Annotated in this window: 36 protein-coding genes and 20 pseudogenes (1 of these 56 running past the window's edge); 30 read left to right on the top strand and 26 right to left on the bottom strand. The window is 59.8% G+C overall.

Going from position 1 to position 57,671, the window contains the following annotated elements:
• Positions 1-209: 209 nt before the first annotated feature.
• Positions 210-1,309, bottom strand: a pseudogene (locus tag XH83_RS39225) (ISNCY family transposase); the annotation flags it as partial.
• 75 nt (positions 1,310-1,384) lie between these two features.
• On the opposite strand from XH83_RS39225, the gene istA (XH83_RS39220) reads away from it, so the two are divergent.
• A complete protein-coding gene (istA, locus tag XH83_RS39220; RefSeq protein WP_164934316.1) occupies positions 1,385-2,683 on the top strand; it encodes an IS21 family transposase in 1,299 nt (432 codons plus the stop codon).
• A 32-nt stretch (positions 2,684-2,715) separates the two neighbouring features.
• Positions 2,716-3,480: an IS21-like element helper ATPase IstB gene (gene istB, locus XH83_RS39215; protein WP_305825917.1), complete on the top strand. Its 765-nt coding sequence runs from the start codon at positions 2,716-2,718 to the stop codon at positions 3,478-3,480.
• Positions 3,481-3,609: 129 nt separating this feature from the next.
• On the opposite strand, the pseudogene XH83_RS39210 reads toward istB (XH83_RS39215), so the two are convergent.
• A pseudogene (locus XH83_RS39210) lies at positions 3,610-4,035 on the bottom strand (ISNCY family transposase); the annotation flags it as partial.
• Positions 4,036-4,219: 184 nt separating this feature from the next.
• Entirely contained in the window at positions 4,220-5,041 is an 822-nt protein-coding gene (locus tag XH83_RS39205; RefSeq protein ID WP_128929836.1) for an enoyl-CoA hydratase/isomerase family protein, read from the bottom strand.
• Between the two features lie 200 nt (positions 5,042-5,241).
• Here XH83_RS39205 and XH83_RS39200 point away from each other — a divergent pair, with 200 nt between their 5' ends.
• The 5 genes from XH83_RS39200 (at position 5,242) to XH83_RS39180 (ending at position 12,254) form a co-directional block, all read left to right on the top strand.
• Positions 5,242-6,780, top strand: coding sequence for an AMP-binding protein (locus XH83_RS39200; RefSeq protein WP_128955112.1), 1,539 nt, complete (start codon positions 5,242-5,244; stop codon positions 6,778-6,780).
• 33 nt (positions 6,781-6,813) lie between these two features.
• Positions 6,814-8,202: an amidase gene (locus tag XH83_RS39195; protein WP_128955113.1), complete on the top strand. Its 1,389-nt coding sequence runs from the start codon at positions 6,814-6,816 to the stop codon at positions 8,200-8,202.
• A 299-nt stretch (positions 8,203-8,501) separates the two neighbouring features.
• Positions 8,502-9,176: a GntR family transcriptional regulator gene (locus tag XH83_RS39190; RefSeq protein ID WP_128929839.1), complete on the top strand. Its 675-nt coding sequence runs from the start codon at positions 8,502-8,504 to the stop codon at positions 9,174-9,176.
• Between the two features lie 877 nt (positions 9,177-10,053).
• Entirely contained in the window at positions 10,054-10,671 is a 618-nt protein-coding gene (locus tag XH83_RS39185; RefSeq protein ID WP_128929840.1) for an isochorismatase family cysteine hydrolase, read from the top strand.
• A gap of 269 nt (positions 10,672-10,940) precedes the next feature.
• On the top strand, positions 10,941-12,254 hold the full coding sequence (locus XH83_RS39180; protein WP_164934300.1) for a CapA family protein: 1,314 nt from the start codon (positions 10,941-10,943) through the stop codon (positions 12,252-12,254).
• Between the two features lie 172 nt (positions 12,255-12,426).
• Here XH83_RS39180 and XH83_RS39175 read toward each other — a convergent pair.
• The 5 genes and pseudogenes from XH83_RS39175 to XH83_RS40285 form a co-directional block, all read right to left on the bottom strand.
• Positions 12,427-13,529, bottom strand: a protein-coding gene (locus XH83_RS39175) for an IS3 family transposase (RefSeq protein WP_128929842.1) whose coding sequence is annotated in 2 segments (ribosomal slippage) — positions 12,427-13,268 and positions 13,268-13,529 — 1,104 coding nt in all. Because the reading frame shifts where the segments join, the coding sequence is not laid out codon by codon here.
• 246 nt (positions 13,530-13,775) lie between these two features.
• A pseudogene (locus tag XH83_RS39170) lies at positions 13,776-13,967 on the bottom strand (transposase domain-containing protein); the annotation flags it as partial.
• 42 nt (positions 13,968-14,009) lie between these two features.
• On the bottom strand, positions 14,010-14,567 hold the full coding sequence (locus XH83_RS39165; RefSeq protein WP_246767935.1) for a UPF0149 family protein: 558 nt from the start codon (positions 14,565-14,567) through the stop codon (positions 14,010-14,012).
• A gap of 89 nt (positions 14,568-14,656) precedes the next feature.
• A complete protein-coding gene (locus tag XH83_RS40290; protein ID WP_128955114.1) occupies positions 14,657-15,202 on the bottom strand; it encodes a transposase in 546 nt (181 codons plus the stop codon).
• A 2-nt stretch (positions 15,203-15,204) separates the two neighbouring features.
• Positions 15,205-15,705: a transposase gene (locus XH83_RS40285; RefSeq protein WP_128955115.1), complete on the bottom strand. Its 501-nt coding sequence runs from the start codon at positions 15,703-15,705 to the stop codon at positions 15,205-15,207.
• Positions 15,706-16,338: 633 nt separating this feature from the next.
• Here XH83_RS40285 and XH83_RS39150 point away from each other — a divergent pair.
• From XH83_RS39150 to XH83_RS39135, 4 genes are read left to right on the top strand one after another with little or no spacing between them, the layout of a single operon-like run.
• Complete coding sequence (locus XH83_RS39150; protein WP_164934301.1) at positions 16,339-17,955, top strand: ABC transporter substrate-binding protein; 1,617 nt, start codon at positions 16,339-16,341, stop codon at positions 17,953-17,955.
• Entirely contained in the window at positions 17,952-18,929 is a 978-nt protein-coding gene (locus XH83_RS39145; RefSeq protein ID WP_128955116.1) for an ABC transporter permease, read from the top strand. Before XH83_RS39150 ends, XH83_RS39145 begins: the two co-directional genes overlap by 4 nt.
• On the top strand, positions 18,926-19,846 hold the full coding sequence (locus XH83_RS39140) for an ABC transporter permease (RefSeq protein ID WP_128929847.1): 921 nt from the start codon (positions 18,926-18,928) through the stop codon (positions 19,844-19,846). The genes XH83_RS39145 and XH83_RS39140 overlap by 4 nt, the downstream gene beginning before the upstream one ends.
• A complete protein-coding gene (locus XH83_RS39135; RefSeq protein ID WP_128929848.1) occupies positions 19,846-21,588 on the top strand; it encodes an ABC transporter ATP-binding protein in 1,743 nt (580 codons plus the stop codon). Before XH83_RS39140 ends, XH83_RS39135 begins: the two co-directional genes overlap by 1 nt.
• 10 nt (positions 21,589-21,598) lie before the next feature.
• On the opposite strand, the pseudogene XH83_RS39130 reads toward XH83_RS39135, so the two are convergent.
• The 7 genes and pseudogenes from XH83_RS39130 to XH83_RS39100 form a co-directional block, all read right to left on the bottom strand.
• Positions 21,599-21,727 (bottom strand): annotated as a pseudogene (locus tag XH83_RS39130) (IS3 family transposase); the annotation flags it as partial.
• Positions 21,728-21,886: 159 nt separating this feature from the next.
• Positions 21,887-22,138 (bottom strand): annotated as a pseudogene (locus XH83_RS39125) (transposase); the annotation flags it as partial.
• A 112-nt stretch (positions 22,139-22,250) separates the two neighbouring features.
• Positions 22,251-22,934 (bottom strand): annotated as a pseudogene (locus tag XH83_RS39120) (transposase); the annotation flags it as partial.
• A gap of 222 nt (positions 22,935-23,156) precedes the next feature.
• Complete coding sequence (gene istB / locus XH83_RS39115) at positions 23,157-23,969, bottom strand: IS21-like element helper ATPase IstB (protein ID WP_128929849.1); 813 nt, start codon at positions 23,967-23,969, stop codon at positions 23,157-23,159.
• Positions 23,966-25,435 carry an IS21 family transposase gene (gene istA, locus XH83_RS39110; RefSeq protein WP_128929850.1) on the bottom strand — a complete coding sequence of 490 codons (1,470 nt, stop codon included), beginning with the start codon at positions 25,433-25,435 and terminating at the stop codon, positions 23,966-23,968. Before istA (XH83_RS39110) ends, istB (XH83_RS39115) begins: the two co-directional genes overlap by 4 nt.
• Before the next feature lie 281 nt (positions 25,436-25,716).
• Positions 25,717-26,742, bottom strand: a complete 1,026-nt coding sequence (locus XH83_RS39105) for an IS110 family transposase (protein ID WP_164934317.1) — start codon at positions 26,740-26,742, stop codon at positions 25,717-25,719.
• 481 nt (positions 26,743-27,223) lie between these two features.
• On the bottom strand, positions 27,224-28,681 hold the full coding sequence (locus tag XH83_RS39100) for an ISNCY family transposase (RefSeq protein ID WP_371746383.1): 1,458 nt from the start codon (positions 28,679-28,681) through the stop codon (positions 27,224-27,226).
• On the opposite strand from XH83_RS39100, the pseudogene XH83_RS39095 reads away from it, so the two are divergent.
• From XH83_RS39095 to ald, 7 genes and pseudogenes are all read left to right on the top strand, one after another.
• Positions 28,642-28,818: pseudogene (locus tag XH83_RS39095) on the top strand (ISNCY family transposase); the annotation flags it as partial. The gene XH83_RS39100 and the pseudogene XH83_RS39095 sit on opposite strands and share 40 nt — an antisense overlap.
• The gene (locus tag XH83_RS40610; protein ID WP_128929851.1) at positions 28,742-29,242 is read left to right on the top strand and encodes a transposase; all 501 of its coding nucleotides are present in this window, start codon (positions 28,742-28,744) and stop codon (positions 29,240-29,242) included. The pseudogene XH83_RS39095 and the gene XH83_RS40610, both read left to right, overlap by 77 nt.
• A gap of 254 nt (positions 29,243-29,496) precedes the next feature.
• A pseudogene (locus tag XH83_RS39085) lies at positions 29,497-29,798 on the top strand (transposase); the annotation flags it as partial.
• 71 nt (positions 29,799-29,869) lie between these two features.
• Positions 29,870-30,598, top strand: a pseudogene (locus XH83_RS40155) (IS21 family transposase); the annotation flags it as partial.
• Between the two features lie 831 nt (positions 30,599-31,429).
• The gene (locus tag XH83_RS39075; RefSeq protein WP_128929852.1) at positions 31,430-32,632 is read left to right on the top strand and encodes a M20 family metallopeptidase; all 1,203 of its coding nucleotides are present in this window, start codon (positions 31,430-31,432) and stop codon (positions 32,630-32,632) included.
• A gap of 349 nt (positions 32,633-32,981) precedes the next feature.
• Entirely contained in the window at positions 32,982-33,722 is a 741-nt protein-coding gene (locus tag XH83_RS40150) for a M24 family metallopeptidase (RefSeq protein ID WP_245502108.1), read from the top strand.
• Between the two features lie 869 nt (positions 33,723-34,591).
• Complete coding sequence (gene ald / locus XH83_RS39065) at positions 34,592-35,704, top strand: alanine dehydrogenase (RefSeq protein WP_128929853.1); 1,113 nt, start codon at positions 34,592-34,594, stop codon at positions 35,702-35,704.
• Positions 35,705-35,958: 254 nt separating this feature from the next.
• Here the strand turns inward: ald and XH83_RS39060 are convergent, their stop codons facing one another.
• On the bottom strand, positions 35,959-36,435 hold the full coding sequence (locus XH83_RS39060) for an Lrp/AsnC family transcriptional regulator (RefSeq protein WP_128929854.1): 477 nt from the start codon (positions 36,433-36,435) through the stop codon (positions 35,959-35,961).
• 158 nt (positions 36,436-36,593) lie between these two features.
• On the opposite strand from XH83_RS39060, the gene XH83_RS39055 reads away from it, so the two are divergent.
• The 3 genes and pseudogenes from XH83_RS39055 to XH83_RS39045 all read left to right on the top strand — a co-directional run.
• The gene (locus XH83_RS39055; RefSeq protein ID WP_128929855.1) at positions 36,594-38,108 is read left to right on the top strand and encodes an NAD-dependent succinate-semialdehyde dehydrogenase; all 1,515 of its coding nucleotides are present in this window, start codon (positions 36,594-36,596) and stop codon (positions 38,106-38,108) included.
• Between the two features lie 9 nt (positions 38,109-38,117).
• Positions 38,118-39,518, top strand: coding sequence for an aminotransferase (locus XH83_RS39050; protein WP_128929856.1), 1,401 nt, complete (start codon positions 38,118-38,120; stop codon positions 39,516-39,518).
• A 495-nt stretch (positions 39,519-40,013) separates the two neighbouring features.
• A pseudogene (locus XH83_RS39045) lies at positions 40,014-40,200 on the top strand (IS66 family transposase zinc-finger binding domain-containing protein); the annotation flags it as partial.
• Positions 40,201-40,488: 288 nt separating this feature from the next.
• Here XH83_RS39045 and XH83_RS40145 read toward each other — a convergent pair.
• A complete protein-coding gene (locus XH83_RS40145) occupies positions 40,489-40,953 on the bottom strand; it encodes a group II intron maturase-specific domain-containing protein (protein WP_232995625.1) in 465 nt (154 codons plus the stop codon).
• A 623-nt stretch (positions 40,954-41,576) separates the two neighbouring features.
• Between XH83_RS40145 and XH83_RS39035 the strand changes: the two genes are divergently transcribed.
• Together XH83_RS39035 and XH83_RS39030 are read left to right on the top strand one after the other, a co-directional pair.
• A complete protein-coding gene (locus tag XH83_RS39035; RefSeq protein WP_128955117.1) occupies positions 41,577-43,091 on the top strand; it encodes an ISNCY family transposase in 1,515 nt (504 codons plus the stop codon).
• An 849-nt stretch (positions 43,092-43,940) separates the two neighbouring features.
• Positions 43,941-44,840, top strand: a pseudogene (locus XH83_RS39030) (transposase); the annotation flags it as partial.
• 34 nt (positions 44,841-44,874) lie between these two features.
• On the opposite strand, the gene XH83_RS39025 reads toward XH83_RS39030, so the two are convergent.
• From XH83_RS39025 to XH83_RS40605, 4 genes and pseudogenes are all read right to left on the bottom strand, one after another.
• Entirely contained in the window at positions 44,875-45,465 is a 591-nt protein-coding gene (locus tag XH83_RS39025; protein WP_128955118.1) for a UPF0149 family protein, read from the bottom strand.
• Positions 45,466-45,494: 29 nt separating this feature from the next.
• Positions 45,495-47,052: pseudogene (locus XH83_RS39020) on the bottom strand (IS66 family transposase).
• A gap of 50 nt (positions 47,053-47,102) precedes the next feature.
• Positions 47,103-47,456: an IS66 family insertion sequence element accessory protein TnpB gene (gene tnpB, locus XH83_RS39015; RefSeq protein WP_128955119.1), complete on the bottom strand. Its 354-nt coding sequence runs from the start codon at positions 47,454-47,456 to the stop codon at positions 47,103-47,105.
• The gene (locus tag XH83_RS40605; protein WP_128955120.1) at positions 47,453-47,884 is read right to left on the bottom strand and encodes a transposase; all 432 of its coding nucleotides are present in this window, start codon (positions 47,882-47,884) and stop codon (positions 47,453-47,455) included. Before XH83_RS40605 ends, tnpB (XH83_RS39015) begins: the two co-directional genes overlap by 4 nt.
• Positions 47,885-48,322: 438 nt before the next feature.
• On the opposite strand from XH83_RS40605, the gene XH83_RS39005 reads away from it, so the two are divergent.
• From XH83_RS39005 to XH83_RS40135, 3 genes and pseudogenes are all read left to right on the top strand, one after another.
• Positions 48,323-48,559, top strand: coding sequence for a hypothetical protein (locus tag XH83_RS39005; RefSeq protein ID WP_210326194.1), 237 nt, complete (start codon positions 48,323-48,325; stop codon positions 48,557-48,559).
• Positions 48,549-50,783: pseudogene (locus XH83_RS40600) on the top strand (recombinase family protein). Before XH83_RS39005 ends, XH83_RS40600 begins: the two are co-directional and overlap by 11 nt.
• A complete protein-coding gene (locus XH83_RS40135; RefSeq protein ID WP_232995628.1) occupies positions 50,738-50,974 on the top strand; it encodes a helix-turn-helix domain-containing protein in 237 nt (78 codons plus the stop codon). Before XH83_RS40600 ends, XH83_RS40135 begins: the two are co-directional and overlap by 46 nt.
• A gap of 34 nt (positions 50,975-51,008) precedes the next feature.
• Here the strand turns inward: XH83_RS40135 and XH83_RS38990 are convergent.
• Both XH83_RS38990 and XH83_RS38985 read right to left on the bottom strand, forming a co-directional pair.
• A pseudogene (locus XH83_RS38990) lies at positions 51,009-51,353 on the bottom strand (ATP-binding protein); the annotation flags it as partial.
• Positions 51,350-52,341 (bottom strand): annotated as a pseudogene (locus tag XH83_RS38985) (IS21 family transposase); the annotation flags it as partial. The pseudogenes XH83_RS38990 and XH83_RS38985, both read right to left, overlap by 4 nt.
• Here XH83_RS38985 and XH83_RS40130 point away from each other — a divergent pair.
• Positions 52,342-52,899 (top strand): annotated as a pseudogene (locus tag XH83_RS40130) (IS110 family transposase); the annotation flags it as partial. It lies immediately after the preceding pseudogene.
• Between the two features lie 331 nt (positions 52,900-53,230).
• On the opposite strand, the pseudogene XH83_RS38975 reads toward XH83_RS40130, so the two are convergent.
• Positions 53,231-53,590 (bottom strand): annotated as a pseudogene (locus tag XH83_RS38975) (transposase); the annotation flags it as partial.
• A 66-nt stretch (positions 53,591-53,656) separates the two neighbouring features.
• Here XH83_RS38975 and XH83_RS38970 point away from each other — a divergent pair.
• The 3 genes and pseudogenes from XH83_RS38970 to tnpB (XH83_RS38960) form a co-directional block, all read left to right on the top strand.
• A pseudogene (locus XH83_RS38970) lies at positions 53,657-54,580 on the top strand (IS3 family transposase); the annotation flags it as partial.
• Between the two features lie 27 nt (positions 54,581-54,607).
• A pseudogene (locus XH83_RS40595) lies at positions 54,608-54,709 on the top strand (hypothetical protein); the annotation flags it as partial.
• Positions 54,710-55,193: 484 nt separating this feature from the next.
• Positions 55,194-55,487: an IS66 family insertion sequence element accessory protein TnpB gene (gene tnpB, locus XH83_RS38960; RefSeq protein ID WP_246776539.1), complete on the top strand. Its 294-nt coding sequence runs from the start codon at positions 55,194-55,196 to the stop codon at positions 55,485-55,487.
• Between the two features lie 535 nt (positions 55,488-56,022).
• Here the strand turns inward: tnpB (XH83_RS38960) and XH83_RS38955 are convergent.
• Together XH83_RS38955 and istA (XH83_RS38950) are read right to left on the bottom strand one after the other, a co-directional pair.
• A pseudogene (locus tag XH83_RS38955) lies at positions 56,023-57,248 on the bottom strand (IS256 family transposase).
• Positions 57,249-57,377: 129 nt separating this feature from the next.
• Positions 57,378-57,671: the 3' end of an IS21 family transposase gene (gene istA, locus XH83_RS38950; RefSeq protein WP_164934314.1), read on the bottom strand. Its footprint extends 606 nt past the window's final position; 294 of the gene's 900 nt are visible here — the last part of the coding sequence; its start codon lies off the right edge, out of view; its stop codon occupies positions 57,378-57,380.

The raw sequence follows: 57,671 nt of genomic DNA, 5'->3' as shown, positions 1-57,671 counted from the left end.
CGACGCCTTCGGAGCCACTTGATCTAGGACTGACAAAGCCTATAGCGCGCCAATCAGGATGAGAGCGCGTATTGCCTCATGTACTGATGCTCCCGGGTGCGATCGGTTGCCTCATTTATTTTGCTCCTGGCTTGAGTTGAGGAGGAGACCGGGTGCGGAGATGGCCGGGGTTTCGGAGCGCCCGGCCTCCTCCGCTGGTACCTCGCACGTCATTGGAGTGTTGTGACCTCGTACCCTGGCGGCATTTTCTCGCTAGGAGCGAACAGCAGCGCGTTCGCTTGCTCGCTGCGCCAGGATTTCAGCCGACGTTGAAGCGTTCGAAGAAGCTTGTTCGGATAGGCTCCAGGATATTCCTCCTGCAAGCGCGAGAGCAGTTCGCTGCCAGTCCGCCAAGGCTCGGTTTCAAACCATTTTCGCAACTCTGGCGTTGCTCGGATGTGCGGGTCGGGACGACGTCGGCCTCTCTCCGCCTTCACGAGTGGCCGATCCGTCGGTCGCATAGCTCCGTCCTTCCAGGCCGTGCGCAGGCTTGCCAGGAAGCGATCGATCGATTGCGATGCCGCAGCAGGATGGCCGATTGGTTGGGTGTCCCCGAGGACCGCGAGGCGCTCCTGCACGTCGCGGATGTCGCGCAACAACGCGACTGGATCGAGGGCGGCATAGATTTCTTGGAGATGATGGCGGACAGCGTCAGGCGTGCGGGCGTCCGCTGCCAGGCGCTGGTGTGGTGTAGCCGGCGCGCTGTATGTCTTGCGTACACGGGCACCGTCGCGCTGCTTGGCTATCAATTTGAACGAGGGTTGGAAGAAGTTCACGAACAGCCGCGCCGATCGATAGAGTTCAGCCAGCAGCTTGGCCGCTTCCAGGCGCCCTCGAACCGACGATAGCCGACTATCCTGCGCACGACGGCGCCGTTCTTCTGCTCGACGAACGCCTGGTCATTTTTTCGGTAGGGCCGGCAACGCGTGAAGACGATGTTGGCCGCCTCGCAGTAGGCTTTCAGCGTCTCGTTCATGAACACGGTATCATTGTCAGTATCGAAGCCGAGCAGCGCAAAAGGCAATTGTTTGCGCAATTCCGTCAGCACCGTGCTCAACAGCGTTTGTTCGCGCACGATCAGAGGAGCGCACTCCGTCCAGCCGGTAGCAATGCCGGTGAGCACGAGGGTCTGGATGAAGCTGCCGCGCGCAGATGGACCGCTATGCGCGACAAGGTCGGCCTCGACGAATCCGGGCGCCGGATCATTCCAATCTGCCGACGTCCTTATTGGAGCCCTGCGACGCAGGGAATGCGTCGCGTGCCGCTGTCGGGCGACATGGAAAATTGACCCCCTGACGACACGAGGAATTGCCCCCCTCGCGACACGGTCAGAACGGGGGTTTTTATGCAGCGACTCAGTTCAGGTCCTCTGCGGTTCAAAGATCCGCGGAGGGAGGCCATGCTGGAGCCGGACGAGGTTTCGGCGATACTCCGGCTCAACGAGCTGGGGTGGGGTAGCAAACGGATTGCCCGGGAGCTCGGGATTAGTCGCAACACGGTGAAGGACTACGTGGCGGCCGGCGGCTGGACACCCTATCGGCAGCCGCAGCGCAAAAAGGCGCTCGATGGCCAGGAGACCTGGCTCAAGGAGCGCCTGCGGCAGCACCACGGCAATGCCGATGTGATTCGCCAGGAGCTGGCAGCCGAGAAAGGCATCATCGTCAGCCTGCGCACGGTCGAGCGGGCGGTACAGCGCTATCGCCAGGAGCTTGCGGCCGAGGCGCGCGCGACGGTGCGGTTCGAGACACCGCCCGGCAAACAGCTGCAGATCGATTTTGGCGAGCGGCTGGTCGAGATCGGTGGCAGCAAGGTTCGCGCCTACCTGTTCGTCGCCACGTTGGGCTACTCGCGCCGGCACCATGTCAGAGCATTCCGCAACGAACGGCAAGAGAGCTGGTTCGATGGCCTGGAAAGCTCCTTCGTGAAGTTCGGTGGCGTGCCCGAGGAGGTACTGTTCGATAATGCGCGTGCGTTGGTCGTGGAGCACGATGCCGCGATGCGCACCGTCGTGTTCAATGACAAGCTGACCGCGTTTGCCAAGCACTGGGGGTTCCGGCCACGGGCCTGCGCGCCATATCGAGCCCGCACCAAGGGTAAGACCGAGAATGGCGTCGGCTACGTCAAACGGAACGCGGTCGCCGGCCGCACCTTCCCGAGCTGGGAAGCCTTTGAGGCGCATCTTGAAGCTTGGACGCGGGAGATCGCCGACCTACGCCAGCATGGCACGACTGGCGAAGCACCAATTGAGCGCTTCAGGCGCGCTGAGGCGCACGCGCTGAAGCCCATCGCTGGGAGGCCGCCCTTCCAGGCCGCACGTGAACTGATCCGGCGCGTGCAGGCCGACTGCGCGGTCGAGATCGATGGCAACGCCTACTCTGTGCCATGGCGGCTGATCGGCGAGACGGTGAGAGCGACGATCGCCGATGGCGTGGTGCGCATCCACCACGGGATCCATGAGGTGGCCGCTCATCCGATCTGTGTCGGTCGGCGCCGTCGCGTCGTTGACCCTAAACACTTTGAGGGCCTGACTGGCTTTAAACCGAGCCGTGCTGGCGAGCTCGCGTTATCGCCTGTCGCGCCGCCGTCGCCGACGCTGCTGCGGCCACTCGGCGAGTACGAAGCGATTGTGGGAGGGGGCTTCTGATGCGAGCCATTGTCCCCGACCGCCTGAGCGATATGCTGACGCGCCTGAAGCTGACGGCTGTCCGCGACCAACTGGATGGGTTGTTGGATGAGGCCGGTCGACAAGAGCTGAGCCTACGCGAGACTCTGGTGCTGCTGTGCGAGCGCGAGATCGCCCGCAAGGATGAGCGGCGCATCGAGATGACGCTCAAACTTGCTCGCTTCCCGTTCGTTCGCGATCTGTCGGGCTTCGACTTCTCGGCCCAGCCCTCGCTGGATCCGAAGCAGATACGCGAGCTTGCGAGCGCCCGCTGGATCGCCAATGGCGAGAACGTGCTGCTCCTTGGGCCACCTGGCGTTGGCAAGACGCACCTTGCGGTCGCGCTTGGGCGCGAAGCGATCCTGGCTGGGCATTCCGTTCAGTTCGTCGCAGCCACGACTGTCGTTGCGCAGCTTGCCAAAGGTCACAGCGAAGGCCGGCTCGAGGAGCGACTCGCGCAATTTGCCAAGCCAAAGCTCCTGATCATCGACGAGCTCGGGTATCTGCCCTTTGAACCCGATGCCGCGCATCTGTTCTTCCAGCTCGTTAGCCGTCGTTACGAGAGAGGCGCGATCCTGCTGACCAGCAACCGCAGCGTCGGCGAGTGGGGCTCGGTCTTCAGCGACCCCGTGGTCGCCACCGCGATCCTTGATCGTCTGCTGCACCACAGTCACGTAATCACGATCCGCGGCGACAGCTATCGCTTGAAGGAGAAGCGCCGCAGCGGACTTCTGCAGAAGCCCGCTGTACCAGAAGCCAAATCGGAGAAGAAGTCGTGACGCAAGCCGCTCGCTCGCTACAGCGCTATGAAGGGCGCGCTTCGCGAGCGGCTTGCTTCAGTCCTGCAAACAACAAGGGGGTCGCTTCCTCATGTCGTTGCGGGGTCAAATCCGGACGTCGCTTGACAGCCGCCGACGCTTGCGACCTAATCCTTCTCGGACCCCCACCAATGCGCGGTCGATCGTCGCAGCGCTCATTGCCAAAAGTTTGTCGCGGATCTCGGGGGTAAGGTCGAGGTGGCCATGCCGTTCCATCGCCTCAATCAACGCAGGCATTAACGCCTTCAGCCGCTTCCCGCAGATCCGGTCTGACGCCTCCCAAAGGAGCACGAGCGCGTTGTGTTCTACCTCATTATACATTCGACGTCGCGCCCTTCGGCTTGGGCGCGCGTCTTCCTCACCTCGAAGTAGTCGCATCGCCTGCTTGCGATGGAATCCGGTGATGTCGACGAACTCGTCCAATATCCGCGTCTTCTTCGCGCGATCCGAACGCCGATAGCGCGCGCCTGCTGCCGCCGTCAGTTCCTTCCGCGTTGCCATGCTTAGCCACCCCATCTTCGCCCCCGCTCGCTCCCGATCCAAGGGAGCAATTTACGTGAGGCAACGGCTCAGCATTTGGTAACAATTAGGGCGAGACAATGCGGAGTCTCACCCTGATCGCCGCCGCGCAAAAGCCAACCGATCGGAGGACGAGGCAAGGCTTAGGCAGTTTATTTTTGCTGTGCGAAGAGCCTTGGCCTCACACGTCTGCAAATGAAGGAGGCCGGCGCTCACACCACGCTTTTAGGCCCTCTCGGGCATCAGGTGATGTTAGGCTTTCGAAAAACTTCGCATTGATCTCGACCGGGTCAGCAGTGCCTCGACGAATTGAATTGAGCGACGTCTTCAGGCCCCGGAGAGAAGCCGGCGAACGCTGGGCGAGCATCCCGGCAAAATGCTCTAATCGCGCTTCAAGCGCATCCGAAGTACACACCTCGGTAAGATAACCCATCTGTAACAACGTGATGCTGTCAACTTGCTCGCCTGTTAGAAAAAGGCGTTTCGTTTGCGACAGGCCAAGCCGCTCCACGTAACGTCGTAAACCAGAATAGTAGTACTGAATACCGAGGCGAGAAGGAGACATTTGCAAGAGACATCCCCGCGTTCCGATACGAAAATCACATGCAAGCGCGAGGTCAGTAGCGCCTCCGTAAATGTTTCCATTCAGGCCGCATATAGTAGGAAAGGGGCATTCTTCGACAAGATCGCACATCGCGGCGAACAGGGCTGTACATGCCGCCGCACGATCACTCGACAATGTATCCAGGTCAAATCCTGAACTAAAACTTGGACCTTGAGCCGTTATCATTAGTACTCGCACGCTCGACTGCCGAGCCAAAGTCGCGACGATTTCAGAGAAAGTCTCGATGTCTGTTGGCTCGAACCGATTGTGCTGCCGAGACCGGTTCAATTGAATTCTCGCGATCCCTTTTGACACATGCAAGGTCGGCAAGTTCCCGAGCTCAGATGCTTCTTCATTCCTTTGTTTCCCTGCTGCGACCTCACTTCCAAATTTATTCATTCGATTCCCTCGACTGGCGAAACCTGCGCTGCAGGGACGGGTAGGTGAGGCGCGGTTGTCAACGATGAAGCACAGAAGCTTCGGCCCTATGCCCTCAGCCCCTCCGTATTCTTTTTACGTTGACAGATATTTTTTTTACATTCAATAGAATATCTCGGAAACTGGCCCTGCCGGCAGCGCGGCGAGGAGAGGCGTAAGTCATGTCCAACCGCAATTTCTATGTCCTGGTTGAGGGGAGGGCCGAGGCAAACCCGACAGACGTGCTCCTAGAGCTTGAGAGCGGCGAAACGCTATCCGCTCAGTGGCTGCACAAGCTCTGTGGTAGCTATGCCAGCGTCTTCCGGCGGCTCGGATGTGCGGTCGGTGATCGCGTGGCCGTCCAGGTCGAGAAGTCCGCACATGCTTTCGCGCTCTATCTTGCCTGCCTCCGTGCTGGGCTCTGCTATTTGCCCATCAACACAGCTTATCGCTCAGCTGAGTTGGCCTACCTTCTAAAGGACGCGCAGCCTTCCTTCCTTCTCAGAGGACCAAATACGGAAGCTCTTCCCGACATGACGGTGCCTCGGTCAACCAAGGTCTTAACGTTTGGCATCCGGGGTGAAGGAACATTCGCATCACTTGTCAAAGCAGGAGAGACCTCGTTTAGCACCGTCGAACTCAATGGTGCGGCTCCCGCAGCTCTCCTCTACACCTCAGGCACAACCGGCCGGCCCAAGGGTGCTCTGATCAGCCATGCTGCGCTCTCGTACACCGCTCAAACGCTGAGTCGATTGTGGGGCTTCTCGTCTTCGGATGTTCTGCTACATGCGCTGCCGATCTTCCACAGCCATGGTCTATTCATCTCATTCAACGTCGCGCTGGCAGGCGGAGCGCGAATTCTCCTGCAAAATAAATTCGATGTAAGTCCAGTGCTCGACGCAATTCCTCGCTCAACCGTTTTTATGGGAGTGCCAACTTACTATCATCGTCTATTGACCTGCCCTTCGCTGGCCAGCTCTCTTTGCCGAAACATGCGACTGTTCATATCCGGTTCGGCACCACTATCGGCTCCGATGCATCGCGATTTTGAAACTCGGACAGGGCACCGTATCCTGGAGCGTTATGGTTTGACCGAGGCAATGATTCTCTGCTCGAACCCCCTGGAAGGTGATCGTCGACCAGGTTCGGTAGGGCTACCGATTCCCGGTGTTGATTTGCGTATTGCAGGCGAGCGAGATGAAGCTCTGCCTGTCGGACAAGTAGGTATCATTCAAGCGCGAGGACCGGGGCTTTTCTCCGGTTACTGGAACAATGCTGAGCAAACCAAAGCCGAGCTCACAGCAGACGGGTTCTTCCGTACCGGCGACATGGGTCTCGTCGACGAGAAGGGATACGTCTCGATTACAGGCCGCGCCAAGGATCTCATCATCAGCGGCGGATACAACGTCTATCCCGCAGAAGTTGAGGCTGTAATCGATGAACTGACTTCCGTTAAGGAGTCAGCCGTTGTCGGAGCAACTCACGCGGATTTCGGAGAGTGCGTCGTTGCCTTCGTAATTGCTAGCGATAAGAGCGACCCACCGAGCGAAAGCGAGGTGATTCAGCAGGTCAAGCGAAACATGGCAAGTTACAAAACCCCCAAGAAGGTCATCGTAGTCGATGATTTTCCACGGAATGCTATGGGAAAAGTCTTGAAGAAGGAGCTCCGGACGACACTAGCGGACTTTCCCACGCTTGGCTCGGATAACGCCAATAGATAATCGGCCTCCCTAGGCTAACTGGAGATTGCACACTTGTGCGCATACCATCCCGCTGAATTTCAAGCGCTGACATTTCATGATGCGGTACCCGCCTTCAGAGAAGGACGAGATAGCCCGCGCAAATACCTTGAGCGCTGTCTCGAAACGATCGACGCTCGCGAGCCCACCGTGCGAGCTTGGGTCGAAATGAACGTGCGAGAGGCGAGGTCCGTGGCTGATCGATCCACAGCGCGTTACCTCGCGGGACGAGAGCTTTCGACCATCGATGGCATGCCGGTCGGGATCAAAGACCTCTTTATGACAAAGGATATGCCCACGCGTATGGGATCTCCCTTGTTCAGAGACAATCACACTCATCAAGATACGGCTTGCGTCCAGGCATTGAGAGCCGCGGGCGCCATCGTGCTCGGTAAGACAGTGACGACGGAACTCGGCATGTCCTACCCTGGACCGACTACCAACCCGTTCAGCCATCGCCATACCCCCGGCGGATCGTCGAGCGGATCGGCAGCGGCCGTCGGCGCGCGGATGATACCTGCGGCAATCGGAACGCAAGTGGCTGGCTCGGTGATTCGACCAGCGAGCTTTTGCGCGAACTATGCGATCAAGCCGACAATGGGCGCCATCCATCGTGGGGAGCGTCTGGCACTTAGCCAAAGCCACGTGGGGATCCATGCTGGCGACCTTCGTGACATGTGGCATGTGTCGATTGAAGTCGCAAAGAGATCAGGCGGCGATCCCGGCTATCCCGGCCTTTACGGTGAGACAACTCTTCATCCGGCAACCCGGCCACTACGAGTGATTGTGATGGAGGCCCAAGGTGCGGCAGAATTGGACGACGATTCCAGAGACGCATTTGAACGGTTCCTCACTCAGCTTCGCCACGCCGGCGTCCACACCATCGACAGAACCAACCACTCGCTGGTCGACTCGTTCGAACGTGCCATCGACGAAAGTCTTGAAATTACTCGTGACGTTTGTGCCTACGAGATGCGCTGGTCACTGGAGAACCTTGTAGAAAGGTTTGGCGGAGGGCTGAGTGACAGCTTGACCTCTCGTCTGGAACTCGCGAGAAAGATGAGCATAGATGACTATCGTCAACTACTCGCCCAGCGCGATAAGGCAAGAGCAGCCCACGCCGCAATTGCTCATATCGCCGACGCTATCGTTGCTCCGTCCTCCGTTGGACCAGCTCCAAAATTAGACAATCAAGGACTTGACTCGGGCATCTCACATACAACAGGCCTGCCGAGTTACAATGCTGTTACCTCCGTCTTAGGGGCGCCAACTATCACGCTTCCGCTTCTTGCGGTGAGGGGAATGCCTCTCGGAATTCAGGTTATTGGCCAGCAGCATACCGATCAGCACCTTGTAGGTTTAGGGCGTTGGATCAGCGAGACTATTCCGGCGCGATCGGTCTAATCTCTGCTGGCTCATTCTGAGTTCGACCGGCATGGGCCCTTGGCGAGGTAAATTCGGCAGCATCTGATCTCGGGCCCGTATGTTCGTCGATCGTCTCACCATAGGTAGGGGAAGTAGCGCCTAGGTTGAGCGCCGGGCCGGCAAATCGCGTGCTCCTTCGAGTATTGTTGGGCTAAAGGTTCGAGCCTTTGAGCTACCGGTTGACGAACCGGTCCGCCTCTCGTCGCGATACAATTGCGAAACTTTTCGCTATCTACTCGCGGATCGTGGTATGAACTCCCATACCCGCGGGCAGGACCGTGCTCAAATTCAACCGAACTAGCGAAATCGCCAACTGGATCAAGACCGAAATTGATTCCGGTGCTTTGCAGCCAGGATCCAAGCTTGATGAAAAGCAACTCTCCGACAGGTTTAACGTTTCGAAGACCCCTGTCCGGGAAGCCCTGATACAGCTGGCATCGCGTGGCTTGGTAGATCTGAAGCAGCGGAGGGGTGCGACCGTCTCGGTTCTGAGTGCGGAGCAAATTGTCGCTATGTTCGAAGTTATGACGGAGCTTGAGGGAATGTCTGCAAGGCTGGCCGCGGCGCGAATGCCGACGGACCTACAGGCGCGCCTCCGCGACATACACTCTCGCAGCGAAAGCGCGCTTCACAATGCGCAGCTGTACGATGCAATTAATAAAGAGCTCCATGAAACTATCTACGAGGGTGCGCAAAACTCATATTTGGAACAGTCGATAAAAGAGACCCGCGCTCGCCTGCGTCTCTATCGTCGGTACCCATTCCAAAAACCAGGTCGCATTCAACAGTCCTATCAAGATCATTGCTCAATTGTGGCAGCGATCACCCGAGGAGATGCCATGGCGGCTGCTCAGGCTATGCACGATCATCTCACGACTGGCGGACGCGTTTTCGCAGATCTCGTGGCGGAAGCCGCTCGTTTTGCGAATACACCTGATAAGGCGGCGGGATAACCCCGCCCAATTGCCTCCACCTACTCGGCAACTCTTCTCGTCTTCTAACCCGCGTGGCGCGATATGGCGCGAGCAGCAATGTGGAGCACGAACTATCACCGGTCACATAAAACCTACTGATCAACTCAACCGACGAATTGATGATTTTCTCGCTTGCCGATGACACATCGATCGGATCGTATTACATCATCTGCTTCACCTTCCAGGCGCCATCCCTCGCAAATCCCACAAGGGCTGCAGGAATTCTTCAAGTCGGCAAGAAAATGCGACGCAAATCTCTGTACGATACTAGTATCCTAAGCGCATGGAATATATCGGAGACGACCTCGCGGGGACCGACAAATGACGCTCCAATCGAACAGTCACAACAGCCCGCAAGCGATTGGCGCTACTCCAGTACACGAGCATCTCTACCATTTCCATCGCCGCGATTTTCGTGCCGGGCGGCTCTTCTTGTTGGCCCGTAGGAAGCGGGCACGCACAGAGACGGGCCAACCGCCGATGTTGCTCGCCGTAGCGCCGGCGACACAAAGGCGGCAATCACCGCGGCTGAGCGCTCATTTCCGGTCCGCCGAATTCTTGCCTGCAAAAGCGCAGCAATTCTGAGGTCGTGGGCCGGACTAATGCGGAAGAGCTGGCGCTTCTGGTCGCGAGCGAACAGGGCCAGTTATGGATGAACCCGCGATAAGAAAACACTCTTGTGAACGAGCAACAGGCAGCCCGCTCTTGATCAAGGCTTTCCAACGAAACTTGGCTCATAGGCCGACCGAAGGTCGGTCTCAAGAAGCGCGAGTCGCCGTCACATGATAGGCCCAGGCCCGATGGAACGATCCTTGCTAGATTGATCGGAAGGGTAGATCAAACCCAGGAGCGATACATGAAGAATTATGACGGCCCCATTGACCCTCAAAAAACAGCATTGCTAGTTGTCGACCTGCAGAACCACGAGATTTCTGAGGAAGAACAGCGCAAATATCCGGAGTACGTGGACCGCGTGAAACATCAGATCGTGCCGAACGTCCAGCGGCTACTGCAAGCCGCGAGGTCGTGCGGCGTGGAAGTGATGTACACGGTAATCGAAAGCCTCACCAAGGATGGGCGCGATCGTTCGCTTTGCCACCGTAAGCTAGTCATCCCAAAGGGGTCATGGGGAGCTCAGGTAATTCCCGAGATAGCGCCTGGCGAAGACGACATCGTCTTACCAAAGACAGCTTCTGGGGTATTCAGTTCGACCATCCTGGAGCGGGTTCTTCGTAACATGGGCATTGAGGAGGTAATTGTTGTTGGCGTTTTAACGGATCAATGCATCGATATGGCGCTGCGCGACGGTGTAGATCGCAGCTTCCATATGATTTGCGTCACCGACTGCTGCGCCGCCTATACTGAAGAGAGACACAATTACTCTCTTCGTATGCAATATGGCGCTGTCCGGAAAGTGACGACGGAGGAGATTGTATCGGAACTCTCAGGCAAGTTATTCGCCCGAAACAGCTGAGATTTCCCTTCTTGAGATTCCCTCAGTAAGCCGAGCGGTTTGTTTTCTGTCTCTTTTCCGCTGAGCAAGAGATGCAAAACGAGATCCTAACGTCTTACCCCTGAGAGGGAATCTCGAAGAGCTGCGTTGAAGCGTATGACACGCGCGTCAACGTTAACACCTGTGGCGCTTGTGCATTGCGGAGACTTCGGATGCGAAAGAGCCTGGTTTGCGTGCTGCGCAGACTATAAACCGTAGATCAAAAGCCATGCGACGAGGAGATGCAAGCCGTGCCGCGTAAACTTCCCAACACGCCTGTTGATGTCTGGCGCACAACTCCGGAAACGTTGGACCTGGCGGAAAACGCCAAGCGATTTGGCTGGTGGGATTTTCCGCTCGAAAGCGCTGCAACAGATTCGGCAGAAATGGATGGAATTGACCGCGCGTACTGGTTCTATAAAAGCGCGCGCCCAATTACGAGAACATCACGGGATGTTTCTGATGCGTTGTTCTTGAACGACAAGTCTATTGTGGAATTACCGACTGCATTTCGAAAGCAGCAGACTGCGACTCTGAGTGCACTGGGGGATCTGATCCAGGCGCGCGGGCTAGAACACTCTAAGGATCTTTTGTTCGAGAGCATCGAAGCCGCTGTCTTCAATGCCGATATCTCTTTCGCGAATTATGAATCTGTGGTGGCAGACGATCATGTCGTGAGCGAGGCTATAGGCGACGGCCGCTCTTCGATGATGTGTTGCTCATCGGCCCAATATTCCGCATTAACAGAACACCAGGGTAGACGTTTCACGATTCTTAACCTCGCGAACAATCACTCATTGGACTTGGGCGTTCAGGGTCTTCGAACCACTCAAGAGCTCTGCAGAGCGAATGGGATCATTGAAATCGGCGCCCCTCGATGCGCCGAGGAGTACGGCCGGGGCACGGTTTTCACGAAGAGGGGCATCAGGTTCGGGTTCGTGTCGGTCACATTCGGTCTCAATGGGCGACCCCTACCCGACGGTGAACATTATTGTGTGCACGCGTCACCGCTCATGTCCAAACGTGTCGTGGCCGATCTTGAGCTACTCAAATCGCAAATAAGGAGCTGTAAACATCAGAATGCCGATGTCATCATCGCCTCAATCCATTGGGGCTTCGAATTCGAGTTTTTTCCAAGACGAAAGCAAATTGAGCTCGCTCATGCGCTTGTGGAGGAAGGCGCCGACATAATTTTGGGCCATCATCCTCACGTAGTTCAGCCGATCGAGTACTACCGCACTACACGTGATCCCAACCGAGTTGCGGTCATCGCTTACTCCTTGGGTAGCCTAACTTGGGACTGGTATACGGCTCCACATTTAATTTTGAGCTTGATGCTGAACTTTCAGTTCGCAAAAGGTGATACAAGTGCAGGAAGCCGTACTTACATCGAAAGTGTCACCGCTACTCCTTTGTTTAGAAATATCTTCTACAGGGGCGATAACAAAGTGATGCGCATTGAACAACTTAGAGACCACCTGGATGCGAAAAATGCCGACTTCGGTCACTTAGAACAAATGCAACAATACGTAGACTTGATTTCGGGCCGCGGAGCCCCGGTTTGACGAGCTCGCGACAGCCTCTCATCCAAATGCTCTCCGCCATCAGGTGCGACCGTGAATGTGTAAGCGGAGTGACCTGCCACTGAATGTTCATCCAGCGGCAGTTAGAGTCTCGGAGTTTTGTGCAGCGAGACCGAACTTTGGACCACCCGGAACTAGAGTTTTGCGCCTCTGATCACGTTGGCGGGCTGGTGTCGCCGACGTGATTTTGCAGCAAAATCGGCGGCCGATTGCCGATCGCCCCGTGGGGCCGTTCTTCGTTATAGTATCTTCGCCAAGTCTCCACCTTTTGCCGGGCATCCGCAAGGGACAGGAACCAATGGGTGTTGAGGCATTCGGCCCGGAAGCGGCCGTTGAAGGCTTCGATGAAGGCGTTGTCGGTCGGCTTGCCGGGTCGTGAGAAGTCCAGCGTGACGCCGCGCTGGTAGGCCCAGAGGTCAAGATCGCGCGACACGAACTCGCTGCCTTGATCGACCCGGATCGTCGCCGGGAGTCCCACTTCATTGCAAACCCTTTCCAGTACCTCCACGACATCGGTGCCGCGGAAGGTGAGCCGCGGCTCCAGTGCGGGCGAGAAGCGGGAGAAGATATCGACGATCGTGAGCACCCGGAGATTGCCGCCGGTGGCCAGCTGGTCATGAACGAAGTCCATCGCCCAGATCTCGTTGACCCGCGTCGCGGGCCGTCGGTCGTCGCGCAACTTGGCCTTGACCCGGCGCTTGGGCGATTTGTTGCGCAATTGCAGGCCCAATTCGCGATAGATGCGACGGGTCTTGTTCTGGCCGTGACGCCATCCCTCGCGGCGCAACAGCACATGGACGCGGCGATAGCCGTAGCGGATGCGAACATGGCAGATCTCCTTGATCCGAGCTTCGAGGGCCGCCTGGCCGGAGCGACGAGATTTGTAGTGATAGGTCGATCGATCGAACTCGAGGGCCTTACAAGCCTTGCGGATCGAGACCTGCCACTCCCCGCAAACCTCATCGACGAGCTTGCGCTTCCGACCAGGCTTCACAGCTTTCGGCGGATCACGTCCTGCAGCATCTCCTTGTCGAGCGATAGGTCCGCCACCAGCTTCTTCAGCTTGGCGTTCTCGTCCTCGAGCTGCTTCAACCGGCGCATCTCGGTCGGCAGCAGTCCGTCGTACTTTTTCTTCCAGTTGAAATAGGTCGCCTGGCTGATCCCGGATTTGCGGCAGATCTCCGCAACCGGGACCCCGTCGTTGCCCTGCTTCAGGATAAACGCCTTCTGGGCGTCCGAAAACTTCGAGGCCTTCATCGTCGTCCGCTCCTCCCAGCCGAGGGGATTCGGCAGCGCAAGACTCTAGCCAAAATTGGTCCAGTTTGCCGGCCTCAGGTCAGCGGTAGCTGAAGCGCCGCCGCTCGTTGGCGAAATCGCGCAATCGGCCACGCAGAATTGCGTCCGGCGGGCGGCTGGAGCGATAGCGGATCATCTGTAAGCGCGATTTTCTCCGCACGCCGGCGGTTTTGATGGACTGCCTTGAATCGGGCGATGCGGGGCCGTTCAGGCGGTGGCGGCTTTGTGGAAGTTGAAGGGCAGCAGGTCTGCAATATCGGCGTCGCCGGCGCGCTGAGGCGATTCGGTGAGGACGTGGCGCAACCACGCTAACGGCACGACACGTGAGGCGCGGCAGGTCAGCATCAGGCTATAGACGACGGCGCTGGCCTCGGCTCCGTCCACGGTATCACTGAACAACCGTAAGCGGTACGAGCAGACCACGGACCTGGCGTGGACGGCCTACGCGCGCCGCTGGAAGCGCATAGGCATCCAGAACTGCCGCAGGGCCTCAACGGCTATTGGAATGTCGCGCCAGGCGTTTTGAGCGACGGGCAGCGTTGCCAGCGTATGGCGGGCCGGGGGTAGCAAGGGTCGACCGGCGTCATCGATGCAATGGACCAGGATCGGCCGCAGCATAAGGTGTTCGGTTCCGTTCGGGGAGAGAAGCCGCGACCAGACGAGAAGCCGAAGCTTCATGACGGCGTGGAAGCCCATGCACCAGGGCTGCGGGTCGACGTCGCCGTCCGGCGATCGCAGGAACAGCGGCTCGAAGCTCTCCGGTCTCGTCGACAGCGTCTCGCTGATCGCGTTGTGGCGCATCAGCGTGGCAGCGATCGCCGAGAACTCCTCGGTGTCGTGATTGAAGGCGTCGGGATCTACGCCAAGGAGCGGGCACACCCATTCCTCGGAGGCCATCGAGACCGGCCCGGCGACGACAGCGGCCACTGCGCCGTCGAGCATGGAGAGCGACGTCGCCCGCGGATGCCGAAGCGTCGGCGACCTGGCGCGCTCGCTCATCCATTGCCCGAGCCGCTCGAATGACATGGCATAGTTCGCCATCGTCGTCTTGCGTGCTTTTCGCGTTCCCCGCCGTTGCTTCGGCTTCGTCATGCCACGGCTCGCTTTTCGGCTTCGCGTGCGGCCTTCCAGTTCCAGGCCAGAAGTTCGTGCAGCTGGTTGGCCTTCGCGGCGCCGCTCACCATGCGCTCGAGAACGTCGACGAGATAGGCCTCGGGGTCGAGGCCATTCAATTTGGCCGTGTTAAGAAGCGAAGAAAGTATCGACCAAGTCTCGCCTCCGCCTTCGTCACCACTGAACAACGAGTTCTTTTTTCCGATCGCAATCGGCCTGATTGATCGTTCGACCGTGTTGGTGTCCGCCTCGAGCCGCCCGTCGTCCAGGAATGCCGTCAGGCCCTGCCAGCGTTCGAGCATATAATCGATCGCCTTGATGAGCGTCGAGCGGCGGGAGATCCCGTCCTTCACCGCGATCAGTCGAGCCTTCAACGCCTCCATGAGCGGCTTCGTCTCGGCCTGTCGCGCCGCGCGGCGTTCCCCGGCGCCGAGACCGCGGATCCTCTCCTCGATCGCGTAGACGGCTGCGATGCGCTCGATGACCTCCGCGGCGAAGGGTGAGTTCGTCGTCTTGTGCACCCTCACGAAGTTGCGGCGCGCGTGAACGAGACAATACGCCAGCTGGATCTGCCCGGCACCTTCGCATCGCCCACCAGCGAGGCGTAGGCGGCATAGCCGTCGACTTGCAGCACGCCTTCGAAGCCGGCCAACTGCGCCACGATCTCCTTCTTGCCGCGACCGTCTGCGAACACGTAGGCGACCGCCGGCGGCGCCGGACCCTTCCACGCCCGATCGTCCGTCGCATGCGCCCAGAACTGGCAGATCCTCGTGCGGCCGCGTACCGGGTCGAGCACCGGCATCGGCGTCTCATCGCAGAACAACCGCTCAAAGCCGTGCATGGTCTTCAGTTGCAGGTCGTAGAGGCCCCTGACCAGCCACGCCGCGCTGCCCATCCAGCGCGCCAGCGTCTGACGATCGACGACAACACCTTGGCCCGCCAGGATCTGCGTCTGGCGGTAGAGCGTCGATTGCCAGGCATATTTGGCCGCGGCGATATGCGCGATCAGCGCCGTCGTCGCCATGCCGCCCTCGACGAGCCGCGCTGGTGCCGAGGCCTGGACGATCGGGCCCTCACAGGCGCGGCAGGCATATTTGGGAGGGATCGTGCGGAGTACACGCAACCACCCGGGAAACCGAACCGCAGAGTCGGAGATCGCCCCTTCATCCGGTAGGTGGCCGCTGAACAGCGCCTACGATTCACGTGACTAGTGCGCCAAACAGCTTGCTAAGACGTTCCCGTTCAGAAGCGGAAGCCGGCCGCGGACGGTATCCCCAAAGGGCCGGCCATCAGACACTCGCTTGCTCAAAGCTCGATCCCAAACCGGAAACTCACGCCAGACGTAAACCGGCTGTCGGCACATGATGAGATAATGTGATAAAAGGCCCGCAGTTCAGTGGGATCGGACGTTCCTAACCCAACGGTCACAGGACCTATAACGAGACCTAGACCAGGAGCAGGGAATATTCAGCCGACTGTCGCAATCCTGCGCAATCGCTGGGAATACGCGTAATTGCTGCAGAGGACGCCCTGAATTCGCAGCCCACGGCAGCCCTCGGCCGGCAAACTGCAGCAAAAAACGGCCGAAGCCTGTCCGATGTGATAGCCCACATCTAGCGGCGCAGTTTACCCTGCGATCAAGAGAGGAATGTCCCAAATGCCGAAATCCACTGCGCGCTGTTTCATTCACAGACCAGCCCGTCTCAAGCGGCGTTTTGCCGCCATAGCAAGCGTGGCGGCACTACTAATGACCGTCTCACCCGGGGGCGCGGAAACGCTGAAATGGGCTCGGAGCTTGGACGTTCAGACTCTAGACCCTCACGCCTATAATGAGAACGTGACCTTTGCGTTCAATCGGCAGATGTACGAAGGCCTTGTGGAGCGCTCCGACGACGGAAAGCTCATTGGAGTACTAGCGACCGAATGGCGGATGTTGCCTGATCACCCCGACGTTTGGGAGTTCAAGCTTCGCCGGAACGTTACGTTCCACGACGGCGCACCATTTAAGGCCGACGACGCCGCATTTTCAATCCAGCGAGCTATGGCACCAACCTCGAATGTGCGGACCTATCTGGCTGCCGCCGCGGTTGAGGAAGCCATCGCGAAGGACGACTACACCGTGCAGGTCAAGACAAAGGGACCCAGCCCTCTTCTGCCCGAAAACTTGGCAAGCATCTTCATAATGAATAGAGCATGGGCCGAGAAGAACGACTCCGTTGTTCCGCAGGATTTTAAAGGCGGGAAAGAAAACTATGCTGCTCGCCATGAGAACGGCACTGGCGCCTATCGCCTTGTAAGCCGAGAATCGGATCGCCGTTCGGAGTTGGAAGCTTACGATAAATACTGGGGTATCGGCCAGTTCCCAATCGATATCGATCGGATCATCTATACCCCTATCCAGTCGGCCGCGACGCGTGTATCCGCATTGATCAGCGGAGAAGTTAATTTTCTCCAAGACGTCCCCCCCCAAGACATTTCACGGTTGGAGCAGAATGAAAGCCTTCGGGTGGTTCGCGGCCCAGAGATTCGCACGGTTTTTTTAGGCGTCAATACAAGCGCGAACACACTTGCCAGCGGGGAAGCAAAGGGAAATCCTTTCGCCGACAAGCGGGTGCGCCACGCAATGAACATGTCCATTGATCGTCTAGCGATCAAGTCGGCAATCATGCGAGGGGAGTCGGTTCCGCTCGGTACAATCATTTCGCCGATCGCCGACGGCTATACGGAAGAATTGGGTAAGTTCCCAAAGCTCAATATTGACCAAGCCAAGCAGCTTATGGCCGAGGCAGGTTACCCCAACGGATTTTCGGTCACTCTAAACTGTCCAAATGACGGCATGGTGAACGACGAGCGCATCTGTCAGGCCGTGGTGGCAATGCTCGCCAAGATCGGTGTCACCGTGCATCTCGATGTCCAACCCAGCGCAGTCGTCTGGCCTCTAGTTCTCAATAGGAAGACCGACTTTTACCTGATGACGTGGGGCTCATACGATTCTCAATTAATCTTCGATAATCTCGTCCACTCTCGGGGCGCCTGGGCTGCAGCGAATTACAAAAACCCGGAGATTGATGCCAAAATTGAATTACTCCGGTCGGAAGCCGATCCTCAAAGACGTAAAACCATAATCGCCGAAATTTGGAAGACCGTTCAGGACGAGTGTTTCTATCTACCGATTCACGCGCAGGTGTTGGCGCGTGCAACGCAGAAGAAGATTCACGTTACGCCAAACGTTGGTAATCAGATCTCCGTGAAAACCATCAAGGTGGACAAGTGACAGGTTTCTTTCTGCGCAGATTGCTGTCCGTGTTGCCGGTGATGCTGATGACGGCGTTTCTGTCGTTCGCCGCCTTTCATTTTATCGGCGATCCGCTCCAGAATATGGTCGGACCGGAGGCGACCGCGCAGGACCGCGCGCGGCTAGCGGCGGAACTCGGGTTCGACCGCCCCTTTTACATCCAGTTCTTTCGTTTTATCAGTTCGGCACTCCATGGGGACTTCGGCATTTCCACTCGCGTTGGAAGGCCGGTGTTGGATTTGATCCTGGAGCGGCTGCCTGCGACTCTGGAACTAGCTATATTATCGTTTATATTTGCAATGATAGCGGGAGTCGCCCTTGGCGTCGTGACAGCATTGCGGCCGCGCTCCATATTATCGGGCTTCAGCTTGACGGTCTCGCTGATCGCAGTATCCCTGCCTAACTTCTTAATCGGCATCGGCCTCATCTACGTGTTCGCGGTCAAACTTGGCTGGTTGCCGTCCTTCGGACGGGGCGACACGGTGAAGATCGGCTGGTGGACCACCGGGTTACTGACTAAGACCGGCTGGCAGGCTATCATCCTTCCCGCGATTTCACTGGCCACCTATCAACTCACGCTGATCTTGCGTTTAGTCCGCACTGAAATGCTTGAGGTCATGCATTCCGATCATATCCGGTTCGCACGCGCGCGAGGGCTGCCAGACCGGCTCATCTATTTTTCTTACGCTTTGAAGAACACGATGATTCCGGTCGTCACGGTTGCAGGTTTGCAGTTGGGATCCATCATCGCATTCGCCGTCGTTACTGAGACAGTATTCCAATGGCCAGGCGTTGGGCTGCTCTTTATTAATTCCATTAGATTTTCCGACGTCCCAATCATGGCCGCATACCTTCTCATCGTGTCGATCATTTTCGTTACCATCAACATGGTCGTGGATTGCGTCTACTACCTTCTAGATCCTCGCCTGCGGACGGGAGGAGTAGTCAGATGACCATTCACAAGCTTTCCGCATTGTTTAACTCTGATATCGGGCACTCTTACATCCGTTCCCCCAGAGCAGTTCTGTCTACGCTCGCACTGCTAACTCTCATTGTCGCGGCCCTGGGAGCTCCTTTATGGGCACCACAGAACACTCTCGACGCCAGCACGTTCGATCTGCTTTCGTCAAATACACCGGCCTGGAGCATCAATGAGTTCACGAACCGCTTCTACGCTTTCGGCACAGACGATCAGGGACGTGACGTGCTTTCAGCGACCCTTTATGGAACACGGGTTTCACTCCTAGTGGGCCTTGCCTCTGTTTTGGTTTCAATGTCGATCGGCGTCAGCTTAGGCCTGATATCCGGTTATTTCGGGGGACACATTGACGCAGCGATCATGCGTATCGCAGACATCCAGTTGTCCATCCCCGCCATTTTTATTGCGCTCCTTATTTCCGGCTTAACGCGGTCGCTACTGCCACCGAGCGCGCGCGAAGCCCTTGCTGTCTACATGGTAATATTGGCGATTGGAATTTCCGGATGGGTCACATATGCCCGCACGGTGCGCGGCGCCGTGATGGGGGAGAAACAGCGAGAGTATGTGCAGGCAGCCCTAATGATAGGCCTTCCGACGGGCACAGTGCTGGTACGGCACATATTGCCAAACGTGCGTCGACCGATCCTCGTGATCGCGACAATCTCACTTGCGCTTTCAATTATTACCGAAGCCACGCTGTCCTACTTGGGCGCAGGTCTGCCCCCCACCCAACCATCTCTTGGAACATTGATCCGCAGTGGGCAAGACTTTCTTTTTGCTGGGCAGTGGTGGATCCTGCTGTTTCCTGCCGCCACCCTTCTTACACTCGCGCTGGCCATTAACGTCTTGGGCGACTGGTTCCGGGATGTAATCAACCCAAGGGGCATCTGATGACAACAACTGCCCAGCCTTGCGTTCTTTCCATTCGGGGACTTAGCGTCGACTTTCCTAGCCGGCATGGCGCCTTGCAAGCCGTATGCAACGTCAGCCTAGACATCGCGCCAGGCGAAATACTCGGCATCGTCGGCGAATCGGGCGCGGGCAAATCGACCGTTGGAGCTGCCATCACGGGCTTACTACAGGCTCCCGGCCATATTAGTGCGGGCGAAGTTCGGCTTTCCGGAGATATCATCGATGCGCGCGACGTTAAGGCGATGCGGGCGTTACGCGGCAAACGCGTCTCGACTATTTTCCAAGATCCACTGACCAGCTTAAATCCACTTTTCACAATTGAGAGACAACTGGTCGACACGATCCGAACTCATCTCGCCTTATCACGCAGCGACGCAAGGATCGAGGCGGTGCGTCAGTTGGAGGCGGTAGGGATTCCAGAGCCAGCCCGGCGCGTGAAGAACTGGCCACATGAATTCTCGGGTGGCATGCGACAGCGCGCAGTTATCGCGCTTGCTCTCTGCTCACAACCCGAACTCATTGTCGCGGACGAACCAACAACTGCGCTCGACGTGACCGTTCAGGCACAGATCTTGAAGCTAATCAAGAACTTGGCTCGTGAACGTCAAGTGGGTGTGATGCTCATCACCCACAACATGGGCGTGATTTCCCAGGTCACTGATCGCGTCGCGGTGATGAGGGCAGGCGAAATCGTCGAACTAAACGACACTGCGGCTGTTCTTGGAAATCCATGCCACGAGTACAGCCAAGCATTGATTTCGGTTGTGCCGCGCGGCGACATTAAGCTGCATCGCTTTCCCGTGTCTGGCGCCGCTCGAAATATCGATGCGGCCATGCAGTGGCTGCTGGAAAGAGACATGCCGCAAAGTTCAAGCCAGCCGGAGGCACTTGTAGAACTCCGGGGTGTGGAGCGCGTATATGGGGCGACAGGCATGTTCGGTGGTTCCGCTCGGCGAGCCTTTAAGGCCCTGCACGATGTGAACCTGAGTATCCGCCCCGGAGAAGTCATGGGCCTTGTTGGCGAATCCGGCTCTGGAAAAAGCACGATCGCAAGAGTCGTTGCTGGGCTTGCCCGCCCGAGCAGCGGCCAACTGATTTATGGCGGAAAAGATGTTTATGCAGCCAGCCTTGAAGATCGTCAAGATATTCGGCGTCAAACTCAAATGGTGTTTCAAGACCCGTACTCGTCTCTGAATCCACAGATGCGCGTGGGCGAGATTATCATGGAGCCAATGATTCACTTTGGACTAGTAAAGGATAAGCGAGAGGCCGAACCGATAATGTTAGAGCTGCTGAAGGCCGTTGGTCTGGAGCCCACCGTCGCCCGCCGTTATCCGCACGCCTTCTCAGGCGGTCAGCGACAACGTATTTCAATCGCACGAACCTTGGCAAGTCGCCCGCGGTTCCTCATCTGCGATGAACCTACCTCGGCACTCGATGTCTCGATCCAGGCGCAGATCCTAAATCTTCTGAAAGACCTTCAAGAGAATCTATCGCTGACGATGTTATTTATCAGTCACGATCTCCCTGTCGTGCGTCAGATTTGCGACAGAGTTACAGTACTACAGAATGGGCAAATTTGCGAAAGCAGCGAGACGGAACAGTTGTTCAAAGCGCCGAAGCACTCTTACACAGCATCGCTCTTGTCCATGATACCGAAGATGCAGACCCCAGAGTGGATCGTCAAGCCGTCTGAGATCCCATCACAGTCCATCTGCTAGCCCCGGACGCGTCCGCCCGGGTTGTCAGATATCTGATGGTCATGCGGCAGCAGCCGATGGCTTTATACGCCCGCCGTACGCTCATCCCGTGGGCAACCATGAGATACGCGACAGCTTTCCGCTTGCCCGCGGGCAAAAAGCGGGCTTCGTGCCCGAACCATTTATCGCGAACGGCGTGCGCGGATCTCGTCATGGCCTGGCTGCAACAGCAGTCCACTCGCGAGAGGCCGGATACATTTATGCAATTGGAAGCGTCATTTTTGCTGTTACGAACCCTTGCACGGACCGGGGCGGACCATACATTCTTTCCCACGAGATCCTTGGGCGCCGCATTGTCCAGCACGGCATCAGCCACCAACCGCTTCAGCCGTGTGTTCTCGTCCTCCAGCGTCTTCAGCCGCTTGGCCTCCGACACTCCAGTGGCCTTCCATTTGTAGATGCTGGGGTCGCTGACGCCGCGCTTGCGGCACAGATCGGCAACCGAAACCCCGGCCTCATGCTCCTTCAAAATCCCGATGATCTGCTCTGCCGAAAAGCGGCTACGCTTCATGCTCTGGTCCTTGTTTGGGCCAGCGCGAACTTCAATCTGGATTAAGCCTGTGGGGCAAGGTCATTCACGTCCTTGAGGGTTATCCTGATCCGGACGGCGGTCGTGTTCAGGCTCATGCTGCCAGCCTCGGATCGTGCGCATGCATCCTGTAGGTCGATGCCCAGGGAGGCAGTTTGTCCAGTCGCGCCGCAGGCCAGCCATTGATGAGTTTTGCGAGCACGCCGGAGAGCCAGGGCTAGGCGCTGACGACATTGAGCCTACACGTTTCAATGAGCGAGGCCAGCAATGCCCAATTATCGGCACCCTCGTCGCACCCAGCGAACAGGGCATTCTTGGCATCGAGTTTGATTGGCCGCATCGCACGCTCGACCGCATTCGTGTCCATCTCGATGCGCCCGTCATCAAGGTAGAGCGTCAGGCCGTCCCAATGGCGCAGCGAATAGCGCAGAGCCTTCGCCGTGTCGCTCTTCCCCGCAAGATGATCAAGAGTTGCCTCAAACCACTGCTTCAAGGCTGCTGCCAGAGGTCTGGCATGAGCTTGTCGACCCGCGCAGCGCTCGGCAGCAGAGTGGCCCCGAAGTGCCTTCTCGACCGCGTTGAGCTGGGCGATGCGCTTAAGGGCCTCGCGGCAAACTGGAGCTGGCGCCGGAGCAGCCTCACGCGCGATCTTCACAAACTAGCGCCGTAGATGCGATCAGCAGAAGGCGAGCGGCCCAGACAGGGCGCCCGCACGCGTCTCCCGGGTCATGGTCTTGTAGGCCTGATAGCCTTCGCAATAGATGATACCGCGATAGCCCCAATCAGCGATGGCTTTGGGTGTCGCGTGCGAGGTCGGCCGTCCCGGACCGCGTTTTCCGTCGAGCGCGGTGCGCCTGCGATAGCTCTCGACTGTAGCGCGGCGATCTGGGAGAGAGGTGCGCGACAATCTGGATGAGAATCTGGTGTCGCGGCGGATGTGATGATCCGCGGGTTTGATTGACGCGCGCAAGTGCTTTGTCAGGTTGATTGTCGCGGCGCGTCAATCAGGGGCGATATTGGCGGGTGTGGCGTATGACGCTGGGCGTCCAGGTCCCTTTTTGCGCTCAGCGGCCTCGCGGCGTCGGTAGCTTTCGACATTCATCTCGAAGATGGTGGCGTGATGAACGAGCCGGTCGACCGCGGCGAGCGTCATAGCGGGGTCCGGGAAGATCTTCCCCCACTCGCCAAAGGGTTGGTTGGCTGTGATCAGCATGGAGCGCCGTTCGTAACGGGCGCTGATCAGCTCGAAGAGCACACTGGTCTCGGCCTGGTCCTTGGTGACGTATGCGAGATCATCGAGGATGAGCAGGTCGAACTTGTCGAGCTTGGCCAGCACGCTCTCGAGGACGAGGTCGCGGCGGGCCTGCTGCAGCTTCTGGACGAGATCTGTGGTGCGGGTGAACAGCACCCTGTAGCCGTTCTCGATGAGGGCGAGACCGATCGCCGAGGCGAGATGGCTCTTGCCGGTGCCGGGCGGGCCGAACAGGAGCAGGTTTGCGCCTTTCTCCAACCAGGTGTCGCCGGCGACGATGGCCATGACCTGAGCTTTGGAGACCATCGGCACGGCGTCGAACTCGAAGCTCTCGAGGGTCTTTCCGGGCAGAAGGCGGCCCTCTGTGAGGTGCCGCTCGATGCGGCGGCGATCGCGCTCGGCCAGTTCGTGCTCGGCGAGCACAGTGAGGAAGCGCGCGGCGGGCCAGCCCTCCTTGTCGGCCTGCTCGGCGAACTGTGGCCAGATCACCTTGCTGGCGGGCAGTCGCAGCTCGTTAAGGAGCAGGCTGAGCTTGGCGGGGTCAATCGAGGCGCTCTTCATGCTGCGTCTCCCAGGCTGGCGCCGATGAGCGCTTCGTAGGCCTGAAGCGGCGCCAGGCGGACGACTACGTTGGGTAGGCGCGCGGGATCGGGCGCGAAGCGGGCACGCAGCGCGGCCATGTCGGGGAGCCGGTGATTGTCGAGGCAGATGGACAGCTCCTCGGCCAGTTCGCTCTCGCAGCCGCGCTCGTGGGCGAGGCCAAGAAGCTCGACCATGATGCGGCAGGCCTGGCGCTCGGGCAGACGCTCGACGAGGAGATCGAAAGTCCGCCGGTAGGCCTCGCGCGGGAAGAGCCGATCGCGATAGACCAGATTGAGCAATGCCATCGGCTTCCTTCTGAGCGAATGGATGACGTGCCGGTAGTTGACGACCTGGTCATGCTTGCCGGACGGGGAAGCACGCCCGCGCGGCAGCGTCATGAGATGCGTGCCGCCGATGAAGACATCGAGCCGATCGTCGTAGAGGCGCACGCGCAAGCGATGGCCGATCAGGCGCGAGGGCACCGTATAGAAGACCTTGCGCAGCGTGAAGCCGCCTGAGGAAGTGACGCGCACGCTGAGTTCCTCATAGTCGGTGGTGCGCCGCTCAGGTAGCTCCCGAAGCTGGGCGCGCTCGGCATCGATGCGCTTGGCGTTGCGGGCATTGCGGCGGCCGACGATCTCGTCGACGAAGCGGCGATAGGAGGCGAGATCATCGAAGTCGACGGTGCCACGCAGCAACAGTGCATCCTCGATCGCCCGCTTGAGATGGCCGTGCGGCCCCTCGATCGAGCCGTTCTCGTGGGCGATGCCGGCATTGTTGCGTGACGGTGTCATGCCGTAATGGCTGCACAGCTCGTTATAGCGGCGGGTCAGGTCCTCGCGCGCGTCCTTGTCCAGGTTGCGGAAGGCGGCGGACAGGCTGTCCGAGCGGTGCTCGCGCGGCACCCCACCGAGGGACCAGAGTGCGTTCTGTAGGCCTTCCGCCAGCGCCACGAAGCTCTCGCCGCCGAGCACGACATGGGCGTGCTCGAAGCCGGAATAGGCGAGCCGGAAATGATAGAGTCGGTGGTCGAGCGGCTGACCGGCGATGGTGATGCCGAACGAGGCCACCTCGGTGAAGTCCGACAGACCGAGCCTGCCGGGTTCGTGCGCCTGGCGGAAGATGACCTCCTGCTCCTCACCGTGGATGGCACGCCAGCCTCGGATGCGCCGCTCCAGCGTCCGGCGCACGCCCTCGCCCAACTCGGAATGGCGCAGCATCATCTCCTCGAAAATGGCCACGGGCCGGATGCCGGGCGCTGCCCGCAGCAGCGGCACGACTTCAGAGTCGAAAATGTCGGCGATTGGATCGGGACGCCGTCGTGCGCGCGGCTCCTTCTTCTGCGAAGGTAGTACTGGATCCTTCTCGATGCGGTAGGCCGTTGCCACGCTGATCGACGCCTTCGCCGCGGCGACAGGCGTCGGATGGGTCTTCCTGAGCTTCATGTAGAGCCTTCTGTGGTTGCCGCCCGCAATGCAAGAAGTTTCTGACCCTTTGGCGTGTGATCGAGTGCGGTCTTCTGTCAGGCCTTCCTTTACGGCATTTTCAGAAGCCGCTGGCCGGTATGGTGATCCGCGGACCAGGTCCAATTCTCATCTCCGAGCACGTCGGCTCTTTGGCTCTAGCTGGTTTCCTGATCCAGATCTGTTCGATCGTTGCGCCCATTCGGGTCGTCGCCTTCTCACACCCCCTTCGCCAACGTCAGGCTATTTCGTGCTGCATGCAGTCATGCCGTCACTGCCTGCGCTGGGTTCCGATAATCCTCCTTCCGGGTGAGCATGGCCCAAATCGTCCGAGCCATCTTGTTCGCCAAGGCGATCGCCACAAGCATGCGCGGCTTCCTCGCCAGCATCTGCGCCAGCCAGGATCCGCTAGGGATCGACTTGCGCCCGAGCCAGTTCAGCCGCGACATCGCCCCAACGATGAGCAACTGGCGAATGTCCGCCTGTCCTTCCTTCGAAACGCGTCCGAGCCTTTCCTTTCCCCCTGAGGAATGTTGCCGTGGGACCAAGCCGAGCCAAGCCGCGAAGTCTCGGCCACGTCGAAAGGCCGCCATGTCGGGCGCGAAAGCCTCGATCGCGAGTGCGGTCAGCGGGCCGACCCCCGGCATTGTCTGCAGCCGCTGCGCCGTGACCGTCCGCGTCGCCAACTTCTTGAGCTGCTCTGCCTTGGCATCGATCCGCTCCGTCTTGTAGGCGATCTGATCAATGAGACTCCGACATTCCTCGCGGACCAGTTCTGGTAGATCGCTGTTCGGATCTTCGAGGATTGCGTCAATGCGTTTAAGTTGTTCGATTCCTTGCGGGATGATATGGCCGAATTCGTAGAGAACAGAACGCAGCGCATTCACCAGATCGGTGCGCTGATGAACAAGGCGCTTCCGAGCCCGAAAGAGCACTGCCCTGGCCTGCTGTTCTTCCGATTTCGGCTCGACGAAGCGCATCTCGGGGCGCTGTGCCGCGATCACGATTGCTTCGGCATCAGCCGCGTCGTTCTTTTGGCGTTTCACAAAAGGCTTCACATATTGCGGAGCGATCAGTTTCACTTCATGGCCGAGCTTGACCATCTCCCGTGCCCAATAGTGGGCGCTGCCACAGGCTTCCATCACCACCACTGCCGATGGGTGGCCCGCCATGAACTTCCGAAACTGAAGCCGCGACAGTTTCTTTCGAAATTTCAAGTGTCCCGCCATTGACGCCCCGTGGAGCTGAAACACATTCTTGGCTAGATCCACTCCGATCACCGTATCCATCAATTTGCCGTCCTCTTCGCTTCGGGGTTCAAACACTGCGTTCTTGGCACATTACGATGCCGTCTGGGGAGGGCGGCAACCATCCCATCTCAATTGATGGACGGTTATGTGGCGGCCGGGCACAAAAGTGATTCCTCCGAATCGGAAAAACCACCGGCATACCGGCCGACCGCGACCACCTGAGGCCTCGAAAAGGCCGCCGCCGCTGGACGGAAACTCCGGTCGGGCTACGCCCTCCCGACGTTCCCGTCCAGTGGCGGCATTCTCATCTGGATTGACGCTGCACTCTCACTTTGATCGCCGCGCCGCACTTATAGCGCGACAATCAGGATGAGAGCGCGTATTGCCTCATGTATTGATGCTCCCGGGTGCGATCGGTTGCCTCATTTATTTTGCTCCCGGCTTGGGTTGAGGAGGAGGCCGGGTGCGGAGATGGCCGGGGTTTCGGAGCGCCCGGCCTCCTCCGCTGGCGTCTGCCACATCATTGGGTTGTTGTGACCTCATGCCCCAGCAGCGTTTCCTCCGTAGGAACGAACAACAACGCGTTCGCTTGCTCGCTGCGCCAGGATTTAAGCCTACGCTGAAGCGTTCGAAGAAGCTTGTTCGGATAGGCTCCAGGATATTCCGCCTGCAACCGGGAGAGCAGTTCGCTACCAGTCCGCCAAGGCTCGGCTTCAAACCATTTTCGCAAATCTAGCGTTGCCCGGATGAGCGGGTCGGGACGCCGCCGGCCTCTTTTCGCTTTCACGATTGGCCGATCCGTCGGTCGCATAGCTCCGTCTTTCCAGGCGGTTCGTAGGCTTGCCAGGAAGAGATCGATCGGTTGCGATGCCGCAGCAGGATGGGCGATTGGCTGCGTATCAGCGAGCGCCGCGAGGCGTTCCTGCGCGCCGCGGATGTCGCGCAACAACGCGACCGGGTCGAGAGCGGCATAGATTTCTTGGAGATGGTGACGAATCGCATCGGGCGTGCGGGCGTCGGCGGCCAAGCGCTGGTGTGGCGTTGCCGGTGCGCTGTATGTCTTACGCACACGAGCACCGTCGCGCTGCTTGGCCATCAGTTTGAATGAGGGTTGGAAGAAGTTCACGAACAGCCGCGCCGATCGATAGAGTTCAGCCAGCAGCTTGGCCGCTTCCAGGCCCTCGAGCCGACGATAGCCGACCATCCTGCGCACGACGGCACCGTTCTTCTGCTCGACGAACGCCTGGTCGTTCTTCCGGTAGGGCCGGCAACGCGTGAAGACGATGTTGGCCGCATCGCAGTAGGCTTTCAGCGTCTCATTCATGAACACCGTATCATTGTCCGTATCGAGGCCGACCAGCGCAAAAGGCAATTGTTTGCGCAATTCCGTCAACACCGTGCTCAACAGTGTTTGTTCGCGCACGATCAGAGGAGCGCACTCCGTCCAGCCGGTAGCAATGTCGGTGAGCACGAGGGTCTGGATGAAGCTGCCGCGCGCCGATAGACCGCTATGCGCTACAAGGTCAGCCTCGACGAACCCCGGCGCCGGATCGTTCCAATCTGCCGACGTCCGTATTGGAATACTGCGACGCAACGAGTGCGTCGCGTGCCGTCGGCGCTTGCGACCTAATCCTTCTCGGACCCGTGCCAACGCGCGGTCGATCGTCGCAGCACTCATTGCCAAAAGTTTGTCGCGGATCTCGGGAGCAAGGTCGAGGTGGCCGTGCCGTTCCATCGCTTCAATCAGCGCAGGCATTAACGCCTTCAGCCGCTTCCCGCAGATCCGGTCTGACGCCTCCCAAAGCAGCACGAGCGCGTTGTGTTCCGCCTCATTATAGATCCGACGTCGCGCCCGTCGGCCTGCGCTTACGTCTTCCTGGCCTCGAAGTAGACGCATCGCATGTTTGCGATGGAATCCGGTGATGTCGACGAACTCGCCTGGAAGCGGCCGAGCTGCTGGCCGCACTCTGTCGATCAGCGCGGCTGTTCGTAAACTTCTTCCAACCCTCGTTCAAACTGTTAGCCAAGCAGCGCGACAGTGCTCGTGTACGCAAGACATACAGCGCGCCGGCAACGCCTCACCAGCGCCTGGCAGCGGACGTCCGCACGCCTGAAGGGTCAGATCGCCGCGGAAAGCCTTGAGCCGGGTGCGATTGCAATCGATATCGCCCGCCGCCATGGCTGCCGGACACAGCAGGTACATGACTGGCGACGCCGGGCGCGTTCAACAACTGGTGCTGCCGGCTTCGGCAGATGCAATATCGTTCGTGCCTTTGGTGTCGGAATCGTCGCCACCGGCGGCTGCGGAGCCTCCGCCAGCATACACTTCGATACGCGGCGACAATGGTCCTCTTATGTCGTCCGAATGGTCTCCACTATGAGCACCCTTGCCGCCAATCCCAATTCGTGCGCGCTGCGCGACGTCGTCGATGCCGAGCAAATCCTCACTGCAATGCGTCGACTCATAAGTCAGCACCGCCACCTTTGCAGACGGGGGAGCTGGCGCAGCCGTTGCGAGCATCGATGCAGACGTCGCTAAGTGCTTGAGCGCCTGCGCTCGGCGTGCGAGAAATCGCTGTGATCCTACTCGAGTGGGCTAAATTTCCATTGTCGCACCCGCAATCCGCCGAATGAGCAAACTTCCGGTTTTTGACATCGTGGTCCTGTACCGGGGTCGTGGTCGAGTAACTCAGCCATTCGGCTTCGCCCTCACAGATCCGGGCGGGCAGACTTCCCGCACCCGGCTCTTCCCGAGCGTAACCCGCGTCATATGCGCGCCTGCGCCCTCGAGTGATGCGTGGAACGGAAAGACGGAAGCGAGCCGTCAGGGTCTCGAACTCCGGCCATCTCTTGCGCGAGATGATCGGCTTTGCTGCCCAGCGGCTGATGGAGCTGGAAGTCGAAGGCCAGGTCGGTGCAGCCTACGGCGAGAAGAACCCCGAGCGTCTGGCCCAGCGCAACGGTGAGCTTCGACCGGACCTGGGAGACCTGGCCGGCACGGTCGAGCTTCGCATCCCAAGCTGCGCAAGGGCTCCTACTTCCCGGGTTTCCTGGAGCCGCGCCGGATGGCCGAGAAGGCGCTCACCGCCGTGGTCTGTCGATTCCGAGGTCATCGCGCGCACCGTACCGATTTGATGGCGCGCGGAGTTCCGAAATGATCGCGCGCTTCGTTGCGGTCATGGGCGCATCCAGCTTGTCATTCCCGCTAGCGACGTGGACCGAGCAGCTCGGCGACTGGATCGCGGGAAACGACGCGGCCTACAGCTTTTTTGGTGACGCGACGCAACTGCTGGTGCCCACAACGCCAAGATCGCGGTGATCGAGGCCTGCCTCTGTGACCCCATAGTCGACCGCAGCTACAGCGATATGGCGCAGCATTCCGGCACGGCCGCCTCGCCCGAGAGATAAGGCAAAGGTCGAGGCCTGCGGTGGGAATCATCGAGCGTTGGCTGCTGCGGCGGTTGCGCAACCGAACTTTTTACAGCCTGGCCGAACTCAACCGCGCGATCGCCTAGTGGCTGGCCAAGCTCAATGACGAACGGGTACTGCGTCAGTATGGCCGCATACGGCGCCAGCTTTCGAGGAAATTGATGCGCCAATTCTCAAACCGCTTCCGGGCCAGCCGTGGGTCCATGCCGAATGGCGGGTCGGGCTCGACTATCACGTCGAGATCGAACAACACCATATTCGGTGCCCTATCGCTTCGCCCGCCGCTGAGTTAGACTAGAAGCGCGGATCAGCGCACGAACGATTGAACCCTCCTTGGAGGCGAGCGTGCATATGCGTGGCAGTGGCAACGGGCGGCACACGACGATCAGCGCCACATGCCCTCCAGCCACCGGCGCTATGCGAGTGGACGCCGGCAAAGATCTGCAGGGAGGGAGGCCGGTCCGGCCCGATACTGCGCTAGTCGACCGGATCATCGAGGACCTGAAGCGAAAGATCTTAACCATGCCCGCCAACAGTTATACTGGCTGACTCGTTCTGCTCGCTACGAATTCATGAGAATCTCCGCAGCCAGCTCGCCGAGCGCCACGTCAGTCGTGGGCCGTAGCGGAGCGCTTTTGGTACAGCCAGCATACCCTGAGCGGAAAGCAGCGGATCGATGTAGGCTAGCGCACCTCCTATTGCGACATCCCGCACGATGAGGGTAAACGAGGTCACCGCGTAGATGCCCTCGCACGCGACGACCGTTCCAATGGCGTCCCGGATTTCCGCGCCTCATGTGCTCGGCTGTCCACAATACCGGCCGATGCCTCGCCTTGCGTGAAAGCCTGGAGCTGGGGTACGGAGCTGCGACGTGTCGCAATGATATTGTCATTTGCAGCCGCAATTATTTTGAAGGCCGGCGCCATATTTGCCCAAAGACCCACCATTTCCTTCGGCAGAGGCGCGAACGAGCAGCGCTGGAGCGGCCGATCGACTGGAGAGCATTCAGGGAGCAGGGCGCAGGCCTCGGATAGAGGATGACCAAAGAGCTGAGAAGCTGACGGCTCCGGGGCCGTGATGGTAGTCCCGATCGACAGGCGCGCCGTTAGCTTGTTTTGGTTGTGCAGGGCCTCTTCCGAGGCCCTGCGATCCGGCGCCCGCCAGGATCAGATGCTCTCAGATTGTGCGCATCGGACGACAACCTTGCAGCATTGCTGCGCGATAGCCACGCTAGTCGCTGCTCCCCGCCTACCCGACCTGCTACATTGACTCAAGCGTCAACTGGAAGGCCGCGAAGATGAAGAGGACTACAAACACAAGCGCAAACAATCTGCTTTCCAGTTCCGAAAAGGACGTGGTGATCGAAATGCGGCATGCTATGCATCGCGAGCCGGAGCTTTCCAACAACGAGTGGAAAACTCAACAGCGGATCCGCGAAACGCTTGAACGGTTTGGGCTGTTCGATGCGAAGACCTTTCACAAAACCGGCCTTTACGTCGACATCCACGGTTTAGCCTCCGGGCCGCAGCGCTCCGTCGCCATACGGGGCGACATCGATGCCTTGCCGATCCAGGAAACCCGGGACGACTTGTCCTATCAGTCCCGGGTCCCAGGTCATATGCATGCGTGCGGTCATGACCTGCATGCGTCGATCGCTATGGGTACCGCACTTGCGTTTCATCGGATGCGAGAGAGCTTTTCTGGCAAGCTTCGCGTGTTTTTCCAGCCCGCCGAGGAGGCGGAGCCACTCGGCGGACGATCAGTGGCTGAGCAGGGCCTGCTTAGCGGCTTCCACGCTGCTGTTGGGTTCCACGTCAAAACTGATTTGCCCGCGGGGATGTTCGGCGCACGCCCAGGCGCTGTGACACAATCCGCCGATCAGTTCGCGATCACACTTATCGGGACCATGGCCCACGGCGCGAGGCCGCATGCGGGCGTGGATGCAATTGCGATGGCCGGGGCATTCATCAATGAGGTCCAAAAGGTCGTGTCGCGGGAAATGCCCTTCGATGACGGGGCGATCGTCACAATCGGGACGATTGCAGGTGGCGAAGCCACAAATATCATTTGCCCGTCAGTTACGATGACCGGAACTATCAGAACAAGCCGTTGTGAGCGGAGAGAGCTCCTGGTTCAGCGCGTGCGAGAAATAGCTGAAGGGGTCGCGACGATGCACCGCGGGAAAGCGGAGTTCTCCCACAAATTCGGTGAACCGCCGGTCATTAACAACGACGTGATGGTTGACAGGTTTCGGCGGCTGGTGGTCGAGACCGTGGGCAAAGACAAGTTTTCCGACCTGAAGTCGTCGAGCGCAGGCGGCGGCAGCGACGATTTCGGATTCTACTCCGCGTGCGTGCCCTCGATCTACTTCTGGTTTGGCAGCAAGGAGCAAGGCAACGAGTCCGGCGTGCACACGCCAACTTTCGGAGCCTCGGACGATCTGCTCGTTCCGACAGCTGAGCTCGCGATCAGGTACTGCTTGGAGATGCTGAATTCGTAGCGGCGCCGATGTACGATCCCGCCACAAATGACACGAAAAGATCCGCCGGCCCGCCCTCGATCCACGCGAGAGAACGACCCACTCTTTCCAGAAGGAGTTTGCACATGGCAATGCCTAAGGCTTCGCAAGCATTCGCCCGCGGCGGGTATCTGCGGAGATTATCCGCCGTCAAGTCGGAGATAGAGCGGCGAAGGTCGAAGCGGTGGTCACGGCTCCGGCTAACATCATATATCTCTCCGGATACACTTCGAGGTCGGGCTATGTTCCGCGGGGGCTGGTCGTGACTTTAACGGATGAGTAGCCGACCTTCCTGACGCGCAGAATGGTCTGGCCGGCGGCGATCCATCAGATGTTTGTCGATCGCAGTCGTGTCACTGGTTATTCGGAGGCGCTCATCGCTACCCCGAACGGGAGGAGACCATCGACTTCATCTTGGACGATGGCGTCGGCCGCAAATGGACCGGTCTGGAAGAACGGCTCTTGCCCGCTGACAGTTAAGAAGTTCAAATCTCGCTCGACAGGCGCGAACATCGTCTACTGCACTAACGCCGTGACCCGGATCCGCGGCGTGAAATCGGACTCGGAATTCGCGATGATGCGGGAAGCTACCGCTATTTCCGACGCCGGCATGCTCAAAGCGAGAGACGTTATCCGCTCAGGCGCGCGCGAGGCCAATGAATCCGCCGAGGTCATTGCAACATTGGTGCGCAGCGCTAACGGCAAGCCCAGCACGGATTTTGCGGGCCTCTTCTTTGCGCTGCGCACGCATCTCCACGTGTCACATTCGCTGGACCGAAGACGTCTTCCAGACGGGCTCGCAGAGCAATTTCGAGTTCAGCGGCGGGCGTCATGGCTAGACCTCTCCGCTGATGCGCACGATGTCGCGATCGGTAAGCCGTCGGATCACATACGCCGGTTGCATGAAGGGAACGTTGCCAGGTTGGAAGCTGCACTTGCCGCCGCCAAACCCGGCAGGACCTGCAGCGACGTCGCCATAGCTTTCAACTCCAACTTGAAAACGCGATGGCTTGGTGAAGGAGTCTCGGTGCGGCTACGCCGTCGCGATAGATTGGACGGAACCTACAGCTAGCTTGAAGGACGGCGATAACACGGTCCTCAAGCCGAATACGACATTTCACCTCATGCTTGAAAACTGGATCGATGAAGACGTGGTTATGTGATCAGCGAAACCTTCCGCATACCGACGTTGCAGGTGAACCATTCACGAAGTTGCCGCGCGAGCTATTCGAACTCTGACGCGCAATCCGCTGCGGCCTCAGCGATTCCAGGCCTGCCGCTAGTGCGTTAAGGTCTCTCAAAGGAGAACAATGGGCCACTCTCGCTCGCAGCACTCGCCTTCTTGCACGAGGACACCGGTTTTCAACACTAGGCGTCCGCAGATAGGTGGCCCGGTCGCGGTGCTGATTGCGCCGAGCCGTAGTCCATCGCAATATCCCGGGCTCGCGCCTGCGCTCGTCATCACCAAGACCGAAGGTGGACGCGATCGTCACAATCGGAAAGGCCGCTTTCGAGCGATCATTGACAGCCGCTCCATGATGCTCACAATCTCTGAGCGTATCGTTGCCATTCGATCGGCGAGCCCTGGCGGCATGCGCGCGTTGCTGGGCAACTGTTCCGCCATAAATATCCGCCGGGATTCATGCAGCTTTTGCGTGGAGCGGGACAGAGGGGATGTTTCGCCCAGAGCCCCGTGGAGGAACCGAAGGCCGTTAAATACGTGAAAATCGCTGTGCGAAACTTCCTTTGGATCGATGTGTCGGCTGCCACTGTGCCGATTGCGGCGCCAGGAATAGCAAACCATCACCATCTCGCGCACTCTGCTGGAATTGTGCGCAAGAACGCCGAGGTTGCTGAATTTCTGCGTCGTTCGCCGGTCCCTTCTCAATTTCACCGCGTGGTTCCGATTAGAAGTGGTTCAGCAAAAGCGGAGATTGCAAGATGCAAGTCGGTGTTCCCAAGGAAATCAAAACACACGAATATCGCGTGGGCCTGACCCCTGGAGCTGTCCGGGAATATGTGGCTGCCGGCCACCAAGTATTGGTGGAGGCCAATGCCGGCGCTGGCATCGGGGCAAGCGACGAGGAATACCGGAAGGCCGGTGCAACAATCGCCGCGGCTGCTCGGGAGGTGTTTGCATCGAGCGAGATGGTAGTCAAGGTCAAGGAGCCGCAGCCGTCCGAATGGGTCCAGCTCCGAGAGAATCAGATCCTCTTCACCTATCTGCATCTGGCGCCCGATCCGGAGCAGGCAAAAGGACTGCTGAAATCGGGTTGCACAGCGATCGCCTATGAAACCGTCACCGACTCGAACGGGGGCTTGCCGTTGCTTGCGCCAATGAGCGAAGTCGCGGGCCGGCTCACGATCGAGGCTGCCGGCGCGGCCCTAAAACGGTACAGCGGCGGGCGGGGGTTATTGATCGGCGGCGTGCCTGGCGTTCAGCCCGCTCGTATCGTTGTCATCGGTGGCGGTGTCGTCGGTACGCATGCCGCCCGAATGGCAGCCGGTTTGGGTGCGGAAGTCACCGTCATCGACCGTTCGATCAACCGCCTTCGCGAACTGGACGAGCTATTCGAGGGCCGCGTCCGCACCAGGTACTCGACCATCGACAGCGTTGAAGAGGAAGTCTCTGCCGCAGACGTCGTTATTGGCGCCGTGCTCGTCCCAGGAGCCAGTGCACCGAAGCTGGTGTCGCGCAAGATGCTGAGCTCGATGAAGCAAGGCTCTGTGGTCGTTGACGTCGCGATCGATCAAGGCGGTTGCTTTGAGACGTCGCGTGCCACCACCCATGCTGATCCAACCTACGAAGTCGACGGCGTGATCCACTATTGCGTTGCCAACATGCCCGGTGCAGTCCCGCTTACCTCAAGTCAGGCCCTCAACAACGCAACTTTGCCTTTTGGCTTGGCTTTGGCAAACAAGGGCTTTGCGGCCGTGCTTGAAAATCCGCACTTGCGCGCTGGCCTGAACGTCTATCGGGGCCGGTTGACCTACAAGGCAGTGGCAGAGAGTCTCGGCCTACCATTTTCACCGATCGAACAGGCTGCGGCCTGATCTCCCAGGCCCCCTAGGGGCGTTTCCTCCCTAACTTGAAGGGGCCACCCTTGGAGTGGCCCCTCCTTTTTTTGCTTTCAAGCACCATTCTGGCACGTAATTCGACCAAGCCCACTGGGGCGAGTTCGTTAGGCCTGTTTTGGGTTGAAGAGGATTGTGAGAAGTCAGAATTGTCAGAGCTTTCGGTATGGTTCTCATTCTTTCACGAGTGCTCAAAACAGCTGGACCGTCGGGACGTCGCGATCAAAGATCGCTTATCTGTCCGGTGGCATTTCGATTGGAACTGCAAACCCCGATTTTACGCGGTCCATGATGACCATGGTTTTGAACCCCTTAATATCGGGGTTCTCGTAAAAGAAGCGTCTGGTGAAAAGCTCGTAGTCCTCCATCGTGCGAGCCGTTATGTACAGAACGAAGTCTGCATCGCCCGTGACATAGAAGCCATTTACGACTTCACTCGACGTTTTGATGGCCTTCTTGAATTTGTCGATGATATCGGAGCGCTCCCGCTCGAGATTCACGAGGACAAGCATCTGAATCGGCCTTCCCACTGCTCTTGCCGAGACGATGGACACATCCGACTCAATGATTCCTTCCGAACGGAGCCTCTTCAACCTTCTCTGACACGCCGTGGGGGAAAGCCCCGCCATTTCGCCAATGACCTCGGACGTGAGGCGATTGTTTTTTTGCACGATCTCCAGGATGCGTGCATCTATCCGATCGTAACGCATAGCGGTTGTCTCCAGCCCTAAGCTGCGTTTCGTCGCAAGGCATCAATGCTTTGCAGGAATTCATCCCGCGCACCGAAAATGCGACGCAAATCTGTTTGCGTCACTAGTATCCTGATTACTCCAGCAATTTCAATAAGTGACGGCGCGGGAGTTTCAAAATGGGTGTTCAAGGCTTTCGGCACAGACGCCCGGAGTGGGGTGGCCTCGCTATGCGGCACCTTCGAACTCTCAGACGACGAGACTTTTTAGCGGGGGCAGCGTTCATCGACGGCAAGTGGACGGACGGCGGGCAGAAGGACGCGGTTGTCGACCCCGCGACGGGGGAGGAAATCGCGGAAGCTGCCCGTTGCTCGGCGGCCGACATGGAGCTGGCAATCGGAGCAGCAGAGAAGTCGTTTGTTGCATGGAGGCGTCTGCTGCCCACCGAGCGAGGAGTGATCCTCAAATCTTGGGCGTCCCTGATCCGCGGCCATTCAGAGGATCTCGCCGTTCTTATGACCAGCGAGCAAGGAAAGCCTCTGGCGGAGGCACGCTACGAGATCACATATGGCGCGGGCTTTCTGGAATGGTTTGCCGCTGAAGGCGAGCGCACCTATGGCGAGACCATTCCGAGTCACAAAGCGGGAAGCCTGCTTCATGTGCGAATGCAGCCAATCGGTGTTGCGGCGGCGATCACGCCATGGAATTTTCCAATCGCGATGATCACGAGAAAGGCGGGAGCTGCTCTTGCCGCGGGCTGCCCGATCGTCGTGAAGCCGGCTCCCGAGACGCCATTGTCGGCCCTTGCCCTGGCTAGGTTGGCCGAAGAAGCTGGTATTCCGCGTGGCGTATTTCAGGTGCTTGTCGGTGATTCAATCGAGCTTTCGAAACCACTGTTGCGCGATACGAGGGTGCGAGCTCTTTCGTTTACTGGTTCTACCGAAGTTGGGCGCCTGCTTCTGGCAGAGGCGGCACAAACCGTGAAGAAAGTGTCGCTTGAGCTGGGGGGCCACGCTCCGTGCATCATCTTTGACGACGTCGATGTCGACAAGGCGGTTAAGGGAGCGATGGACGCAAAGTTCACCACTTCGGGCCAGGACTGTCTCGCCGCCAATCGCATCTACGTGCATAGAAAGATCTACCGCGCCTTCGTCGAGGCGTTTGCCACCCCTATTTCTCAGCTCAGAGTCGGGCACGGCCTGGAAACGACAACTGATATAGGGCCGATGACAAAGCTGTCGGTTGCCAACAAATGCAGGGCCCACATCGACGACGCCGCAAAAAAGGGGGCGCGGGTGTTTTGCGCCGACAAGGGCGCAAGTTTGGGTGCAAACTTCGTTCCTCCGACGTTGCTCAGCGATGTCACCGACCACATGCTGATCACGCATGAAGAAACCTTCGGGCCGGTTGCTGCCGTGCTCCCGTTCGATTCTGAGGCGGAGGTTGTATCCAGGGCGAACGCCAGCGAAATGGGGCTGGCTGGATACATCTACACAAACAACCTTCGCCGGGCGCTCCGCCTTTCTGAGCAGATCGAGTGCGGCATGCTCGGAATCAATACAGCTTCCTTTACTGGACCGCCCATTCCGTTCGGAGGCTGGAAGCAGTCCGGACTCGGACGAGAAGGGTCGAAGCACGGTTTAGCAGAGTACATGGAACACAAATACGTCTGTTTCGGCGATTTGGCGGCATAGGAGAACTATATGATTGATATCAAGACCATCGCTGAGCGAGATCGTTCCAGTGTTCTGCATCCCTTCACGCAGCTGAAGGATTTCGCGAGCGGCAAGCTTGGCGATCCCACAATCGTCACAGGTGGTAAAGGGATATCCATTCGGGATGCGGAGGGCCGAACATACATCGATGGCTTTGCCGGTCTCTACTGTGTCAATATCGGCTATGGGCGTACCGAAGTTGCCGAGGCCATCGCAAGGCAGGCCTATCAGCTCGCATATTACCACACGTACGCTGCTCACACGACCGAAGAGCTCGCAAAGCTTTCGCATCGCCTCGTGCAAATGGCACCGGGAAACGCCAGCAAAGTCTTCTACGGACTTTCCGGATCGGATGCCAACGAAACTCAGGCCAAGCTCGTCTGGTATTACAACAATCTGCGTGGTCAGCCGAAGAAGAAGAAGATCATCTCTCGCGAGCGCGGTTATCACGGGTGCTCGGTCATTTCTGGATCAATGACGGGAATGTCGTTCTATCACGATCAAATGGACCTTCCGTTTCCGGGTATTCTGCACACAGGCACTCCCCACCATTATTGGGGCGCTGAGCACGGGGAATCGGAGGAGGCCTTTTCTCGTCGGCGTGCGGCCGAACTCGAAGAGCTAATTGTGCGGGAGGGCGCGGAAACGGTCGGCGCGTTTATTGCCGAGCCTGTCCTTGGTACCGGAGGCATCACACCGCCGCCCAGCGGGTATTGGCGGGAGATTCAGGCCGTACTCAGGCGGTATGACGTTCTTCTCATCGCCGATGAGGTGATCTGTGGATTCGGGCGAACCGGGGCCGACTTTGGCAGTACTCTATACGGGATGGAGCCGGATCTCGTAACGGTCGCCAAGGGGCTCACCTCGGGCTACATGCCGCTCTCGGCAGCCATCGTGGGGGAGAAGGTTTACTCTGTTATGGAGGGGGCCGCCGATCGCGTTGGCGCATTCTCACACGGTTACACCTACTCGGGTCATCCGATCGCTGCCGCCGCCGCCAACGCAGTGCTCGATATCGTTGAAAAGGAGCAGCTCAGCAATCGCGCCAGGGTGGTCGGCGCGCACTTTCAAAAGCGGCTTAAGGAAAGGTTCGCTCAATTGGAGATCGCTGGCGAAGTTCGCGGCGTCGGCTTGCTCGGCGCTATCGAGTTTGTCGCGGACCGTCACACGAAGCGACGGTTCGACGCCCAGCTCAAAGTCGGCGCCCGCATCTCGAAGGCTGCTCGCGAGCGGGGACTTATTGCTCGGGCAATGCCGCATGGCGATATTCTGGGTTTTGCTCCGCCTCTTGTCGTCTCGGAAGGCGAGATTGATGAGATTGTCGAGCTTGCCTATCAGGCAACCAGGCAAGTCATTGACGAACTCGCCAGGGAGCCCGCAAGCGTTTAGAAACTCCGCATTCCACGCCCGGCACGTGTCGCACATCGGGCGCGCTTCATGAGTGAAGGTCATCCTCACCGTGAGGCGACCCGATCCGTTCTGAGCTAACTCAAGTAGCACCGGGCCGCCGCGGCAAATGCCCAGTTACACGGACTTTGTCAATCCTAGGAACTACGTCCGAATGGGGCAGGTCGCGCGCCCTAACGACCCAATGGTGGTGCGGAAGGTGCTGGCAAACGCGAGCGGAGAGATCTTCTCGCCCTTCGACTGGGCGCAAGCCATTTATCGCACCTCTGGCGGCGGTGGCCCTTCAGTTCATCTGAAGAAGGAGAGCAGGTGACTCTGTGGTATTCCTCCGTTGCGGGCCGTCTTGTTTGACGGACGCGAACGCTGCAGGTCCTACGGGTAATCCTGGGAGAAGCACTATGCCGATTTCGAGGGGCGGAGGTGATCACATCGGCCGAGCGGCGGCGCCGGTGGTCGCAGGATGAGAAGGAACGGCTTGTTGCAGCACTGGGCGAGGATGTGACCGAGACGTTGGGAGATCCCGCGCCGGTTCAAGGTCATCGAGACCGTGCGAGAGAAGTTCACTTGCCGCGATTGCGAGAAGATCAGCCAGCCGCCGGCACCGTTCCATGCCACGCCGCGCGGCTTCATCGGTCCGCAATTGCTGGCGACGATCCTGTTCGACAGTGGGGTCGAGGACTGGCGCGCCGCTTAACCAGTTTTCCCGGTCATGCACGTTTCCAGCCCCCGCCACATCGCACGCAGCATGCAGATTTCCCGCACTACGCGCTCCCATTTGCTTCATGACAAGGCTTATGGACCTATCATGTTGGAGCAGCTTTTACTTCGGCGGCACTCGCCCGGTAGCCGTTGAACAGCTTCAAGGTGTCGTACAGCCACGAGTTACTCCACTGCTTCCAGCCGAAGCCCTTTTGTTTCCGTGCCTTCGCCAGATGGCGTCTGACCTTCCTCTCTACCCAGTCTCTGATGTAGGGAAGCATTTACTGGAATCGCCTATCCGGAAGTAGTTTACCCATCCTCGGAGCTTTGGATTGATCAGGCTTATCACCCGACTAATCGGTTGCGACCGATAGCTGCCAAACACTTCCTTGAGCCCCCGCAGAAGCGCCGTCCGCTTTTTGAGCTTGGGCGTGTAATACGGCCGCATCACTCCGCGCAGACTGCGGAGATAGCGGAAGTCGATTCCCAGGAAGCCGAAGCTCTCGCCTCGGGCCAGGTCAACTATGCGACTCTTCTCATCATTCACCTCAACCTGTAACTTGGCGAACTCCTCCCGCAAGCGCTTGTTTATAGCGCCGAGCAGCCAGTCATGTCGCTGGTGGGCATAGATCAAGACAACCATATCGTCAGCAAAACGTGCATATTCGATATTGGTGTACTTGCCGCGACGTGTAACTTCACGTGCTCGCTCCAGCATCTTGTCCACCTCATTGAGGTAGAGGTTACTGAGCAAGGGTGAAAATTACGCCGCCTTGCGGAACGCCTTTCTTGCCAGAAGCTTTCAGCACAAGCCGCAGAAGATGCATGACGTCCCCATCATCAACCCGCAGGGCTACCTTCTCCAGAATCCGATCATGCCGGACGTTGTCGAAGTAGGCCCGCAAATCAAGATCGAGAACCCGCGTCTTCCGCTCAGCTATTGCTTTAGCAACTCGCTTGATCGCTTCATGTGTTGTCCGCTTGGGAACGATCCCGGTTGGAAATCCGCCTCGAATACAGGTTCGAGTATGAGCTTGAGCGCCCCTGTACCTCTCTGTCGCGGATAGCCGGAATCGACAGAACGCGGACCTTGGAGCCCCCGTCCTTCGGTATTTCCCGCTTCCTTGATGGAAGTGGCTTATAAGTGCGCTCGATCAGTTCGTCTCGTAATTGCTCGAGCAGAGACTCCACGCCTCGCGCTTCGATGGCTTCGAACGTCACCCCGTTATAGCGCGACAATCAGGATGAGAGCGCGCATTGCCTCGCCTTAATTGTTACCGGATGCTGAGCCGTTGCCTCACGTAAATTGCTCCCCTGGATCGGGAACAAGCGGGGGCGCAGATGGGGTGGCTGAGCATGGCAACGCGGAAGGAACTGACGGCGGCGGCGGGCGCGCGCTATCGGCGTTCGGATCGTGCGAAGAAGGCGCGGATATTAGACGAGTTCGTCGACATCACCGGATTCCATCGCAAACATGCGATGCGTCTACTTCGAGGCCAGGAAGACGTAAGCGCAGGCCGACGGGCGCGACGTCGGATCTATAATGAGGCGGAACACAACGCGCTCTTGCTGCTTTGGGAGGCGTCAGACCGGATCTGCGGGAAGCGGCTGAAGGCGTTAATGCCTGCGCTGATTGAAGCGATGGAACGGCACGGCCACCTCGACCTTGCTCCCGAGATCCGCGACAAACTTTTGGCAATGAGTGCTGCGACGATCGACCGCGCGTTGGCACGGGTCCGAGAAGGATTAGGTCGCAAGCGCCGACGGCACGCGACGCACTCGTTGCGTCGCAGTATTCCAATACGGACGTCGGCAGATTGGAACGATCCGGCGCCGGGGTTCGTCGAGGCTGACCTTGTAGCGCATAGCGGTCTATCGGCGCGCGGCAGCTTCATCCAGACCCTCGTGCTCACCGACATTGCTACCGGCTGGACGGAGTGCGCTCCTCTGATCGTGCGCGAACAAACACTGTTGAGCACGGTGTTGACGGAATTGCGCAAACAATTGCCTTTTGCGCTGATCGGCCTCGATACGGACAATGATACGGTGTTCATGAATGAGACGCTGAAAGCCTACTGCGATGCGGCCAACATCGTCTTCACGCGTTGCCGGCCCTACCGGAAGAACGACCAGGCGTTCGTCGAGCAGAAGAACGGTGCCGTCGTGCGCAGGATGGTCGGCTATCGTCGGCTCGAGGGCCTGGAAGCGGCCAAGCTGCTGGCTGAACTCTATCGATCGGCGCGGCTGTTCGTGAACTTCTTCCAACCCTCATTCAAACTGATGGCCAAGCAGCGCGACGGTGCTCGTGTGCGTAAGACATACAGCGCACCGGCAACGCCACACCAGCGCTTGGCCGCCGACGCCCGCACGCCCGATGCGATTCGTCACCATCTCCAAGAAATCTATGCCGCTCTCGACCCGGTCGCGTTGTTGCGCGACATCCGCGGCGCGCAGGAACGCCTCGCGGCGCTCGCTGATACGCAGCCAATCGCCCATCCTGCTGCGGCATCGCAACCGATCGATCTCTTCCTGGCAAGCCTACGAACCGCCTGGAAAGACGGAGCTATGCGACCGACGGATCGGCCAATCGTGAAAGCGAAAAGAGGCCGGCGGCGTCCCGACCCGCTCATCCGGGCAACGCTAGATTTGCGAAAATGGTTTGAAGCCGAGCCTTGGCGGACTGGTAGCGAACTGCTCTCCCGGTTGCAGGCGGAATATCCTGGAGCCTATCCGAACAAGCTTCTTCGAACGCTTCAGCGTAGGCTTAAATCCTGGCGCAGCGAGCAAGCGAACGCGTTGTTGTTCGTTCCTACGGAGGAAACGCTGCTGGGGCATGAGGTCACAACAACCCAATGATGTGGCAGACGCCAGCGGAGGAGGCCGGGCGCTCCGAAACCCCGGCCATCTCCGCACCCGGCCTCCTCCTCAACCCAAGCCGGGAGCAAAATAAATGAGGCAACCGATCGCACTCGGGAGCATCGATAGGTGAGGCAATACGGAGTCTCACCCTGATCGCCGCCGCGCACCCCGTCTATTCCCGGTGCGCCGTCGTTTTCTTTCGCCATCTCATACGCTGCGCGCAGGGTCTCCATCTTGCACACGTGGACGTATAGACCCCAGAAACGCCAGGACGGTTCAGCCTTCGCCTTGACGTATAGTCTCCGCCTCAGGTCTTGCAAATCGATGGACGCCTTTATCATCTCGTCCTTGCCTTCCTTACGTTAGAGACATCACAAATGGCAGGGACCCTTTGCTCCACGGGAGTTACTCCGCTTCATCGCTACTCCAGTCCCGGCCGCCACCTTCTCATCTTCGGTCGATTTCCCGGGATCTCCGGTTATACGACCTACCTTCTTCCGGCGATTTCTCTCCGGGATGAAGGCTTCTCCAGTTGCTCGGCATGTCCTTGTCACCGTGCTGTCGCTTTCACCCCGCCGAAATGACCCGTCGTGTCAGTTAGCATTCGATGGATCATGCTGCCTTCGCCCCTAAACTGCAGGCTCGACTTTCGGTTTTCAGCATTTTCGAGGCCACAACGCGTTCTCTTTTGATACGGCCCGATGACTCGTGGTCTCCCCAAGGGAGTTTTGTCGATAGGCTTCAAAGGTTCTATTTCTATCTCCTCTGCTACCCACACTACGGGGAGCTAACTTTTTCCCCGGCAGGACTTACTCCTGCTGAACATGCCAGCCTTCGCTGGACGCACAGTTCGGCATGCATATCCCGCTCAACCAAGTGCGAGAGGATCGACCTGCCATTGTCGACGCTCGCTGACCAGGTCGGCCACGGAACCTTCGCCATCATGCCGCTCTTCCAGCTGATCGAGCGTCATGTACTCGCAGTCGAGCGCCTTCATGGCGACGACACCACCATCCGCGTCCTGGCGAAGGGCAAGTGCACGACCCGCCGGAGCTGGAGTTATGGGCGGGATGACCGGCCCTTCGGTGGGCCGGCGCCGCCGGCTGCGGTCTATTACGCCTCACCCGACCGGCGAGGCCAGCATCCCCAGAGGCATCTGGCCGCCTTCGCCGGCATCCTGCAAGCCGATTGCTATAGCGGCTTCGAGCCGTTGTTCGACCCGCAAAGGAAAGCGATGCCGATCACGCCGGCATTCTGCTTCGCGCATGCGCGGCGGGGCTTCTTCGAGTTGGCCGATATCGAGAAGAACGCCAGGGTAGGCAGCAAGGGTAAACCAGCTCCCCGATCGCGCTAAGCCGCTGCTCGACGACATGCACGCCTGGCTGCTGCGCGAGCGAGAAACCCTCTCGCGCTCCTCCGAGGTCCTGAAGCCCACGAATTACATGCCAGGCGCTGAGCCGACTTTGCCCGCTTCCTCGACGATGGCAGGATCTGCCTCAGCAACAACGCCGCCAAAAGAGCGTTGCGCGGCATCGCCTTGGGAAGGCGCAATTGGACCTTCGCCGGCAGCCTGCGCGGCGCCGAACGCGCCGCCATCATGCTGACGATGATCACCACCTGTCGTCTTAACGATGTCGATCCCAAAGCCCGGCTCTCCGACGTCCTCGCCCGGATCGCCGATCTTCCCGCTTCGCGTCTGCGCGAACTGCTGCCTGGGAATGGAAGCTCCCGCGCCAAGCCGACTAACTGTAACCGGCATGAGCTCCCACGACCGCAGTGATCAGTGAGCGCGGGCGTAGCGGATCGGCATCCAGTATTGCCGCAAGGCTTCGACCGCCGCGGGAATATCGGCGTGGGCGTTACGCAGAAATTTCTTGGTCTCGCGGCCGCTTCGTGGTGGTCCAAGCAGCGGTCGGCCCTGATCGTCGCGACAGTGCAGCAGGATAGGTAGAAGTAGGCCGTGATTGACGTTGCCGGTGTCCAGCAACGGTGCCCACGCCAATAGCTTGAGCCGCATCGCGGCGTAGAAGCCTTGGCACCATGGTCGCGGATCCACGTCTCCACTGGGTTTACGCCGGTGCATCGGCGCGAACCTGTCGGGTGCGGTCGAGAGGGTGTTGCTGATGTCGTTGTGACGCAGGGCGACAGCCGATATGGCTGCAAACTCCGGGGTGCCGCTGTGGTTGAAGGCATCGGCATCGATGGCGAGCAGCGGGCAGATCCAGTCGAGTGGGCTCATCGACACCGGTCCGGCCACGATTGCGGCGACGTAGCCGTCGAGCATGGGGAGATTGGTGGCGGCAGGTTGCTGATCGACCCGAGCCTGCAGCCATCGCTCGAGCTCCTCAAGTGGCATCTCGGCTGCGGCCATTGACGACGCTGCTTTATGACGACGCGGGCTCATGCCGCGGCCTGTGCGGTGCGCTGGCGCGCCGCCTTCCAGTGCCAGGCGAGCAGTTCGTGCAGTTGATGGCTCTTGGTTCCACCGGAGACGATGCGCTCCAGCACGTCGGTCAGATAGGCTTGCGGATCGAGCTCATGGAGCTTTGCGGTGTTCACGAGCGACGCGAGGATGGCCCAGCTCTCGGCACCACCTTCGCTACCGCTGAACAAGGCGTTGCGTCTTCCCATGGCAATCGGGCGCATGGAACGCTCGACCGTGTTGGAATCGACCTCGACGCGGCCGTCGCTGAGAAACAGCGTCAGTCCGTCCCAGTGATTGAGCGCATAGTTGATCGCCTCTGTCAGCTTCGATTGGGAAAACAGCTGACCTACCATCTCAATCAGTCGCGCATTGAGCGCCACCATCAACGGGGCGCTCCTGGTGCGGCGGGCGGCCAGCCGCTGCTCCGCACTGCTGCCGCGGATCTCTGCCTCGATCGCATAGACCGCCTGCAGCCGTTCAATCACGTCGCGCGCGAATGGCGACTGCGTGGACTTGTACACCTCGACGAATTTGCGTCGAGCATGGGCGAGACAAAAGGCGAGCTGGATCGCGCCGCCATGACGGCGGGCCAGCGCCTTGTAGGCGGCATAACCGTCCACCTGCAGAACGCCGCAAAAGCCCATCAACTGTCCGGCGATCTCCTCGGTGCCGCGGCCGTCGGCGAATACGTAGGTAACCGCCGGCGGCGAGGGGCCACCCCATGGCCGGTCATCCATAGCATGCGCCCAGAACTGGCAGATGCGGGGACGATGTCGTCCTGGATCAAGCACCGGCATCGGCGTCTCGTCGCAGAACACGCGCGGCGCAGCCTGAATGATCCGCAGCTGCAGCTCATAAAGGCTCCTGAGCCACAAGGCGGTACGTTTGACCCAACCGCGAGTGTCGCGCGGTCAAGATGGATGCCGTGGCCGGCCAGGATCTGAACTTGCCGGTACAGCGGCAAATACCGGGCGAACTTCGAGACCACCACATGGCTCACGAGGGCCGTCGACGCCATGCCGCCCTCAATCAGGCGCGGCAGCACTTTGGCTTGGACCACGCCATCGGTGCAGCCGCGGCAGCCGTATTTGGGACGGATCGTGCGCAGCACGCGCAGGAGCGCCGGGATCACTCCAACACCTCGCTGACGTCCTCGCCGATCTTGTGAAGCTGGCCCTGGCAGCACGGGCAGGCCGTCACCTCCGGCTCCAGGACCTGCTCACAGCGCGGCAGATGCTTGGGCAACGCGCCGATGTTGCGGCGCGCCTTCTTACGTAGCTTATCGGACGGCTTCACCGCAGGTGCATCGTCGTTGGCAGCTGCCGGCGGCGTGACACTGGTCTCAAGATCGTCAAGCTCAAGCTCAAGCTGCTCGGCCACGAGCGTGGCAAGCCGTTCCGAGCGCTTCCCGAAGATCATCTCCTTGAGCGTCTGCATCGCAACACGCAGCTTCTCGTTCTCGGCGTCGAGCGCGAGCACCATCTCTGTTAGAGCGGCGGGATCAGTCGAGAGGACGTCCGGGCGAATCGCCATAAATGGACCATACATCCGCGCGGCGCAGGCTCCAGCGAAATCCTCTCCTCTCAGCCGACAACGGCCGGCTGCTTCACCGGCTTGGGCGAGACGCGCGTCCACTCGAGTCCGTCGAGCAGCATCGCGAGCTGTGTCGCAGTCAGATGCACCACGCCTTCGCGGATCGGCGGCCAGGTGAAGTGCCCCTGGTGCAACCACTTCGTCATCAGCACCATGCCGCTGCCGTCCCACGCCAGAAGCTTCACTCTGTCCGTGCGTTTGCTGCGGAACACGAAGACGTCCCCACAACACGGATTCGCACGCAGCGCTTCGCTCACCAGTGCCGACAGCGTATGCACCGACTTGCGGAAATCGACCGGCTGTGTCGCCAGCACCACCTTGAGGTCAGAGCGTAGCGCAATCACCGGATACCCCGAAGCGCCGCCAGCACGGTCGACAGCGTCGCCAGCTCAACGTCCGGCTCGACCCGGATGCGCGCCCCGTTCACCTCGATCTCGACAACTCCGCAAACCTTGGCCGGCGGCGCGGCGATCTCCAAAGGCCTCGTCTGTAGCCCGGAAATACGTTCATGCTCGCCCGCTGTCCCGCGATCGATCCCCGGACCAATTTGGATTGGCACGAAGTTCGGTGCCTTGCCCCCCACCGCCGCCGCAACTTGGCGGCGCCACACCGTAAGCAGCCCGCGCGAAACGCCATTGCGCCGCGCAACCTCGGAGATGTTCGCACCCTCCTCAAAGCTCTCCGCCACGATCCGGGCCTTCTCCTCGCTCGTCCACCGACGCCGTCGGCGCTCCCCGGTGATCACTGAGCGTGCTGCCGGTTTGATGGACACCCCGTTAAGCTAATCCCACCTTGCGCTCCATCTCGACCGAGCTGATATAGCCGATGGCCGAGTGTCCGCGGTGTTCGTTGTACAACAACGTTTGAGAACGGCCACAGGACCGTTCTTCGCGAGGTTCTTTATCGGCATCATCCATGGTTTGGGCGCCGAGTTTGCGTTCATGGAGCCGTCGACAAGGCTTTGATGTTGTTTTTCGCTGCACCTTGGACGGATCGCAAGGAGATCGTTGGCTGGAAGTGCCAGCAGGGATGTTCGACCGGACGGCATGCCCTGACGCCGAGCTTTTGACAGCTCAACCGTTTGTCAGCATCGATGCGCTTGCGGCGCTTTCTGCGCTTCTCGATCTGGCGTTGAAGGATCGAACGCCATCAGCTGCCCTGCTTTCTGGCGCATCCAGAGGCTCTCACGGTCAGAATCGGGGAGCGACTCATGTCACGCCAGACGGCAATGCCAGGGAGCGGATACCGACACAATCAACAACCGCGGCCGCAGCAGATGGATCTGTTCGGGAGCGGCCTGTCGAGCGGCGCCACCGGTGCGCCCACATGGTCGGAGCTTCCGGCGGAAGCGCAGGCGGCCCTTACGAGTCTGATGACGCAGTTGATCCTCGACCATGCCGCGACGACAGCGACGCCGCGCGCGAAGGAGGTCGGTCATGATCTCTGACAAGGTCAGGCCTCATCATCTGGAGAAGGGGATACTTTACGTGCGTCAATCCTCAGCACATCAGGTGCTACACAATCGCGAGAGCGGCGCGTTGCAATACGCCATGCGGGACCGACTGACGGCACTCGGATGGTCAGAGGTTGAAGTGATCGATGATGATCTCGGTCGCTCAGCCGCCGGCGGCGTACAACGCGCCGGCTTCGAGCGGATGGTAGCGGAGGTTTGCCTCGGTAAAGTTGGTGCGGTTTGCGCCCGCGAAGTCTCGCGCTTCGCTCGCAACAGACGGGATTGGCAGCAACTCATCGAGATGTGCCGCGTGGTCGATACCGTTCTGATCGATCAGGAGACGATCTACGCGCCAAGGCACGGTAACGATCGCCTGTTGCTCGGGCTCAAGGGCAGCCTCAACGAGTACGAGCTGGATCTGTTGCGCCAGCGCTCGCTCTCGGCCCGCTACGAGAAGGCGCGCCGGGGCGAGTTGGTTGTGGCAGCGCCCGTCGGCTTCGTGAAGGCCGGCGACCGTTATGAGAAAGATCCGGATCGGCGTGTCCAGGAGCGATCAAGCTGGTGTTCGACAAGGTCGAGGAACTCGGCAGCGCGCGACCGTTCTGCTGGCTCCACGAGTACAATCTCGATCTGCCGGTGAAGCGGACCAACGGCGCAACGGCCTGGCGGCGACCGAGCTACTCCGCCATCCACCGGATCATTGAGAACCCGGTCTACGGCGGCGCCTATGCCTATGGTAAGACGGCTGTCGCGGCGGGATACAGCGCCGTGGGTGTGAGCGTGAAGATCCGCCGCAGGCGCGGAGCGAATGGCTGGCGCTGAAGCCCAACACCCACGACGGGTATGTGAGCTGGGAGAGGTTCGAGGCGATCCGCACCATGGTCAGCAGCAACGCTCCCACCGGTCGGCATCACGGCGCGCCCAAGCATGGTGACGCGCTGCTGGCCGGTCTGATCCGGTGCAAGCGCTGCGGTCGCAAGCTCACACTCCGGTACTCCGGCATGAACCACCATATCCCGCGCTATAGCTGTAGCCGCGCCTGGATGGACAATGGCGGCCCTCACTGCATCGGCTTCGGCGGACTGCCCGTCGATGATGCAATCGAGGAAGCACTGCTTGGCGTCATCGGTCCGGGCGCTATCGCCGCCGCAACCGCTGCCGCCAAGGAAGCCAGGGGAACGGCGCGATCAGGTGCGCGATGCTCTCAGTCGCGATCTCGAAGCGGCGCGCTATGCCGCCGACCAGGCTTTTCCGGCAATACGATGCCGCTGACCCCGCGAGCCGGCTGGTGGCGGGCGAGCTTGGAGCGCGCTGGAACAGGACGCTCGCTCACGCAGCGGAGGTCGAGGGCAAAATCGCCACGCATAATGCGGCGATGCCTGCCCCCATTGCTGATCCAGCCTCGCTCGGCGTTCTGGCCTCGAACCTCAGAACGGTCTGGGATGCGCCGACGACGGATGCTCGCCTCAAGAAGCGCATTGTGCGCACCCTCATCCATGAGGTCGTAGCCGATATCGATGATGCGGCCTCCGAGATCGTCCTCGTCGTCCACTGGGTTGGCGGCGTTCACAGCGAGATACGCCTGCCCAAGCGTGAGCAAGCGCGCTATGAGGCCACTCGGGCTCGTCGGCGATATGAGGCTGTCGATCCCGACAATCGCCTGGTCGCCGGCGAGCTGGAGCGACGTTGGAATGAACGTCTGCTGGCCGTCCGCGCGCTCGAGGAAGAGCGCGGTGCACTGTTGGCCAAGCCGGAGAGTCCTCTGAGCGAGGCGGATCGCGAGCGGCTGCTTGCGCTTGGCTCCGATTTGGAGCGGGCCTGGAACAGTCCTGGGGCGACGCCTGCCACGCGCAAGGGGATCATCCGAACCTTAATCCACGAAATCGTTGTATGCGTCGGCGATGCGGCAATTGAGCTTGTGATCCACTGGCAGGGCGGCGATCACACAGCGCTAGAGACCAGAAAGAACCGCACGGGCCAACACCGCTGGAGCACATCCGCAGATGTCATCGATCTCCTGCGTGTTCTGGCACGCCAGATGCCCGACGGCACGATCGCGGCGGTCCTCGACCGAGCGGCAAGTCGACGGGGCACGGTAACAGCTGGACCCGCGCCCGCGTTCGTCACTTGCGCAACCAGCAAGCTATCGCACCCTACCGGGAAGGCGAACGCATGGAGAGAGGAGAAATTACTCTGGATGAAGCCGCCGCTGCGTTGACGGTCAGCCCATCGACGGTTCGCCGTCTGATCGCGGAGCGAAGCTTGCCCGCGCACCAGCTGTGCAAGGGCGCACCCTGGGTGATCAAGGCGCCTGATCTGGAGCACCCCGAGGTCAGGAACGCCGCGCAGGCGCGGCGCTTCCGGCGCCCGTCGTCTGGCGATCTCCGCCAAAGAGAGCTTGAACTATAATGGCATAACGAGGTGGGCAGTATGAATCGGACTCGGGCGGCCCGAACAGGAGCAAATTGGCACCCTTACCCAACCAGCTGTCACCGGCGGCGAGCGCCATCACCTGCGCCTTGGAGATCATCGGCACGGCCTCGAAGTCGAAGCCGCCGAAGGTCTTCCCAGCAGACAGCCGCGCCTCGACGAGATGGCGCTCGGTGAGCCGGCGACCGCGTTCGGCGATCTCGTGCTCGGCAATGGTGGCGAGGAAGCGGGCCGCTGGCCAACCTTCCTTGTCGGACTGCTCGGCAAATTGCGCCCACAGCACCTTGATGGCCGGGAGGCGGAGCTCGTTGAGCAACAGATTGAGGCGCGCGGTATCAACGGTATTGGCTACGCTCATGCGGCACCTCCGATCTCGGCAGTACCGATGAGGCATTCGTAGGTGGCAAGGGGGTGCGAGCTGCACCACGACGTTCGGCAGGTGGGCGGGTCAGGAGCGAAGTGAGCGCGCAGCCGGTTAGGTTCAGGCAGTCGGCCGGCCTCGAGGTCGGCGGTGAGCTGATCGGCGAGTTCGGTCTCGCAGCCGCGTTCATGAGCGAGCGCGAGGAGATCGACCATGATCCGGCAGGCTTTTTTGTCCGGCAAGCGTTCGCGCAACCGATCGAAGGTCTTCCAATAGGCATCGCGCGGGAACAGCCGATCTCGGTAGACCAGATTGAGAAGCGCCATCGGCTTGCGCCGCAGGGAATGGATCACGTGCCGATAATCTCGAGACGATCATCGTAAAGGCGCACCCGCAGCCGGTGACCGATCAGGCGCGATGGCACCGTGTAGAACACCTTGCGCAGGGTGAAGCCGCCGGACGATGTCACGCGGACGATCACCTCTTCGTAGTCGGAGGTGCGCCGATCGGGCAGCTCCTGCAACACCACGCGCTCGCTATCGATCCGCTTGGCGTTGCGGGCATTGCGGCGGCTGACGATCTCGTCGATGAAGCCGCGATAGGTGGCAAGATCGTCGAAGTCGACAGTTCCGCGCAGCAGCAAGGCATCCGCGATTGCTCGCTTCAGATGACCGTGGGGCCCTTCGATCGAATCATTCTCGTGAGCAACGCCTCGATTGTTGCGGGAATGCCCCATGCCGTAATGGGCACAAAGGGCCTCGTATCGCTGCGTCAGATCATCCCGAGCATGGCAATCGAGATTGCGGAATGCGGCCGACAGGCTGTCGGTCCGATGCTCCCGCGGCGCCCCACCGAGCGACCAGAGGGCATTCTGCAGGCCTTCGGCCAGGGCAACGAAGCTCTCACCGCCAAGCACGACGTGGGCGTGCGCGAACCCGCAATAGGCCAAACGGACGTGATAGAGACGATGATCCAGCGGTGCGCCGATTTGTCGCCAGTGATGCGTCGCCTGGTGGGCGCTCGCTTCGCCGATCTCCGCCGCCTCGAAGAACGGATCCGCGAATTGACACAGGAGATCGAAGCGGTTGCCGATCGAGAGGACGTCACCCGCCGGCTGATGACAATTCCTGGTATCGGCGCATTGGGTGCGACCGCCGTACTTGCCGCGATCGGTGATGGGCTGCAGTTTCGCAAGGCCCGCGACCTTGCTGCCTGGCTGGGGTTAGTGCCCAGGCAATACTCGAGCGGCGGAAAACAGACGTTGCTTGGCGTCAGCAAACGCGGCAACCGTTATCTGAGAAAGCTTTTGGTGCAGGGCGCGCGATCCTGCTTCCGGCATTTGGACCGGACGCGCGATCGCCTAGGAAGCTGGCTCGACGGGCTCCAGGCTCGGATGCATCCGAACAAGGCCGTTGTCGCTCTAGCCGCCAAGATGGCCCGCATTGTGTGGGTGGTCTTGAACAAGCCCGGAGCACTCTACGAACGCAGAGATCCTGCCTTGCCTGACGCTTCTGGCTTCGATTGCAAGGCTCGGGAACAGTGATGACGAAACAGTGGATCAACATGCCGTAAGCCCTGTGCAAAAAAGCGGGCTTCCTGCCCGAACTATTTATTGGGAACGGCGTGCGCGGATCTCATCATGGCGTGGCTGCAACAGCAGTCCACTCGCGAGAGGCCGGATACATTTATGCAACTGGAAGCGCTGCATCGCGAATCCGTGCCAGATGGTCGGCTCGAGGACACGCCTGATCAATCAGACGCGGGCTTTCTGCCTCGAGTACGGTGTACCTTTGCGTCAGGGTGCCGGAATATTCAATCTCGAGTTGCCGCGCGTTTGAATGACGAAGGAAACGCGCTTGAAGATCCACTTGGTCCTCCTCCTTCACGGCAACGAAGCGCATTGTCGGTCGCGTAGCGGCCTCAGCGATCGCCTCGGCGTCGATGATATCGTTCTTGTTTGACTTCACGTAGGGCTTCACGAATTGCACGGGGATCAGGCGCACCTTGTGACCAAGTGCCTGTATCTTCCGGGCGAGCCACTGTGGACCGACGCAGGATTCCATGCCAACTATGCTTGGTTGTGCGCGCGCAAAGAACTGAAGAAGGGTGTCCCCTCGAAAGCGAAATTTCTGAACAGGTGTGCCGTCGCAGCTCAGGCCAACGACGTGGAATAGGTTCTTGCCAATGTCGATTCCATAGACAGCCGCGGGTCGCGGCAAATTGCGATCGGCCATGATACTCTCCTCTTTAGTCTGCCCTTCCTATGATGAGGGAGGAGGACGGGGCGGTCCATCCCATTAATGGTGACGCCCGCGGGCAAGCGGAAAGCTGTCGCGTATCTCATGGTTGCCCACGGGATGAGCGAACGGCGGGCGTGTAAAGCCATCGGCTGCTGCCGCATGACCATCAGATATCTGACAATCCGGGCGGACGATGCCGTCCTACGGCAGCGCATGCGGGCGATCGCCCACGAACGCCGTCGTTTTTGTTTGTCGGCGCCTGCACGTGCTGCTCAACCGGGAGGGCTACCTGGTCAAACCACAAGAAGCTGTTCCGGGGAAGAGAGGCTTGCGGTACGCCGCCGCGGCGGCCGCAAGCGGGCCGCCCTTGGGACCCGGGCGCCAATGACGGTGCCGATGGCCCGCAACGATCGCTGGTTGCTCGACTTCGTGTCGGATCAGCTGACCTGCGGCCGCCGCTTCAGCGTCCTCACCGTGGTCGATGACTGCACCCGCGAGTGCTTGGCGCTAGTCGCCGATACCTCGCTCTCCGGCATCCGCGTGGCGCGGGAACTGGACCGGCTGATGTTCGAGCGCGGCGAGCCCAGGATGGTGGTCAGCGACAACGGCACCGAGCTCACCAGCAACGCCATCCTGACATGGGCCGATCAAAGCCCCGTCGGTTGGCATTACATCGCGCCGGGCAAGCCCATGCAGAATGCGTTCATCGAGCGCTTCAATGGCCGGCTGCGGGACGAACTGCTCAACGAGACGCTGTTCACGTCACTGGCGCAGGCCCTCGTCGCGCTCGGATGCGGGCGGGCCCACTACAACGACGCACGACCACACTCTCAGCTCGGATGGAAAACGCCGTCCGAGTTCGCCGACACCTGCCATCCGCGACGGGATCTGGCGCTGTGCGTTATGCCGAAGGCTCTGCGCCAGCTCCCGTCGCTCCCCCAACTGGGCAAATCCAACGACCGGGGCGAACTCAGGGCTGGATAAAACTTGGGGCAAGGTCAGCACGTGCGGATGCAGGTCAATGTGTTGGGTGCCGAGCGTCGGCGGCGATGGAGTTACGACGAGAAGGTCCGTCTGTCGAGGAGACGTTTGCAGGCCGGCGAGACGGTCTGCGGCGTCGCGCGCCGGCATGGGGTGGCTCACGACTTCCAGCTCTTCGAACGTCAGCGCCAACTGCGCTTGCGGGTAAATCCGCGCACCGTCGTCGGTTTGCCACAGCCTCTTCCGCCGCCAGCTCGTCCCCGGTGGCGTCAGATCTGACGCTTTAGCTTGGCGATCTGCAACTTCTGCTGCGCAATCAGTGCCTCGCATAGCTTGCTGTTCCGGCAGGCGCGCCAAGCCGCCTGGGCGGTGATGCGGTGCCAGCTCTGGTTCCTGTCGAGATCACACGTGCACCGGCATCGATCAGCACGTCGCAACTGGCGTCTTCGCCTCCTAAGCAACGCGCAACGGCTGGAATCATCGAGATCGAGCTTAGCGGCGGCTGTCGTGTTCGCGTTGATCGCGACGAGCTGCAGCGGGTTTTTGAGCTTCTGCGACGACGATGATCCCGCTCCCGAGCGGCGTCAGGGTATGGATCGCGACTGGCCACACCGACATGCGTCGGGCCATGCAAAGTTTGGCGCTTGCGGTTCAGGAAAGCTTGGAGCGCGATCCCCATGCCGGCGATCTCTATATCTTATGGGGCCGCCGCGGCCTTCTGGTCAAGATTCTCTCGCATGACGGCTTGGGCATGTCGCTCTATGCCAAGCGCCTGGATCACGGCAGGTTCATCTGGCCGTCGACGTCGGTCGGCGCGGTGTCGATCTCGGCAGCGCAAATGGCTTACATGCTCGAGGGCATCGACTGGTGGACTCCCCAACTGAGCTGGCGGCCGCAGAGCGGGGGCTAATCCAGGAAAATCCTCATATTGCCGACATTTGGGAGTCCCAATGCATTCAATCTGTGATTCACTGCGTCGCATGAATGCGGATCGCGACGCCGCTCCGGATGACGTTGCCGCCCTGAAGGCGGCGCCGGCAGCCGAGCGCGCTAAGGGTACGGAGATCGCCGCCGAGCTCGCGGTCGCCCGTGCGAAAGCGTCGGAAGACGCGCCGAGTGGCCAGACCTTCCCGGAGCACCTGAACTCAGGACTGGATAACACTTGGGGGCGAGGTCACGATAAATGTCAGTGGCTAGTTTGATGATGTTGTCGCAGCCGCTACCGCCGGGAATGTCCGAAGTTTTGTGTAAGCGATTTCTGTGAAGGTGGGTTTTGCGTTTGAGACATTGAAAGCTGGCATCGACGGCATGGCCGATAATTCTGCTTGGCCGGACCGAGCGGTCAAGCCCCGAAGCCGCGCAGCGGCGCGCCGCAGGCGCGGGGCTTGACGGCGAAGGTTCGGTCCAAACGATCATGGTCGGCGCCGTGATGTCGGTTGTGATCATCAGCGCGCTGTTCCGGGAAACCGCGCGCCGAAGTGGATGGCGAACTGCCCCATCGCGGCAGTCCATTCAACCGGTCGCCGCCAATAAACGCCAGCGTTCCTGAGGGCGAGATACAACAGCTTGAGCGCCGCCTCGTCGGTCGGGAAGCTGCCGCGGGTCTTGATGATCTTGCGCAGCGAACGATGTAGCGCCTCGACCCCGTTTGTCGTGTAGATCATCTTTCGGATGCCAGGCGCGAAGGCGAAGAACGGCACTACGTGCTCCCACGCTTTGCGCCAGATCTGGCCAATGGCGGGATAGCGCTTGCCCCATTCGGCCTCGAACTCGGCAAGCCTCAGCGCCGCCGCGTCGGCACTCTCAGCCCGATAGATCGCCTTTCGAGGGCAGGATCGCCTTGCGGTCCTTCCAGGAGACGAAGGCAAGGCTGTTACGGATCAGGTGCACGATGCAGGTCTGCACCAGCGTCTGCGGGTAGACCGATGTGATCGCCTCGGGAAACCCCTTCAGCTCGTCGACGACGGCAATCAGGATATCGTTGACGCCGCGCGCCTTGAGTTCGTTGACGACCCGCAGCCAGAATTTGGCGCCCTCGGTCTGCTCGATCCAGAGCCCGAGCGTCCTTCTCGCCATCGGCATTGTAGGCGAGCGCAACGTAGACCGCCTTGTTCTTGACCAGCCCTTCGTCGCGTATCTTGACCCGCAGCGCGTCAAAAAAGACGATTGGGTACACGGCGTCGAGCGGCCGGCTCTGGCATTCCCGGACCTCATCGAGGACGGCGTCGGCCACCCGGCTAATGAGATCGGGCGAGACCTCGGCGCCTTAGAGCTCGGCCAGGTGGCCCTGGATCTCCCGCACCGTCATGCCGCGGGCATAGAGGCTCAGGATCTTGTCGTCGAAACCATCGAACCGGGTCTGCCCCTTGGCGGTCAACTGCGGCTCGAAGCTGCCGGCCCGATCGCGAGGCACGGTAATCTCGATCTCGCCATCCTCCGTCAGGATCGTCTTCGAGCTTGTCCCGTTGCGGCTGTTGCCTGAGCCCCGGCCGGCAGGATCACCCTTCTCGTAGCCCAAATGCTCGGTCAGCTCGGCTCCAAGTGCGCGCTCGATCAAGGCCTTCTTGAGCTGCTTGAACAGCCCATTCTCGCCGGTCAGGTTTTCGGGCTTGCTGTAGTTCGCAAGAAGCTGGTCCAGCAGTTCAGGGGTAATCGTCGTATCGGTGGTCATGTGAGTCTCCAATTAAGGTAAACTCACAGAAACCTCCTTACACATCGTTCCGGACACCCTCCTACCGCCCCGCTCGCAGAGGAGGTCCGTAACGCACAGAGCCGTGGCACGAGCCACTATCGGTCGCAGCTATTTTATCAGACAAGACTCTGCATAAGAGTCGTTGAGGTCCGCGATCGCCTTGCGGATGGCCCCGTTGAGTTCGTCAAGCGAGAAGAAGCGCCGGTTCCGCAGCCGCGCCAGCACAAACCGCTGGACGATCTGCACCGCCACTTCCACCTTCGCCTTGTCGCGTGGTTTGCGCGGACGCGTGGGCAGGATCGCGGTGCCGTAGTGCTCGGCCAGCTCCTGGTAGGTGCGGTTGATGCCCGGCTCATAGCGACAGGTGGCGGTGACGCCGGCCTTCAGATTGTCGCAGACGAT

It is taken from the genome of Bradyrhizobium sp. CCBAU 53351, from assembly GCF_015291745.1.
Taxonomy (GTDB): Bacteria; Pseudomonadota; Alphaproteobacteria; order Rhizobiales; family Xanthobacteraceae; genus Bradyrhizobium.
Note: the sequence above shows the minus strand (reverse complement) of the source record. Positions and strands in the feature narration are given on the sequence as shown.

What these genes read in the sequence shown, in the direction of transcription:
- istA (WP_164934316.1), top strand. Translation starts at nt 1,385, where the DNA reads ATGCAGCGACTCAGTTCAGGTCCTCTGCGGTTCAAAGATCCGCGGAGG.
- istB (WP_305825917.1), top strand. Translation starts at nt 2,716, where the DNA reads ATGCTGACGCGCCTGAAGCTGACGGCTGTCCGCGACCAACTGGATGGG.
- XH83_RS39205 (WP_128929836.1), bottom strand. Translation starts at nt 5,041, where the DNA reads ATGAATAAATTTGGAAGTGAGGTCGCAGCAGGGAAACAAAGGAATGAA.
- XH83_RS39200 (WP_128955112.1), top strand. Translation starts at nt 5,242, where the DNA reads ATGTCCAACCGCAATTTCTATGTCCTGGTTGAGGGGAGGGCCGAGGCA.
- XH83_RS39185 (WP_128929840.1), top strand. Translation starts at nt 10,054, where the DNA reads ATGAAGAATTATGACGGCCCCATTGACCCTCAAAAAACAGCATTGCTA.
- XH83_RS39165 (WP_246767935.1), bottom strand. Translation starts at nt 14,567, where the DNA reads ATGAGCGAGCGCGCCAGGTCGCCGACGCTTCGGCATCCGCGGGCGACG.
- XH83_RS40285 (WP_128955115.1), bottom strand. Translation starts at nt 15,705, where the DNA reads ATGGCGACGACGGCGCTGATCGCGCATATCGCCGCGGCCAAATATGCC.
- XH83_RS39150 (WP_164934301.1), top strand. Translation starts at nt 16,339, where the DNA reads ATGCCGAAATCCACTGCGCGCTGTTTCATTCACAGACCAGCCCGTCTC.
- XH83_RS39140 (WP_128929847.1), top strand. Translation starts at nt 18,926, where the DNA reads ATGACCATTCACAAGCTTTCCGCATTGTTTAACTCTGATATCGGGCAC.
- XH83_RS39135 (WP_128929848.1), top strand. Translation starts at nt 19,846, where the DNA reads ATGACAACAACTGCCCAGCCTTGCGTTCTTTCCATTCGGGGACTTAGC.
- istB (WP_128929849.1), bottom strand. Translation starts at nt 23,969, where the DNA reads ATGAAGAGCGCCTCGATTGACCCCGCCAAGCTCAGCCTGCTCCTTAAC.
- istA (WP_128929850.1), bottom strand. Translation starts at nt 25,435, where the DNA reads ATGAAGCTCAGGAAGACCCATCCGACGCCTGTCGCCGCGGCGAAGGCG.
- XH83_RS39105 (WP_164934317.1), bottom strand. Translation starts at nt 26,742, where the DNA reads ATGGATACGGTGATCGGAGTGGATCTAGCCAAGAATGTGTTTCAGCTC.
- XH83_RS39075 (WP_128929852.1), top strand. Translation starts at nt 31,430, where the DNA reads ATGAAGAGGACTACAAACACAAGCGCAAACAATCTGCTTTCCAGTTCC.
- XH83_RS40150 (WP_245502108.1), top strand. Translation starts at nt 32,982, where the DNA reads ATGTTTGTCGATCGCAGTCGTGTCACTGGTTATTCGGAGGCGCTCATC.
- ald (WP_128929853.1), top strand. Translation starts at nt 34,592, where the DNA reads ATGCAAGTCGGTGTTCCCAAGGAAATCAAAACACACGAATATCGCGTG.
- XH83_RS39060 (WP_128929854.1), bottom strand. Translation starts at nt 36,435, where the DNA reads ATGCGTTACGATCGGATAGATGCACGCATCCTGGAGATCGTGCAAAAA.
- XH83_RS39055 (WP_128929855.1), top strand. Translation starts at nt 36,594, where the DNA reads ATGGGTGTTCAAGGCTTTCGGCACAGACGCCCGGAGTGGGGTGGCCTC.
- XH83_RS39050 (WP_128929856.1), top strand. Translation starts at nt 38,118, where the DNA reads ATGATTGATATCAAGACCATCGCTGAGCGAGATCGTTCCAGTGTTCTG.
- XH83_RS40145 (WP_232995625.1), bottom strand. Translation starts at nt 40,953, where the DNA reads ATGCTGGAGCGAGCACGTGAAGTTACACGTCGCGGCAAGTACACCAAT.
- XH83_RS39035 (WP_128955117.1), top strand. Translation starts at nt 41,577, where the DNA reads ATGGGGTGGCTGAGCATGGCAACGCGGAAGGAACTGACGGCGGCGGCG.
- XH83_RS39025 (WP_128955118.1), bottom strand. Translation starts at nt 45,465, where the DNA reads ATGGCCGCAGCCGAGATGCCACTTGAGGAGCTCGAGCGATGGCTGCAG.
- XH83_RS39005 (WP_210326194.1), top strand. Translation starts at nt 48,323, where the DNA reads ATGTCACGCCAGACGGCAATGCCAGGGAGCGGATACCGACACAATCAA.
- XH83_RS40135 (WP_232995628.1), top strand. Translation starts at nt 50,738, where the DNA reads ATGGAGAGAGGAGAAATTACTCTGGATGAAGCCGCCGCTGCGTTGACG.
- tnpB (WP_246776539.1), top strand. Translation starts at nt 55,194, where the DNA reads ATGCGTCGGGCCATGCAAAGTTTGGCGCTTGCGGTTCAGGAAAGCTTG.